The sequence below is a fragment of the Sinorhizobium sp. genome, from assembly GCF_059070375.1.
The window spans coordinates 171614-228530 of record NZ_JCACWC010000001.1; the positions used below are offsets into that span (position 1 = coordinate 171614).

50 protein-coding genes and 3 pseudogenes (2 of these 53 cut by a window edge) are annotated in these 56917 nt (G+C 60.7%); 20 read left to right on the forward strand and 33 right to left on the reverse strand.

The window, feature by feature from the left end; translation table 11 throughout:
• The 5 genes and pseudogenes from AC5J09_RS00840 to traA all read right to left on the reverse strand — a co-directional run.
• A pseudogene (locus tag AC5J09_RS00840) lies at window positions 1–447 on the reverse strand (ATP-binding protein); it reaches 766 nt to the left of the window's first position.
• A gap of 105 nt (window positions 448–552) precedes the next feature.
• A complete protein-coding gene (locus AC5J09_RS00845; RefSeq protein ID WP_494297038.1) occupies window positions 553–1161 on the reverse strand; it encodes a TraH family protein in 609 nt (202 codons plus the stop codon).
• A gap of 17 nt (window positions 1162–1178) precedes the next feature.
• Complete coding sequence (locus tag AC5J09_RS00850) at window positions 1179–2336, reverse strand: conjugal transfer protein TraB (protein WP_494296589.1); 1158 nt, start codon at window positions 2334–2336, stop codon at window positions 1179–1181.
• The gene (gene traF / locus AC5J09_RS00855; RefSeq protein WP_494296590.1) at window positions 2326–2865 is read right to left on the reverse strand and encodes a conjugative transfer signal peptidase TraF; all 540 of its coding nucleotides are present in this window, start codon (window positions 2863–2865) and stop codon (window positions 2326–2328) included. Before traF ends, AC5J09_RS00850 begins: the two co-directional genes overlap by 11 nt.
• A gap of 23 nt (window positions 2866–2888) precedes the next feature.
• Window positions 2889–6200, reverse strand: coding sequence for a Ti-type conjugative transfer relaxase TraA (gene traA, locus AC5J09_RS00860; protein ID WP_494297039.1), 3312 nt, complete (start codon window positions 6198–6200; stop codon window positions 2889–2891).
• A 255-nt stretch (window positions 6201–6455) separates the two neighbouring features.
• On the opposite strand from traA, the gene traC reads away from it, so the two are divergent.
• The 3 genes from traC to traG are packed head-to-tail and all read left to right on the forward strand — an operon-like array spanning window position 6456 to window position 8938.
• Window positions 6456–6752, forward strand: a complete 297-nt coding sequence (gene traC / locus AC5J09_RS00865) for a conjugal transfer protein TraC (protein WP_338280945.1) — start codon at window positions 6456–6458, stop codon at window positions 6750–6752.
• Window positions 6753–6756: 4 nt separating this feature from the next.
• Window positions 6757–6969: a type IV conjugative transfer system coupling protein TraD gene (gene traD, locus AC5J09_RS00870; protein WP_338280582.1), complete on the forward strand. Its 213-nt coding sequence runs from the start codon at window positions 6757–6759 to the stop codon at window positions 6967–6969.
• A complete protein-coding gene (gene traG, locus AC5J09_RS00875) occupies window positions 6962–8938 on the forward strand; it encodes a Ti-type conjugative transfer system protein TraG (protein WP_494296591.1) in 1977 nt (658 codons plus the stop codon). The genes traD and traG overlap by 8 nt, the downstream gene beginning before the upstream one ends.
• Before the next feature lie 578 nt (window positions 8939–9516).
• Here traG and AC5J09_RS00880 read toward each other — a convergent pair.
• A complete protein-coding gene (locus tag AC5J09_RS00880) occupies window positions 9517–9825 on the reverse strand; it encodes a DUF736 domain-containing protein (protein ID WP_494296592.1) in 309 nt (102 codons plus the stop codon).
• Window positions 9826–10279: 454 nt separating this feature from the next.
• Here AC5J09_RS00880 and AC5J09_RS00885 point away from each other — a divergent pair, with 454 nt between their 5' ends.
• The gene (locus AC5J09_RS00885) at window positions 10280–10456 is read left to right on the forward strand and encodes a hypothetical protein (RefSeq protein WP_494296593.1); all 177 of its coding nucleotides are present in this window, start codon (window positions 10280–10282) and stop codon (window positions 10454–10456) included.
• Window positions 10457–10480: 24 nt separating this feature from the next.
• Here AC5J09_RS00885 and pepT read toward each other — a convergent pair whose 3' ends face one another.
• From pepT to AC5J09_RS00920, 7 genes are all read right to left on the reverse strand, one after another.
• Window positions 10481–11707 (reverse strand): peptidase T, encoded by a 1227-nt coding sequence (pepT, locus tag AC5J09_RS00890; protein ID WP_338280947.1) that lies wholly within the window; start codon window positions 11705–11707, stop codon window positions 10481–10483.
• A gap of 141 nt (window positions 11708–11848) precedes the next feature.
• Entirely contained in the window at window positions 11849–13084 is a 1236-nt protein-coding gene (locus tag AC5J09_RS00895; RefSeq protein ID WP_494296594.1) for a CapA family protein, read from the reverse strand.
• 88 nt (window positions 13085–13172) lie between these two features.
• Complete coding sequence (locus AC5J09_RS00900; protein WP_494296595.1) at window positions 13173–14846, reverse strand: dipeptide ABC transporter ATP-binding protein; 1674 nt, start codon at window positions 14844–14846, stop codon at window positions 13173–13175.
• Entirely contained in the window at window positions 14843–15718 is an 876-nt protein-coding gene (locus AC5J09_RS00905) for an ABC transporter permease (protein WP_338280593.1), read from the reverse strand. Before AC5J09_RS00905 ends, AC5J09_RS00900 begins: the two co-directional genes overlap by 4 nt.
• Before the next feature lie 17 nt (window positions 15719–15735).
• Window positions 15736–16710, reverse strand: coding sequence for an ABC transporter permease (locus AC5J09_RS00910; protein WP_494296596.1), 975 nt, complete (start codon window positions 16708–16710; stop codon window positions 15736–15738).
• 6 nt (window positions 16711–16716) lie between these two features.
• The gene (locus tag AC5J09_RS00915; RefSeq protein ID WP_494296597.1) at window positions 16717–18318 is read right to left on the reverse strand and encodes an ABC transporter substrate-binding protein; all 1602 of its coding nucleotides are present in this window, start codon (window positions 18316–18318) and stop codon (window positions 16717–16719) included.
• 136 nt (window positions 18319–18454) lie between these two features.
• Window positions 18455–19024 carry a hypothetical protein gene (locus tag AC5J09_RS00920; RefSeq protein WP_494296598.1) on the reverse strand — a complete coding sequence of 190 codons (570 nt, stop codon included), beginning with the start codon at window positions 19022–19024 and terminating at the stop codon, window positions 18455–18457.
• Between the two features lie 138 nt (window positions 19025–19162).
• Between AC5J09_RS00920 and AC5J09_RS00925 the strand changes: the two genes are divergently transcribed.
• Entirely contained in the window at window positions 19163–19381 is a 219-nt protein-coding gene (locus AC5J09_RS00925; protein ID WP_102765011.1) for a helix-turn-helix transcriptional regulator, read from the forward strand.
• A 542-nt stretch (window positions 19382–19923) separates the two neighbouring features.
• On the opposite strand, the gene AC5J09_RS00930 is transcribed toward AC5J09_RS00925, so the two are convergent.
• Complete coding sequence (locus AC5J09_RS00930; RefSeq protein WP_494296599.1) at window positions 19924–21246, reverse strand: NAD(P)/FAD-dependent oxidoreductase; 1323 nt, start codon at window positions 21244–21246, stop codon at window positions 19924–19926.
• 404 nt (window positions 21247–21650) lie between these two features.
• Here AC5J09_RS00930 and AC5J09_RS00935 point away from each other — a divergent pair, with 404 nt between their 5' ends.
• A complete protein-coding gene (locus AC5J09_RS00935) occupies window positions 21651–22355 on the forward strand; it encodes an aspartate/glutamate racemase family protein (protein ID WP_324765127.1) in 705 nt (234 codons plus the stop codon).
• Between the two features lie 321 nt (window positions 22356–22676).
• On the opposite strand, the pseudogene AC5J09_RS00940 reads toward AC5J09_RS00935, so the two are convergent.
• The 3 genes and pseudogenes from AC5J09_RS00940 to AC5J09_RS00950 form a co-directional block, all read right to left on the reverse strand.
• A pseudogene (locus tag AC5J09_RS00940) lies at window positions 22677–22903 on the reverse strand (integrase); the annotation flags it as partial.
• Window positions 22904–23070: 167 nt separating this feature from the next.
• Window positions 23071–23544, reverse strand: a complete 474-nt coding sequence (locus AC5J09_RS00945; RefSeq protein WP_494296600.1) for a methyltransferase family protein — start codon at window positions 23542–23544, stop codon at window positions 23071–23073.
• Between the two features lie 21 nt (window positions 23545–23565).
• Window positions 23566–24459 (reverse strand): NAD(P)/FAD-dependent oxidoreductase, encoded by an 894-nt coding sequence (locus AC5J09_RS00950; RefSeq protein WP_275598408.1) that lies wholly within the window; start codon window positions 24457–24459, stop codon window positions 23566–23568.
• A gap of 173 nt (window positions 24460–24632) precedes the next feature.
• Here AC5J09_RS00950 and AC5J09_RS00955 point away from each other — a divergent pair, with 173 nt between their 5' ends.
• Entirely contained in the window at window positions 24633–25280 is a 648-nt protein-coding gene (locus AC5J09_RS00955) for a TetR/AcrR family transcriptional regulator (protein WP_494296601.1), read from the forward strand.
• A gap of 246 nt (window positions 25281–25526) precedes the next feature.
• On the opposite strand, the gene AC5J09_RS00960 is transcribed toward AC5J09_RS00955, so the two are convergent.
• On the reverse strand, window positions 25527–26855 hold the full coding sequence (locus AC5J09_RS00960) for a hypothetical protein (RefSeq protein ID WP_494296602.1): 1329 nt from the start codon (window positions 26853–26855) through the stop codon (window positions 25527–25529).
• A 756-nt stretch (window positions 26856–27611) separates the two neighbouring features.
• Window positions 27612–28526, reverse strand: coding sequence for a LysR family transcriptional regulator (locus tag AC5J09_RS00965; RefSeq protein WP_494296603.1), 915 nt, complete (start codon window positions 28524–28526; stop codon window positions 27612–27614).
• 162 nt (window positions 28527–28688) lie between these two features.
• On the opposite strand from AC5J09_RS00965, the gene AC5J09_RS00970 reads away from it, so the two are divergent.
• Window positions 28689–30368: a GMC family oxidoreductase gene (locus tag AC5J09_RS00970; protein ID WP_494296604.1), complete on the forward strand. Its 1680-nt coding sequence runs from the start codon at window positions 28689–28691 to the stop codon at window positions 30366–30368.
• A 32-nt stretch (window positions 30369–30400) separates the two neighbouring features.
• Window positions 30401–32905 (forward strand): CoA transferase, encoded by a 2505-nt coding sequence (locus tag AC5J09_RS00975; protein ID WP_494296605.1) that lies wholly within the window; start codon window positions 30401–30403, stop codon window positions 32903–32905.
• A gap of 392 nt (window positions 32906–33297) precedes the next feature.
• On the opposite strand, the gene AC5J09_RS00980 is transcribed toward AC5J09_RS00975, so the two are convergent.
• The 7 genes from AC5J09_RS00980 to AC5J09_RS01010 all read right to left on the reverse strand — a co-directional run bounded on the left by AC5J09_RS00980 (window position 33298) and on the right by AC5J09_RS01010 (window position 40430).
• The gene (locus AC5J09_RS00980; protein ID WP_494296606.1) at window positions 33298–34164 is read right to left on the reverse strand and encodes a D-amino-acid transaminase; all 867 of its coding nucleotides are present in this window, start codon (window positions 34162–34164) and stop codon (window positions 33298–33300) included.
• A gap of 37 nt (window positions 34165–34201) precedes the next feature.
• Window positions 34202–35119 (reverse strand): serine hydrolase, encoded by a 918-nt coding sequence (locus tag AC5J09_RS00985; RefSeq protein ID WP_494296607.1) that lies wholly within the window; start codon window positions 35117–35119, stop codon window positions 34202–34204.
• 23 nt (window positions 35120–35142) lie between these two features.
• Window positions 35143–36108, reverse strand: coding sequence for an ABC transporter ATP-binding protein (locus AC5J09_RS00990; RefSeq protein WP_494296608.1), 966 nt, complete (start codon window positions 36106–36108; stop codon window positions 35143–35145).
• Window positions 36095–37090: an ABC transporter ATP-binding protein gene (locus AC5J09_RS00995; protein ID WP_494296609.1), complete on the reverse strand. Its 996-nt coding sequence runs from the start codon at window positions 37088–37090 to the stop codon at window positions 36095–36097. The genes AC5J09_RS00990 and AC5J09_RS00995 overlap by 14 nt, the downstream gene beginning before the upstream one ends.
• A gap of 4 nt (window positions 37091–37094) precedes the next feature.
• Entirely contained in the window at window positions 37095–37916 is an 822-nt protein-coding gene (locus AC5J09_RS01000; protein WP_494296610.1) for an ABC transporter permease, read from the reverse strand.
• Between the two features lie 3 nt (window positions 37917–37919).
• Entirely contained in the window at window positions 37920–38855 is a 936-nt protein-coding gene (locus AC5J09_RS01005) for an ABC transporter permease (protein ID WP_275598401.1), read from the reverse strand.
• Window positions 38856–38921: 66 nt separating this feature from the next.
• Complete coding sequence (locus AC5J09_RS01010; RefSeq protein ID WP_494296611.1) at window positions 38922–40430, reverse strand: ABC transporter substrate-binding protein; 1509 nt, start codon at window positions 40428–40430, stop codon at window positions 38922–38924.
• Window positions 40431–40576: 146 nt separating this feature from the next.
• Here AC5J09_RS01010 and AC5J09_RS01015 point away from each other — a divergent pair, with 146 nt between their 5' ends.
• Both AC5J09_RS01015 and AC5J09_RS01020 read left to right on the forward strand, forming a co-directional pair.
• Window positions 40577–41458, forward strand: coding sequence for a LysR family transcriptional regulator (locus AC5J09_RS01015; protein ID WP_275598399.1), 882 nt, complete (start codon window positions 40577–40579; stop codon window positions 41456–41458).
• 388 nt (window positions 41459–41846) lie between these two features.
• Window positions 41847–42785, forward strand: a pseudogene (locus tag AC5J09_RS01020) (YobF C-terminal domain-containing protein).
• Window positions 42786–42925: 140 nt separating this feature from the next.
• Here the strand turns inward: AC5J09_RS01020 and AC5J09_RS01025 are convergent.
• The 6 genes from AC5J09_RS01025 to AC5J09_RS01050 all read right to left on the reverse strand — a co-directional run bounded on the left by AC5J09_RS01025 (window position 42926) and on the right by AC5J09_RS01050 (window position 47970).
• The gene (locus AC5J09_RS01025) at window positions 42926–43504 is read right to left on the reverse strand and encodes a TetR/AcrR family transcriptional regulator (protein WP_338280648.1); all 579 of its coding nucleotides are present in this window, start codon (window positions 43502–43504) and stop codon (window positions 42926–42928) included.
• Window positions 43501–44037: a dihydrofolate reductase family protein gene (locus AC5J09_RS01030; protein ID WP_324765162.1), complete on the reverse strand. Its 537-nt coding sequence runs from the start codon at window positions 44035–44037 to the stop codon at window positions 43501–43503. Before AC5J09_RS01030 ends, AC5J09_RS01025 begins: the two co-directional genes overlap by 4 nt.
• Before the next feature lie 469 nt (window positions 44038–44506).
• On the reverse strand, window positions 44507–45496 hold the full coding sequence (locus AC5J09_RS01035) for a carbon-nitrogen hydrolase family protein (RefSeq protein WP_494296612.1): 990 nt from the start codon (window positions 45494–45496) through the stop codon (window positions 44507–44509).
• Window positions 45497–45744: 248 nt separating this feature from the next.
• On the reverse strand, window positions 45745–46257 hold the full coding sequence (locus AC5J09_RS01040) for a GrpB family protein (protein ID WP_494296613.1): 513 nt from the start codon (window positions 46255–46257) through the stop codon (window positions 45745–45747).
• An 11-nt stretch (window positions 46258–46268) separates the two neighbouring features.
• Complete coding sequence (locus tag AC5J09_RS01045; RefSeq protein WP_494296614.1) at window positions 46269–46976, reverse strand: GNAT family N-acetyltransferase; 708 nt, start codon at window positions 46974–46976, stop codon at window positions 46269–46271.
• Window positions 46977–47073: 97 nt separating this feature from the next.
• Complete coding sequence (locus AC5J09_RS01050; protein ID WP_494296615.1) at window positions 47074–47970, reverse strand: LysR family transcriptional regulator; 897 nt, start codon at window positions 47968–47970, stop codon at window positions 47074–47076.
• Between the two features lie 252 nt (window positions 47971–48222).
• Between AC5J09_RS01050 and AC5J09_RS01055 the strand changes: the two genes are divergently transcribed.
• The 3 genes from AC5J09_RS01055 (at window position 48223) to AC5J09_RS01065 (ending at window position 50243) form a co-directional block, all read left to right on the forward strand.
• Window positions 48223–48594: a GlcG/HbpS family heme-binding protein gene (locus tag AC5J09_RS01055; protein ID WP_494297040.1), complete on the forward strand. Its 372-nt coding sequence runs from the start codon at window positions 48223–48225 to the stop codon at window positions 48592–48594.
• Window positions 48548–49351 carry an SDR family oxidoreductase gene (locus tag AC5J09_RS01060; RefSeq protein WP_275598390.1) on the forward strand — a complete coding sequence of 268 codons (804 nt, stop codon included), beginning with the start codon at window positions 48548–48550 and terminating at the stop codon, window positions 49349–49351. Before AC5J09_RS01055 ends, AC5J09_RS01060 begins: the two co-directional genes overlap by 47 nt.
• Window positions 49352–49418: 67 nt before the next feature.
• Complete coding sequence (locus AC5J09_RS01065; RefSeq protein ID WP_494296616.1) at window positions 49419–50243, forward strand: oxidoreductase; 825 nt, start codon at window positions 49419–49421, stop codon at window positions 50241–50243.
• Window positions 50244–50855: 612 nt separating this feature from the next.
• On the opposite strand, the gene AC5J09_RS01070 is transcribed toward AC5J09_RS01065, so the two are convergent.
• Window positions 50856–51935: an ABC transporter ATP-binding protein gene (locus AC5J09_RS01070; RefSeq protein ID WP_494296617.1), complete on the reverse strand. Its 1080-nt coding sequence runs from the start codon at window positions 51933–51935 to the stop codon at window positions 50856–50858.
• Between the two features lie 187 nt (window positions 51936–52122).
• Here AC5J09_RS01070 and AC5J09_RS01075 point away from each other — a divergent pair, with 187 nt between their 5' ends.
• The 6 genes from AC5J09_RS01075 to AC5J09_RS01100 all read left to right on the forward strand — a co-directional run.
• On the forward strand, window positions 52123–52719 hold the full coding sequence (locus tag AC5J09_RS01075; RefSeq protein WP_494296618.1) for a GntR family transcriptional regulator: 597 nt from the start codon (window positions 52123–52125) through the stop codon (window positions 52717–52719).
• Window positions 52716–53696 carry an alpha/beta hydrolase gene (locus tag AC5J09_RS01080; RefSeq protein ID WP_494296619.1) on the forward strand — a complete coding sequence of 327 codons (981 nt, stop codon included), beginning with the start codon at window positions 52716–52718 and terminating at the stop codon, window positions 53694–53696. Before AC5J09_RS01075 ends, AC5J09_RS01080 begins: the two co-directional genes overlap by 4 nt.
• A 24-nt stretch (window positions 53697–53720) precedes the next feature.
• The gene (locus AC5J09_RS01085; RefSeq protein WP_494296620.1) at window positions 53721–54923 is read left to right on the forward strand and encodes an ABC transporter substrate-binding protein; all 1203 of its coding nucleotides are present in this window, start codon (window positions 53721–53723) and stop codon (window positions 54921–54923) included.
• Between the two features lie 100 nt (window positions 54924–55023).
• Window positions 55024–55947: a carbohydrate ABC transporter permease gene (locus tag AC5J09_RS01090; protein WP_494296621.1), complete on the forward strand. Its 924-nt coding sequence runs from the start codon at window positions 55024–55026 to the stop codon at window positions 55945–55947.
• Window positions 55944–56777 carry a carbohydrate ABC transporter permease gene (locus AC5J09_RS01095; protein ID WP_018098107.1) on the forward strand — a complete coding sequence of 278 codons (834 nt, stop codon included), beginning with the start codon at window positions 55944–55946 and terminating at the stop codon, window positions 56775–56777. Before AC5J09_RS01090 ends, AC5J09_RS01095 begins: the two co-directional genes overlap by 4 nt.
• A 22-nt stretch (window positions 56778–56799) precedes the next feature.
• A protein-coding gene (locus tag AC5J09_RS01100; RefSeq protein ID WP_494296622.1) for a sugar phosphate isomerase/epimerase family protein crosses the window boundary here: on the forward strand, window positions 56800–56917 show its beginning. The gene runs 764 nt beyond the window's last position; 118 of the gene's 882 nt are visible here — the first part of the coding sequence; it begins with the start codon at window positions 56800–56802; the stop codon falls past the right edge of the window.

The following is a 56917-nucleotide window of genomic DNA, read 5'->3' on the forward strand; positions in this document are numbered from 1 at the left end:
AATATAGCGTCCTCGCCGGTCGCGGGTTCCTCACCAGCGAATAGACGATCCAGCAAATCACCCGGGGTCGAACGGATTTCGGACTGGGCGAAAGGCAGGGGCGGGACCACGGCCATGCGCCCGGCAAGGGAGTCCGCAATCGCGGGCACAGTTGCCAGATTGGCCGAACCTGTGAGTAGCAATCGGCCCGGGGCGTTGTCGCGGTCAACGCTTTCCTTAATTGCCAGTATGTTCGGGCGCCCGCTGAACTTCATCGATCACGCTCCTGTCAACGCCCCGGACAAAACCGACCGGATCAGCCTTGGCAGCACTGAGCGCGCCGGCGTCGTCGAGGGTGATATAGGCGCGATCAGGGCCTGAGAATTGCCGCGCGAGAGTTGTCTTTCCAGCTTGCCTTGGACCGGCTATCAGGACGACACGAGTGTCGGCAAGCGCAGTCTCGACTATCGGACGAGCCTCCGTCTATTTTAAAGTCATTTCCCGACCAATTTTAATCGCGCAGCCGTCTATATCTGACTTGGCAGCGAACGAAGGTCTCAAATTTCCAGTCGTTTATTTCCCACCGATCCGGGAAAGGTCGATTCGCATCTCCGCCGATCCAACGCTGCGGCTTTTCCCCGGACTTTCAGTGGCCGCATCCTCAGGAGAGCTGTCGGTGGCGTCCGCGTCTGAGGATGACGCACTGTCTGTCGTCGCGCTCCCTCCCGGATCAGGAGCCTGAAACACACGCACGCCTTCGAATTCGCCGGTCTTCCAAGCGTAGATCGCATCGTCGAAAATGTGCGGAAAGACCTCGTCGCTCCAAGGGTTGCCGTACCACTTGGCCACAATCCGAAGCACCTTGGCGAACATCGCAGTTCCCTTGCGAAGGTTCTCGCAGGCGTCGACCAGATCGGGCTGCAGATCGGAAGCATCCTTGACGCCGACGCCCGCCGGAAACTGCGTCAGGCCGACACGCACCACCGCTTGGCCGGCATACTGCCGGACGATGGCCATGGCTTCGTCCGGCGTCGTCGCCTTCGGGATGAGGATCAATCGGCCACCTGATTTGACGGTGACGGCAAGTGGATCATTTGCGCCCGCGGCGATCACGAACTGCTCGACGATCGGGGGCTTCAACGAGGGGTCTGCGCATTGTTGAATCAGGGCAGCGTCGAGCATGGCGGGCTCCTTGGCATTCAGATGTTGAAGGAAAGAACGAGGGGTTTCGCGAACAAGCGCGCCCAAGCTTGAGTGCTGGCGCGCTGGATGGCGACGATCGATGTCCCCTTGGTCCACCAGCCATTGCCGACAGCGACGATGAAGTCCGGCTCCTGCAGCAGGGACTGCAGGACGGGCCAGACGATCAGTTGCTCGTAGCAGATCAGCGGTGCGATCCGAGCGTCGACGGCGGTCACAAGCGGGTTGGCGAAGAAATGCGCCCGCGCGCTGCCGCTCTGACCCAGCAGGGCGCGCCAAGGCTGCCACATCGAGCCCGGAACAGGCATACGTTCGCGATAGAGGATTTGAGCGCCGTCGCCTGAAATCGCGACCAGAACATTGTCGTATCCGTTCGCATCGATGATGGCGGCGCCGGCAATGACGGTGGCGTCACTTTCCTGCAGTGCTTTTACCCAAAGCCGCTCGACGGTGGGCGTCCAGAAGCCCAGAGAACTTTCGGGAAGAACAACGGTGCCGCCGGATGCCTGACCCTTCATCGTGGCAATCAGATCACGGTGACGCGCAATGCTGACGTCGCGACCGAGCGAAGCTCCGAACTGGAGATCGACGCCCCGCCAGCCCTCCGGTAGTTTCGGTGGGTCCCAGGTTGCGGCGGACCATGCCCAAAACCCAATGAGGACGATCGGGACAGCCGGCCACATGCGGGTAACGAGGCCCATGAGGCCGGCTGTCGTGGCAACCAGCCCCCACCATCCCCACCCTGGAAACAGCACGCCCGCGGCGGTGATCGGATGCGCCCAACCGGTAATGCCAAATGGGGGGATAGCCATGAGCGCGGCCGCCACCAGATAGCAAATCGGACGAATGCCAGAATGCCTTGTCCAGAGGATCGCGTGGACCGCGACAAAGCTCAAAGATGCGCAGAGCCATAGAGCCAAGCCAGGCCACAGGTCGAACGCGTAAAAGGCCGCCACGCCTTGTGGCAGACCGCGTGATGCAGCGAGAAAATAGCCGGCCGAGACACACGCAGCCGTCAGCCTCTTTCGCGCAAGCGCCCAGAGGGTCGGAAACGTGCATGCGAGCGGAAGGAGAAGGACGTTCCCGCTCCAAGCAACCGTTCCGGCAATGATTGAAGCGGTAATCAACAGGACCGGCCGAACGTGCTCACAGTGCATTGGTGAGCACCGGTTGCGCCAGGCCGAGGATGCCCGCGACGGGAAGGGGTCCGAAGTAGCGGGAGTCATAGGAGCTCCTCAACGGTGAGTGCAGGAAGACGCTTTCTGGCGGCACGACGCCGCCGGAATAAGGCACCATCGGCCGACCCACGCCGTCGCGCTGAGCCAGATCGGAGAAAGGGATCGCATGCCCGTCGATCGTGACGCCCGCACCGATTTCGACATGCTGCCCGGGAACCGCGATGACCGTCTTGATGAGCGGCGCGACCCCGCCCGGGCACGTTCCGAAGCGGAGATAGCCACGCGCTCTGGCCTCCCGCATGACAGGCGTTTGCGGAGGACAAATGAAGACGAGATCGCCGGTCGACACCACTCGATTGAGCGCCGAGATGCGCCAGAGGCCAAGGGGTTCGCTCGGTGTCAGATTGATGCGGTAGCCGCCGATGATGGCCGCAGCAACACTGCCGGCAAGGGTGGTTGCTGCCACCAGCAAAAGCACGACGGCATTCGATCTTTGCGTAGGTCCCATCCGAGGTGCAGACACTTGCGCCGTCATTTCAAGGAGATCCCCTGGCTCTTTTTCTGGCACAGGCTTTCTGCCTGCTTCAACGCCTCGGTCGTGCGCTCATGCGCGGCCAGCTGCTGCACCGTCCGCATCGAATTCCACGCCGATTGCACTTCGGCCTTCTGCCCGGCCGTCATTGCACCCGTGATCGCATTGAAGGTCTGTCCGCTGGAGTCCTTGGCAGCCAGAGGAAGGAAGGTCCGTTCGCCGAAACGCTCCGCTACAGCCTTGGCGAAACCCTCGAGCTCGGCCTTCACTTGTCTGTCGGCAAGCGCATATTCGAGACCGGCCGGCAGGTCGTTCCGGTCGATCGCATCGCGCACACGTTCGAGGGTCTCCTTTGCGTTTGCCGAGAGCGCCGGAATATCGATCGACACGTTCAGACGGACGGCGCGTTCCTCGACCTCATATTTGCGTTCCGCATCCGCCCGCTGGCGCAGATAGCGATCGAGGTTACGCGCGAGCGCCGGCGCATTGGTCTCAGCCTTCTCCCGCTCCTGCTTGTCGGCGCGGCTTGCGAACATGCCGGTCTTGCCCTTCAGCGCACCGAAGTGTTCAGGGTTCGATCCGATCGTCGCCAGCGTGGATTTCGCAACGCTCTCGTCCTTCAGCATCGCGTCGACATCGACTGCCTTGAACGCGCTTTCCGGCTGCGCGTAGACGAGGTGGAAACGGGTCGAAACCTCCTGCCACTGCTTCTTCAAGCCGGGATCGGCTGTGACCTTGTCCTCGACGGCCTGGTCGATTGATTTGGCGAAGGTTGTGATGCCCGAGACCATCGGCTTTGCCTCCTTGGTGCTGGGTTGGGTTGAGGATTGCGTGGCGCCGCTGACAAGGCCGAGCCTGCCGGCAACGGCGGCAAGGCGAACACCGAGATTGGCAAGTTTTTGCTTCTGACTGACGAGCCATTCCAGGCGGTCGCGAACCAGAGTTCGGGCGACGTTGACGAGATGCAGACCGCGCGCTTCCGCAAAGCGAAGCGCCTCGCGATAGAAGGCGCTCTTCTCGTAATCGAGAGTCGTTTCCTTGGCATTCCTTCGCGACATGATCGCGATCAACCCGCCGGCCTTGGCGAAGGATCGGCGGCCATAATAGACGGCCAGATCCTCACGGTGACGAGTCATGGCGACATAGGTGAGGTGCCGATCGAGCGACAGCGACGCGAGCACCTTCACCCGATCGACGGTGGCGCCCTGGCTCTTGTGGATCGTCGTGGCATAGCCATAATCGAGGTTGTTGTAGAAGCGCTGTTCGACCAGGACCTGGCGGGCAGGCTCGCCCTCGCCGACCCGCGCAACAATCCGGCCTGGCGCGGTCTCGACGACCTTGGCCAGCATGCCGTTCTTGACACCGAGCGAGCCCTCATTCTTGAGGAACACGATCTGGTCGCCCACGGCAAAATTGCGATCGCCGTCCGCCGTCTTGAACATGGCTCCCTTGTCGAGAACCCCGCGCTCGATCAGCTTGATGCGCGCCATCTGGTTCAGCATGCGAACGTCCCTGCGCAAATGGGCAAGGATCAGGGACGTCTTCGCCGGATCGTAATCGCGGTCCCAGGCGGCGATGAGGTTGTCGACGGCGTCGGCCTTCAGATCCCATCCGATCACCTTGCCATTGGTACGGTAGGCGGCGACTGCCCTGCCGACGTTGCCACGCGCCAGATCAAGCGAGGCATCGCGCATCCATTGCTGGCGCTGGCGATAGATGGTTTCGAGTTCGGCATAGCCGATGCGATCGGCAATCGCGCGAAACGCGGCGCCTGCTTCGATGGGTTGAAGCTGTTCGGGATCGCCGATGAGAACGAGCTTGGCACCGGCCTTCGTTACGGCTTCGACGAACAGCGCCATCTGCCGCGACGACACCATGCCGGCTTCGTCCAGGACGAAGACCGTCTTGCTATCGAGCTGGTTACGCCCCCCGTTCCAGCGCAGTTCCCAGGACGACAGCGTGCGAGAGACGATCCCGGCTTCCTTCTCAAGGCCCTCGGCCGCCTTGCCGGCAAGTGCGCCGCCGACAACCCGGTAGCCTGCCGCCTCCCAGGCTTCGCGCGCAGCCTTCATCATCGTCGTCTTGCCGGCGCCGGCGCGGCCGATCACCGCGGCAATCCGCTCGGATCCCGATACATGCTCGATCGCCGTTTTCTGCTCGTCCGAAAGACGCTCATGACGCGCAAATGTCGCCGCCAGCACCGCGTCGCGAACGCCATGCGAAGTCCGCTGAGACAGCCAGACCGCTCGATTGGCCATCTCGGCTTCGAGACGAATCATGTCGCGGGTCGTGTACTTGACCGGCACTCGGATACCGGTGGCAAAGTCGATCCGCTCGCGCTCCAGGCGGAGCGTGTCGGGATGCAGGATGATCCGAACCATAAGGCTTTGGAACAGGGCGGAATCGTCGATGTAACGATGCAAGACCTTGGCGACATCACGCTCGTCGAACACGCTTTTCTCACGGGTGATCAGGTCGATGACGAGCTTCGGATTGCGGTCGATCCGTCTCGCATTTTCCGCTCTACGCGCATCCTGCAGTTCGATGCGCTCGAGCTCGACCGGCTTCGTGGCACCATCGGTTTTCCGCTCGATCGCCCTGGTGCCGACGCCAAGGTGGATGGTCGGTTCGAGATCGATCCCTTGCTTTTCGAAGGACCGTCCATCGACGCGAAGGTCGAGACCGGCCAGCGCCAGATGCCGGTTCTGGCAAGCAAACCATCCGTCGCGAAACGCGTTGAAATCGTCGATACCTCCAGCCCAGAGCTCATAGACGATCTTGCCTGCATCGTTGCGGATCGGATTGCCGTCCGGCCCGAGCACGGCAACCTTCTTGGCGCCGAAACCGTCTTCGGTCAGCGGCCGCAACGTCGTCATCAAATGGACGTGCGGATTGCCAGGGGCGTCGTGATAGACCCAGTCGGCCACCATGCCCTTCGATATAATGTGGCGCTCGACAAAATCCCGTACGAGCGCAATGTTCTGCTGAGCGCTCAGTTCGATCGGCAGTGCGATCGTGACGTCCTTGGCAAGCTGGGCATCGGAGCGCTTCTCGAAATCTTCGACCTTGTTCCAGAAGGCTTCGGAGGCGCCGGCGACCGAACGATCCGCGATCATTGCACGCAGCCATTCCGGGGCATCGGCAGGAATAACGAACTCTTCATGCAGCAATCCCTGCTTGCGAGTGTAGTCGATCGTTCGAGCCTCGCGCTCGTAATCCATCTTGGCGCAGTGCCGATAGGCCGCCGACAGGACGGCGCTGCGGCCGGAGCCACGGGCGACGACGCTGACGGAGAAGTGAGGGACGGCCACGGCGAATTCTTTCCCGGTTGCGAACGAAATCAACAGGTTCGTCGAGAGCGGCGGGGCCACCAGGCCTCCAGCAAGGGCGTCGCGTTAGCGACGTATAATTGCGCCCCCTTCGGATCCGCTCCTTCGGAACGGCCGGGATCATTCACCAAAGCTTGCGCTTTGGCGATTGTAGGATTCACAGTAGTGCGTTCCGCGCTCACCTCCCTGAAACTGGGTTCGAAAGACAAGCTTTCTCACCCAAGGGAGACAGACGGAATGAAGAAGCCATCCTCGAAGATCCGCGACGAAATCGCCAAACTCCAGGAACAGCTCAAGGTCGCCGAGACCCGCGAGGCCGAGCGGATCGGCCGGATCGCGCTAAAAGCAGGTCTGGGCGACATCGAGATCGACGAGGCAGAGCTGCAGGTGGCCTTCGAGGATCTGGCGAAACGGTTTCGCGGAGGCGAGGTTCGCACGACCGGAGGGAAGAAAGGAGCTGGCGTCGGGGAAAGCAGCGCACCGTCCGCGCAGAACGCGGCTGGCGCGGCTGCGGGCGGGACTGCGGAGGCTTGAGCGGATGGCGCGCACGACCACATCCGACGCCCGCAAGAAGGACACGCGGGAAAAGATCGAACTTGGCGGCCTGATCGTCAAAGCCGGCCTTCGCTACGAGAAACGCGCGCTTCTGCTGGGCGCCCTGATCGAGCTGAGCCAACGGCTTAAAACCGACGAGACCGTGCGCCCGCGGCTGCTTGCGATCGGAGCGGAGGCCTTCAAGACAGATGAATAGGATCATCCTCTTCATCGTACCTGTCGCGCTGATGTTCCTGGTCACGATCGGATTGACGGGGATCGAACACTGGCTGTCCGGCTTTGGAAAGACGGAGACTGCGCGGCAGACGCTCGGACGCGCCGGTATCGCGCTGCCCTATGTCGCCGCGGCGGTCATCGGCAGTGTCTTCCTGTTCGCGAGCGCCGGCGCGATCAGGATCAAGACAGCAGGATGGGGCGTAGTTGCCGGCGGTGTAGCGACAATCGTTGTCGCCATCGCTCGCGAGGCAATCAGGCTGTCGGCATTCGGGAACCAGGTTCCGGCCGGCAAGTCGATCCTCTCCTATATTGATCCCGTGACGCTGATCGGCGCGGCGGCGGCAGCGATGTCCGCCTGCTTCGCCCTACGTGTCGCGCTCGTCGGCAACGCGGCCTTCGCCAGTGCTGAGCCCAAACGCATACGCGGCAAGCGGGCGCTTCATGGCGAGGCCGACTGGATGAAGATGCAGGAGGCGGCCAACCTGTTTTCGGACGCTGGCGGCATCGTCGTCGGCGAACGATATCGGGTCGACAAGGACAGCGGAGGAACGCGCCCGTTTCGCGCTGACGATCCCGACACATGGGGCATCGGCGGCAAGCCACCGCTCCTGTGCTTCGACGGCTCGTTCGGCTCATCACATGGCATCGTGTTCGCCGGTTCCGGCGGCTTCAAGACGACGTCGGTGACGATCCCGACGGCGCTCAAATGGGGCGGCTCGCTGATCGTCCTCGACCCGTCGAACGAGGTTGCCCCGATGGTGTCAGTGCAACGAGGCAGCGCGAATCGGGATCTATTCGTCCTCGACCCGAAGAAGCCGGAGACCGGCTTCAATGCGCTTGATTGGATCGGGCAATTCGGCGCCACCAAGGAAGAGGACATTTCATCCGTCGCTTCATGGTTCATGAGTGATAGCGGTGGCACACGCGGAGTTCGCGACGACTTCTTCCGGGCCTCGGCCTTGCAATTGCTGACGGCGATGATCGCTGACGTTTGTCTCTCCGGCCATACGGAGAAGGAGAACCAAACGCTTCGCCAAGTTCGCGCCAATCTCTCCGAGCCGGAGCCGCAGTTGCGCCAACGCCTGCAGGAAATCTACGACAATTCGGATTCGGATTTCGTCAAGGAGAACGTCGCGGCTTTCGTGAACATGACGCCCGAAACCTTCTCCGGCGTCTACGCCAATGCGATCAAGGAAACCCATTGGCTGTCCTATCCGAACTACGCCGCGCTGGTTTCCGGAAAGATGTTTTCGACGGGGGATCTTGCCGAGGGAAACACCGACGTCTTCATCAACATCGATCTCAAGACCTTGGAGACGCATGCGGGCCTCGCGCGCGTCATCATTGGCTCGTTTCTCAACGCGATCTACAATCGTGATGGGGCGATGCCGGGCCGTGCGCTCTTCCTCCTCGATGAGGTGGCGCGGCTTGGCTATATGAGGATCCTGGAAACCGCGCGCGATGCCGGTCGCAAATATGGCATCACGCTCGTCATGATCTACCAGTCGATCGGGCAGATGCGCGAAACCTATGGCGGTCGCGACGCCGCCAGCAAATGGTTCGAGAGTGCGAGCTGGATCTCGTTTGCGGCGATCAACGACCCGGAAACGGCGGACTACATCTCGCGCCGTTGCGGCATGACAACAGTCGAGATCGACCAGGTCAGCCGAAGTTCGCAGATGAAAGGATCGTCGCGGACGCGGTCGAAGCAGTTGGCCGCACGACCGTTGATCCAACCGCACGAGGTTCTTCGGATGCGAGCGGACGAGCAGATCGTATTTACGGCCGGGAACGCGCCGCTGAGATGCGGCCGCGCGATCTGGTTCAGGCGCGACGACATGAAATCCTGCGTCGGAGCGAACAGATTTCACACGCTCGGAAACCCACCCGATCCACTTCGGGTCGAGCCGGCGCGCAGCGCAGCGAGCAAGGCTGAACCAGAACAATGAAGAGTATCGGAGAAATCAGCGTGAGCGCCGCCCAAAGGGCGGGATTTCGGGAATTCTCGTCGTGCGAGGGCGGGAACAGCGCAGCCGCAGGAGCTTCAACATAGTGGCCCGAAGGGGAGGCGGGACCGACTGCGCCCCGCATCTCGCACTCCGCCTAAAGCGCCTTGTTCGTAAACGCAGATGAAACCGAAGCCGAGGTAGGTTGAGGCGAACAGGAGAGGACCGAGCCGCCTGCGCAAATCACTGACCGCGCGATCCTCTGCGCCGTGATCATCATTGCTACGGGAGGCTGGCTTGCCCTCGGGGGCGCTGGCAACCTCTCCGGAACTGCTAACTGCGGCTAGGACACCGACACCAGACTCGTTATCGACCGTGTTTTTGATCTGCGGCGCCGATCGCCATGTGAACTGCGCCGTCGACGGCCATACGTCTGGTTTGCTGGGGAGAAAATCGCGGATATCGGTCAGACATTTCCGGTCCTGTACGGCACCAGAAGAGCCGGAAGCGGCTCGATGCCCGCTTGCGGTTTCTCAATTCGGCCGGTTGGCCCCGCCTCCCGGCGGGGCCTCGCCCGGATCTCAGTCCCAGTTGGGGCGCGACCAGATCAGTTGGTAGCCGTCCTCGCCTTCGACTTCGGTGAGGGTTGCGTAGATCGGCGCGGGGAAGCTCGGGTCGTCTAGCTTGACCGAGAGGTAGTCGCGGTCCTGCTCGGACCGCTTCTGCCAAGCTGCACCGAGCTCGACGTTGCCGGCGTAGATGCGGAAGTGCGGGCCCTTGTCGGAGGGGTTTTCGATGCGGGCAATGCGAGCCTTGACGTTGAGGGCAAGCGTGCGGATCGAGCCGTTGAAGCCGCTTTCGGTGGAGTTGAAGGTGCCGATGGTTGCCATTGTGGTGTTCCTTTCGTTGGTTTCGGACCGCGCCCTTCGCGGCCTCGATGGCTGTCACAAGGATCGGGGACGATTGGGCCGCACCTGACAAGGCCGGAATGGAATGGAGGACGGCCGGGAGAAACTTTGTTGTTTCGGGAGGAATGAGCGCCTGAGCGCTCAGGGGAAGAAAGTTTTGTATGGCCGTTGCGGGAAGACGATTGAGGCGAAGCCGCTCTCCGATCAGACATGCCTCATCGAGCCCGAGGAGGACGTGGCCAATGCCGACGGATCAGAGGAACGCGGTGATGGCAACGTGCCACGGACTCGCCCAAGCGGAACATAGCATGTGGTCAAACCGTTGCTCTATTCCTATGTCCGGACGCTGGTTCGGTGGCGACGGACCTGCCGGCTGGAGTTGCCTTCAATAATCAACCCGGTCTCGAGTGCTCGCGATTCGCCGCCTGGAGGATTCATGCGTCAGCAGACAAAGCCGTTTACCGTAGAAATCAAGCACTGCCGAAAGCTCAAACCGACTGACCGCAAAACCTCGATCTGGGGCAAGCTGGACCTAACGCCAGATCAGGGCACGCTCACGGATAGAGAGCAGAGAGAGGTGTCGGCCGTTGGCGGCGACAACGACCGACTCTGAGATTTAGGCCGCGACTTTCTCATCTCAGCTACTCGCCGACAGTTGGCAAATCTTGAACGCAACTTCCAACGACTTTTCGAAGGCTGGTATCGGCAAAAATTCGTAGCGCGAATGGAAGTTGTAGGCGCCGGTGAAGAAGTTGGGTGTCGGTATTCCTCTGGCCGAGAGGACCGCGCCATCGGTGCCGCCGCGCATCGGAATCACCTTCTTCTCAATCCCTAGTTCCTCCATAGCGCTAAATAGCAGAGCGACGGCACGATCGTCACGAGCGAGGCTCGTGGAGATGTTTCGATAGGTGTCGGTGACCTGATACCGGACATTCCCGGTCGGATAGCGCGATCTCATCGCTTCCGCCACCTCGGCGATTTGGCGTTTGCGCCGATTGAAATCATCTGTGCCAAAATCCCGGATCAAAGCGGTCAGCGTGGCCCCGCTGTCGTTGGCGATGACGTCCTTGAACCAGAAAAATCCCTGGCGTCCTTCGGTGGATTCAGGCGTCTCCTCGCGGTGGAAGTGGGAGATGAAGTCCATCGCCATCAGCAGCGGATTAACGAGCGTTCCCTTCGCGGACATCGGGTGCGCACTGACGCCGGTGAGGACGATCTCGCAGGATGCGGCGTTGAATGTCTCCAGGACCACCTCGCCAAGTTCGCAGCAGTCGATCGTGTAAGCAAAATCACAAGGGAAGCGGGAGAGGTCCATCGCCTTGGCGCCGCGCATTCCGATTTCCTCGTCCGGGACGAAGGCGACAAAGATATCGCCGTGGCCAACCTGCTGATCAAGCCGGGCAAGCAGCGTCATGATGACGGCGATGGCGGCCTTGTTGTCCGCGCCGAGGACACTGGTGCCGTCACCAGTGATGATGTCATTCCCCTCCCACCCAAGAACTTCCGGATGTTCGGCGACCCTGAGCCAGATGTTTTCCTGGCGATTGAGGCAAAGGTCTTTGCCTTCGAAGCGGAGGATTTGCGGGCGGACGAAGGGCGAGAGGCCGACATCGACGGTGTCGAGATGCGCGATGAAGCCGATCGGTGGGACCTCAGGCCTGTTGCCACGTTTGACTCCCGTCACGATGGCATGCTCGTCGACCAGCACGTCGTTCAGGCCAATTGCGCGCATCTCGTCGGCGAGCAGGGCAGCGAGTGCTGCTTGTCCGGGCGAGGACGGCAAGGATTGGGAGCGGCCGTTGCTTTGACTCTCGATCGCGGAATAGCGAAAAAAGCGGCTGATGAGTTCTTCCCTAACTTCCATGTTGTCCATCCTCGTCCTGAAGAGATTCCCGCTCTTGTCGTCGGCGTTTTTTGGCTGAGATGGGTCGGCCCGCTCCGCTGCCCGCTGTCGTGGTGGACTGCGGAGTTAACCAGCAAGCCCTTTGGTACGGCGCTCTACAGGCTAAAACCTGATGACACCGACCCCGCCGGAAATCTCGACGTCGACGCCGAATCTCGTCGATTGTTCGGAAAATCGGCGCAATATCCGTTCGGCGCTTTCGCCTGCTGCTAGATGCGGCGCCAGGCGATGCTCCAGCACCCCATCAGCCAGCGCTTCATCGCCTCCGATGATGACGGGGTGAAGCGTGATCTCGATTAGGCCATTATCATCGCCGAACGAGCAAAGGCCGATGACGCTCTCCCAGACTTCGGGTGCCGTCCAGGTCGACTTCTCAGAACGCACGTGGAAAATGAAATTCCCGAGGCTGTAGAAGATCGGCCGGCCTCGGTAGATCTCGATCGGTTGGAGGACGGGCGCACCGTGGCTCACGAACATATGAGCACCCGCATCGATGCATCGTTTGGCGACGCCACTCACCCAGTCGGGAACCTGATACCAGTCGGACGCCCAATGGTGATGGTGGAGATAGGCGATCACCAGAGATCCGTCCGCGGCCGTAGCCGCGATCGAGGCGAGATTCCTGGCGAGATCGGCCTCATCGATCTTGACGCTGCGTCCGAACCTTTCCGATCGCGTGAAGACCGCACGCGAGATGCCGATTTCGGATTCCGGGGCGAGGCGCGGCGGATCGTCCGGCTGACTGTCGTTGGTGAGATCGATCGCGGTGTACCCAACCTTGTCGCGAATAGCCCGGATTTGATCGAACGCGGTCTCGTCGACCTCGATGACCTGGGACAGCCGAAGCCGATTGACGCCCGGGCGTGCTGGGCGATTGTCCTCGGCATCGGCCGCATACATGAAATCCGGACCGGGGCCGCCGTCCATCGCCACGATCGCGACGCGCCGTCCACCGATCGTTCCGGTGCTTGCCTGTGAGGCTTGCGCGTAGTTACGGCCGAGGCCGGCATGGAGGAAGTCTCGCTTCTCCACCTCCTCGAGCGTCGAGAGCACGCCGGATGGGCCGAGGTCGAACGCATGGTTGTTCGAAAGGGAAAGTGCGCGAAACCCGATGGCACGAAGGCTGTCGAGAACGGCTGGATCGCTGCAGCCGAAGAAGGACCCCTTAAGTGGCCACCCGCCGTGGCTCCCAAGGATGGTCCCTTCAAAGTTGGTGAACGAGAGATCCGCCTTGCGAAGGAGAGACTGAACCTCACGGAAGGCCGGGGCAGGGACGTCGCGGATATCGTGCTTGATGAGCGATTGGCCAGTCACGGCCAATGTGAACCTGTCATTCATGGAGTCACCCTCTGTGGCGATACGTGCCACGCGTTTCAAGAAATTGGTGGTTCGGGGCTGGGCCCATTCGTTGAGACGCCGGCACAGCTCAGCATCTGAAGCGGTGCGGTCGGGCGTTGATGAGCGTGCGCGTGTAGGGATTGTCGGATCGTGAGAAGATGAAATCGGATGGTCCGAAATCCTCGACCCGGCCGTCCTTGAAGATGTAGACCGAACTGCACATCTCCTGGACGATGGCGAGGTCGTGGGAGATGAAGATCATCGTCATCTCGCGCTCGGCGATGGTGTCCTTCAGAAGTTGGATGATCTCGGCCTGCACCGACACGTCGAGTGCCGATGTCGGTTCGTCCGCGACGATGATCTCAGGCGCCGCGAGCAGGGCCCGCGCGATGCAGACGCGCTGCCTCTGACCGCCGGAGAGCTGGTGCGGATAGCGGGCGAGCAGGCTGCGAGCGAGCCCCAACCGATCCATCATCGCCGCCGCGTCCGTCGGTTCTTCCCCGGCGGCGAGCTTCGCGCCGAAGCGGATGCTTTCGTCGAGCGTCTCGGCGATGGTCATGCGGGGGTTCAAGGACGCGGAAGGATCCTGGAAGATCATCTGCACCCGGCCGAGGAGGCCGTTGCGACGACCGCCTCTGGAAACGTCGAATTCGCTGGCACCGATCCGGATCCTGCCCGCAAGCGCCGTATCAAGGCCGGCGATGATACGGCCGAAGGTCGTCTTGCCGCTTCCGCTCTCGCCGACAACGCCGGTGATCGTGCCGCGTGGCAGTTGGAGGCCGACGTCATGCAAGCCGAACTTTGGCTTGCTTCGGCCAAAGCCCCACGCAAAACCCTGCTGCGCGAATTGTTTCGACACGCCGTCGGCGACGAGAAACATCGGCGCCTTGTCGTCTCCGATCGAGGAAACACTTCGGCCGCATCCGTCGTCCGCGCTGGTTGTCCAAGCGGTGACCCGGAGCCTCGGAACGGCGGCGAGCAGTTTGCGTGTGTACTCGTGGCTGGGCTGATCGAGAATGGTGGGCGTGCGGTCCGCTTCCACCACCTGTCCTTTGCGCATCACCAGGACCCGGTCGGTGATCTCGGAGATCACGCCCATGTCGTGAGTTACGAGGATGATGGAAACGCCCGTTTCGTCTACAAGGTTTCGAAGTAGTCCGAGGATCTGCTTCTGAACGGTCGCATCGAGCGCCGAGGTCGGCTCGTCGGCGATGATGATGTCGGGAGAGCCGGCAAGAGCAATCGCTATGACGATGCGCTGCCTTTGTCCTCCGGAGAACTGGTGCGGGTAGTTGCGGTATCGTCGCTCCGGCTCCGGAATTCCGACACGGGCAAGGAGATCGAGGGTGCGGGCCCGCGCCTCACGCCTGGAAAGTGAGCCATCGACCGCAAGGCAGGTTTCCTCCACCTGGGCACCGATGCTCATCAGCGGATCGAGGGAGGCGGTGTGGTCTTGGAAGATCGCTGATATCCGACGCCCTCGAAGCGCCTCGCGCTCATCGGGCGTCATGGTGTGGATCGCCTGACCATTGAACTCGATCGTCCCGGACGTCTGCTGGAGCTCGGGCGAAAGCAGGCCGAGCACGGCATTGCCGAGCGTCGACTTTCCGGCTCCCGACTCGCCGATGATGCCGAGGATCTCGCCGCGTCCGAGTTCCAAACTCACGTCAGAGAGGATTGTTGTAAAGCTGTCTCCCGAAGCGTGGCGAAGGCCAAGGTTCTCAACCCGCAACAGGGGTATCGTCACGTGTTCCACTGTCATAGCGAATGGTTCCTTGGATCGAGGCTGCGTCGAACGTCTTCACCGACGAGATTGATGCTTGCGATCAGACCGAAGAGGGCGAGCCCCGGGAACAGGCTGATCCAGTATTGACCGGTGAGAAGATACTGGAACCCGTTTGCGACCGCGGAGCCGAGCGAGGGCTTGTCGATCGGAACGCCCAAACCCAGGAAGGAGAGGGTCGCCTCGAGTGCGACGGCATGGCCGACCTCGATCGGGATCAAGGTAACGGCCGGCGCGATGCTGTTCGGAAGCAAGTGGCGGAAGATGATCCGCGACGTCGGCAGCCGCATCAATCGGGTCGCATCCATGTAGGGTTTGTTCGCCTCGCTCAAGGCAACGCCGCGCGCGATCCGCGCATAGGTCGCCCATTGCGCAATGATCAACGCCAGAATGATCCGGTCCACGCCCGGGCCGAGCGTGACGATGGCGATGAGCGCGATCAGGATCGTCGGCAGGCTGAGCTGCAGGTCGACGAGCCGCATGATCGCGACATCGACCCACTTGCCGAAATATGCGGCGCTGACACCGGCCGTCAGCCCGACCAGCGCGGCGATCGCCGCGCTGGTGATCGACACCACCAGGCTGATGCGCAGGCCATAGAGGATAGTACTGACGATGTCGCGGCCGAGCCCGTCCGTCCCGAGCAGGTATAGATAGCCGCCGCTACCGAGCGTGCCCGGCGGCGAGGACGCCTCCCATCCGTAGATCTGCAACGGATCGTAGGGATTTTGTGGTGCGATTGCCGGTGCCGCAATAGCAAGCAAAATGTAGCTCGCAAGCAGCACCTTGGACGCGGTCAGGACCGGTCCATGCGGACGCTTTCGGAGCGCCCTCAAAATTTGAGCTTTCATGACGGGGTCACCTTTCACTAAGACAGGCGCACGCGCGGATCGAGCACGGCATAGAAGAGGTCGACCAGGGCATTCAGCGCGACGAACGCGACCGAGATGAAGGTCAGTGTTGCCATCACCACCGGGCGGTCGAGGAGCTGAATGGAGTCGATCAAGAGCTTGCCGACGCCAGGCCACGAGAAGATCGACTCCACCACCACAGCAAAGGCGAGCATGCCGCCGAACTGCAGGCCGATGATCGTCACGATCGGGACGCTGATGTTCGGGAGGGTATGCCGGAACAGAATTCTCTGCGGCGAAAGCCCTTTGGCGCGGCAAAACCGCGTGTAGTCCAGGCTTTCGACTTCAATCGTTCCCGATCGTGAAAGACGGGCGATGAGAGCGATGTTCGGTATCGCCAGCGCCAATGCGGGAAGCACGAGGTGCCACAGTCCGTCGCCGGTGAAGACACTCCATTCCTGCCCCAGGAAGCTTGCGGTCGAGCCTCTGCCACCGGATGGGAACCAGCCTGTCAGGATGGCGCCGACGAGGATCAGCATCATCGCCAACCAGAAGGAGGGGATGCTCAGCGCCGACACGCTCGCCTTCAGGAGGGTCCGATCGAACAGGGTTCCGCTGCGTCGGCCGGCAACGAGGCCGAGCCCCGTTCCAAGCGGTGCCGCTATGAGCATGGCGACAGATGCGAGTTCCAGCGTCGCCGGCAACTTGGCTATCACCAGCTCGAAGGCCGGCAGATGATAGATGTAGGAGGTGCCGAAGTTTCCGCTGACGACATTGTCGATAAAGACGAGATATTGCCTCCAGATCGGCTGATCCAGTCCGAGCGCGATTGTCGCCTGCCGAATATCTTCTGGCGTGGCGGTTTCGATGTTGACGACGTTGAAGACCGGATTGCCGACGCTGTGGATGCCGATAAATCCGATCAACGACATGACGATGAGGAGCAGGAAGGCTTGCGACAGCCTTCCCAATGCAACTGAAATCATGCCCATGATCGATTACTCCGCTGCCGCAAGCGTCTGCATCGCGGTCGTCCAGCCGCGGGGATGCATCACATAGGAGCCGACCCGCGGACCGTAACCGACGATGTGATGGAAATGGTAGAGCGGTATGATCGGCTGGTCGGCCATAACGAGCTCCGTGGCTTGCGCCAGCGCTTGGTTCCGCTCCGGCCCCACCTCAATGGTCTCCGCCTTTGCGAGCATCGCGTCGAAGGCAACGTTTTGATAGTTCCCGAAGTTCAGGGCACCGGTTCCGCGCTCGCGGTTCGGCGATGCCAGCAGGGTATGGAGGATGATATCGACCGCTTCGCCGGACGTGCCGCCGTACCAGGCGGCGTAGTCGCCGGCCGCACGTTTGGTATTGAAGACCGAGAACGGAGCGGCTGATGGCTGGGCGTTTACGCCGATACGGGCCCAGCTTTGGGCAATCGCTTGAAGGCTCTCGGCGTCACCGGGGTAACGTCCGGCAGGCCCTGCGAGAACAAGGTTAAAACCGTCCCGGAAGCCGGCCTTCGCAAGAAGGGATTTTGCCTCTTCATAGTTGGGCGTCCCTGGCACCAAATTTGCCGAGGTGCCCGGCAGGCCATTCGGAAAGACCTGAGCCGCAGCCGTGCCATAGCCCGCGAGGATCTTGTCGACCAAAATGCCCCGGTCCGTCGCCATCGCAAGCGCACGGCGAACCAGAGGGTTCTTGAATGGATTGGCGATTGGTTCGCCCGACTTTCCCGTCACGCCCGGAAGTGTCTCTCGCGATACGTCGAATTGCACGAAGTTGACGCGCGCGGCACCCACGTTTGCAATCCTGGCGCCGCGCTGCTTCAACGAGGCTACGTCGCGTGCCGGAATGGCATCCGCCACATCAATCTCACCGGTGCTGAGCGCCGCAACGCGGGCGGCCGGGCTCTCGATGACCCGGAACATCACATCGCGCCAGGCGGGCTTGCCGCCCCAGTAGTCGTCGTTCCGAACAAGCCTCAGGCTCTCGCCGGAACGCCAGCTTTCGAACCGGTAGGGACCGGTACCGACGGGAGAGTGGCCGGCGTTGAGATCCTCCGTTGTCTCGAACCCCTCAGAGGGTCGGTTCATCACAAAAATGGAGGAGAAGAAGAGTGGCAGATTGGGGACCGGCCCATTGGTCTCGATGAGGACGGTGAGGGGATCGGAGGCCGAGACCGACTTGATGCCGCTCACATAGGAGCGAAAGCCGCCGCTAGGCGGTTTGAGGAAGTCACGGATGCGCTCGATCGTGTAGACGACATCGTCCGCCCCGAACTTTGAGCCGTCATGAAAGCGGACGTTATCGCGGAGCTTAAACTCCCATTGCGTGTCGGACAGCGGCCGCCAGGAGGTGGCAAGGCCAGGCTTCAGCTCGAGATTCTCGTCCTGATAGACCAGCCGCTCGTAGATGTGGGAGAGCAGCGAGGTGTTCTCGTTGAGATTGGCATAGTGCGGATCGAGCGTCATCAGCTTGTAGGACGTGGCGATCCGAAGCTCCCCGGTTTCCTGTGCCTGCGCCGACGTCGACGGAGCACTCCCGAGGAAGACTGAGATCAGAAGCGCGGAAAGCAGGCGTGGACGAAATTGGCTTCCCAGTTTCATTTGAAGTTCCTTGTTTTTCGTTTTTGGAAGAGTCGGAATGCCGCGTTGGGGCAGGCTCTAACGCGTGATTTCCAGGGCGAAATGCTCGCAAAGAGCGCGGTGCGAATGTCTTGTTAGCTCGCCCGCGAGCCCGGGATCACGCGTGTGGTTGGACCATCCCCGGAGACTCGGGTTGGAATTCGGGCGCCGACAGGCGATTACGTGCGCTCGCAACAGAGGCGATATCGATCTTCAGGAGGTCGGCAATGACGGAGCGGATTTGCGGCCAGGGATCTTCTTCGCTTGTGGGGGAGGGTTGCCACTTGGTGATGGCAGCGTGGAGCTTTGCCGTTGCCCCCGTAATCGATTGCGCCGGTGTTCTCCACAGGGCTTCCGCCGCCTCGTCCTCCGCGACGGATGCACGATCTTCAGCTTCGAGGGCATCGTCGTAGGCTCGCGAACCTGCAGCTTGCTCAAGCGGCGGTAAAACAGCCGAAAAGAGCGCTCTTTCGAGCTGCTGCTGGCGCAAACTCGATTCGCTCAAATGCTGCCAAGCTTTGCACCATTGCTGCCAGACCGCGAGCGCGGGATCGTCGTTCCACGCATGCGAAGGCAGGGGCTTCGTCGTGGCAAGCGCTGGACATGTGGGTAAAGACGAGGCCACGAAGGAATGGAAGTCTCCCCGGGTGACCGCAGACAAAGTTCTGCTATTGTCGGAATCAGCCATGATCCGAGCTCCTTACAGCTTGGGTTGTGGTCAGATCGAGCAGGTGTTCCCGCACCTGTTCGATCGTCGCCGATAACTTTTCCTACAAAATGTAGGAAGTCAATCAGAAAGTTTGCCTTGAGTAACGATCTTCTTACGATGGAGCAGTGCCGTGGGGCGAGAGCTATGTTGGGTTGGAGCCAAGCAGAGTTGGCCAAAGCAGCCAGCGTGTCTCGCCAGACCATTGCGGATTTTGAACGGGGAGCTCACGTTCCGATCATCAACAATCTTGCAAGCATCGTCGCGGCCTTCGCCAAGGCAGGAATTGAGTTCATCCCGGAAAATGGTGGCGGCGTGGGTGTTCGTTTCAAGAAGTAGCCGCCCGCTGGGCTATCCATGGTCCAAAGGGGTCACCGCTCTTCGAAATCCGACCACGTCGGCAGCAAGCTAAGGTCCCTTGATCAGCCAATTGACTCCTGCGCTACCGGTTCTCCTTACCCCCCGCCGGGCACAACTGGTGCCGTGCACAACGCTTGTCATAAATACCCCGTCTGTGAAGGACGAACGCTCGGACGGCAGGCCTCGCGAGGGGAGGTCCTTTTTCTATTGGAACAAGATCGAGAGCTGCATGTGTCGGCTGCGGCTCGGAGCCAACTAGTGGTGAAAAACTGGCGCTTAGGACCGGCACAGACTCCCGCTTTGGGTGGACAACGGAATTAGGCGCCCAAAGCGCTGAATGGCGGCGTTTGCAGACAAGAGCCGTCATTGCGCACTACCGGTTCACGGTGTTCCAGGCAGGAGATGAGTTCAGGCTATCGATACGCCTACCAGCCCGCCGCCGATGACGATTACGTCGTAATCCATTCCGCTAGCTAACCTCGGCGCGTATCCCACGGCCTTCTCCGGATCTGGCCTCGCGATCAGATTGCGCCGACCTTGACTTTCGAACCATCAAGGAGGCGCGACAGGCGAAAGGGGGTGGGGTCAACACAGGGTGTATCATTGGCAACCAGGTCGGCCGCCAGGCGTCCGATACCCGGTCCAAGGCCGAAGCCGTGGCCGGATCCGCCCGCGGCCAGGTAAAGCCCCTTCACACCATCGGCCGGCGAGATGACCGGCACCGCGTCCGGCGTGAAATCCACGTAGGCCCCCCAGCTGTCGGCGACTTCGACTCCCGCCAACGCAGGAAACTGCTCGGTTACCCGTTTCAAAATAGCCGCGAGAGTGCGGCGGCTCGGCGGCGGGTCGAGAACGCGCATCCGCTCGAAGGCCGACGGTTTACTCTTGTTCAAGGTACCGAATGCCTCTGGACCATGGAGGAAGGATTTGCCGATGCCGAACTGCACCGCTTTCAGACGCTTCATGAACATCGGCATGAACCAGCGGGCGTAGCGAATGCCTTGTGGGGTGATATCGAGCATCGCCCTGCCGCTGATCGCAAGCGTGTAGCTGCCATCCAACCGGCGGGTCAACGCACACTCCGGCGTATAGATCGCCTCACCCAGATTCGCTGTTGGCCGCGTACGGAGCGCTGTCTGGCGCACGCTCGCCTGCGGAAACAGAACTCCGTGCTGGCGACAAAACATGGACGTCCAGGCACCGCCGGCGCAGAGAACGGCTTGTGTCCGGATGAGCCCCTTTTCGGTGATCACCCCCGCCACCGCTCCATTTACCAGATCAAGGCCCCGGGCAGCGCACTCCTGGTGGATCGTCGCCCCAAATTTGCGAGCGCCGTTCGCGATCGTCGGCGCGGCGATAGCAGGCTCGCCCTTGCCGTCATCAATCGAATGCACTCCGCCCAGCCATCGGCGGCCGTTCGCGGGAATCGTGGCAGCCGCGTCTTTGGCGCTCAGCATCTTCGTATTGACATTGAACTGCCGGGCCGTATCACGCCATGCTTCCCATTCCGCCAGTTGCCGGGGATTGTCCGTAGCGTAAAGCAGACCGCATCGACGGAAGCCGACGTCCTCTCCGATTTTGGACTCAAACTCACCCCATAGCCGCAGGGCGACACCCGATAGCGGCAGCTCGCGCTCATCCCGGTTCTGTTGGCGGCACCATCCCCAGTTGCGGCTCGACTGCTCGCAGCCGACATGGCCCTTTTCGACCAGAGCTACGGACAGTCCCCGCTCGGCGAGAAAGAAAGCTGCCGTTGCACCAATAATGCCGCCGCCGATGACGACGACATCCGCCTTGGCGGGAAGCTCTTGATCGCTTTGTATGCGCTTGACGATTGGAGACATGGAGGCTGACCTGGAATTATTTGGCGGCTGATCTATCGGCACTATTTTCTGCCCCTTCGACAGCGCACTCCCTCGCCGATGAAATTCCCCGACGGGCAGGGGGAGACTGTCTCAAAGCTTGTCGTCGCGCGTCCTCGAAGTGAGCTCATAAGAGGCTACCGGAGGAAGGCGAGCAGCATGCATCGACTGGAGATAGAGGGACGGCCGAAAATTCTGTTTTCAGGCGACACGACGGTCAAATCTGCGGCCGTCGCGCGGGTAAGCTACAGAGCATCGTCAGACGACAGTGGTTTTGAATCGACTTCCGGTCGAGCACGACAGATGCCGCGCTCGGGTTCATGTCGCCCCCGCTGCTGCAGGCTCGAATTGAAGAGCGTGCACAATCAAGAACAGAGATGTAGGCCATGACTACAGGCACTCACGAGTCCCCTGCGCTTGCCATGATCCATACGGTCCCCGGGATCATCCCCGCGTTCAACGAACTCGTTGGTCGCCATCTGCCCGGTTGGCGCCCGTTCAACATGCTGGATGAGAGCCTGCTGGGGAACACGGTCCGTGAGGGCACGCTGTCACGTCAGACCATGCGGCGGCTCGCGACACACATTTGGTCGGCGGTGGACGCGGGGGCTTCGGCGGTCCTCGTCACCTGTTCCTCGCTCGGCCCTGCAGTGGATGCGGCAGTGCCACTCTGCCCCGTCCCCCTCTTCCGTATAGATGATGGGATGGCGATTGAGGCGATCCAACGCGGGGACCGAATTGGCGTCCTTGCAACTCTGCCTACAACAATGAACCCTACAACCCGCCTAATTGAACGCCATGCTCAAAGAATGGGTCATGACGTTTCCGTTACCGGTCGTCTTTGTGAAGGAGCCTTTGAAAAATTACGAAACGGGGACAGGGCGGCGCATGATGCGATGATACGCGAAGGCCTCGAGTCCCTTGTCGGCAGTGTCGACGTGGTTGTTCTTGCTCAAGCATCAATGGCAAATGCTCTAAATGAGATGAGCGAGACATCGGTGCCGGTACTTACCAGCCCTGAACTTGGTGTCCTGCACATGTCCTCCGCATTGAAGGGGCGCTCTCGCGTTCAGGAAAGTGATGAAAGTTAGGCAGCGTCTGCCGGCTTTCAGCAGTCTCGGGCAGTCTCGAAGCCGCCCGATCCGATCGCGCAGTTGGTACCAAAGAAGGCATCAGGCATCGCGGCTCGGCTGACAGAGGCCGTTTGCTGCAAGCCGCCCTCGGGTGTGTTCGCGGCGGAGTAAGGAAAAGAAGTGCTTTTGGGAGTGATCGCCGACGATTTTACCGGCGCAAGCGATATTGCAAACACTATTGCAAAGGGCATGGCCCCTCACGGAGGATTGCGCACTGCGCAGTTTCTCGGCGTACCGAAAACCGCTGCATCTGCCGACGTCGAGGCCGGTGTGATCGGGGCCCGTGACGAGAGTACCGATTTTCAGTTTTACCAGATCGCAGCCGCGAAGCTTGCTGTCGATGGCAAGATCGAAAAGCGCACGATCTCTCATCCTTCCTTCTCGGTCGAGGAAGAAGCGGATTGCCCAGATCTGGCGCTGCTTCAGGGGCTTCTTGAGGCCAACTTGCTTGCCTGCGTTCCAGCCGGTCGACCCAGTGCGGCAGGATCATATTGTGAGATACCCATTTCAGTTCTCCTATGGCCACCATTGGCCGGAGGGAGAACGCGCACCTTCTGGTTCTATGACGCGGCCGGTGCCGGTCTGTCCGCTCTTGGTTACCGCTTCTCGAAAGCAGACATCGGCGTGCGGTGCGTCGACGGCTCATTTGTGGCGGCAAGCGGTGACCGAATAGTCAGAGCCAGCGGCGCACCTCGGCCTTGTAGCGGCGGTAGTCGTCGCCGAACTTCGCTTCGAGATAGCGCTCCTCGCGGGCAATCACCTGCGTCTGGATCGCGATCAGCACCAACGGGAGCAAGGCGAAGGCGATCGGCCCGTCGAAGCCGATCGCAAGCCCGGCATAGATAAGCGCCATGCCGAGATACATCGGATTGCGGGTCCATCGATAAGGACCGGTTGTTGCGATGAGGGTCGTTGGCTGCGACGGCGGAACGTTGGTGCCCAGCCGCCGGAACAGCCCCGCCGCCGCAAGCATCATCGTCGCGCCGGCAACGAACAGAAGCGCGCCCGTCGCGACAAGCAACCGCCAGTCGATGCCGAACGAGCGCAGGGTGACGAACCGCTCCGCCGCCAGCCCCAACAGCAGCGCTCCCAGATAGACGAAGGGCGGAGGGAAGCGCACACCCGCGCTGTCCGGTTCGACGGCCATACTCATCTCCAATCTGTGATCTCAAACCAGCATCGACTGCTGGGCGGAGATACCCGCCGTCGCGCCCTGCGATATTGCCGTGGTGACCGAGGCCATGGCTGGGTTTGCAAGATCGCCGGCGGCATAGATGCCGGGTATGCTGGTTTCGCGACGCTCGTCGACCTTGAGGGCGATGCCAAAGGGTGTATTGACCGTGGCGAGGCCCAGTGATTCATACAGGCTTGCGGACGGCTTGTTGCGCGGATGCGCGAACAAGATATCGACTGCGACATCGGGGGCGGTATCGAGCTTGACGGTGGCACTATGGCCCCTGTGACGGGCGATTTCGGTGATCCGGCCATCAACGACAGGTATGTGGCGGCTCGCCAGATCGGCCCGGATATCGGGTGCAATGTCGTGACCATCTGCGAAGACCGTCAACGTGTCGGTCCAATCCTGGTACAGCCTGACATAATTGTGCGACGGCGGGCCGGACCAGACAAGGCCCCAATGCTGAGTGGCGACTTCAAAGCCATCGCAATAGGGGCAGGGCACGATGGATGTACCCCAGCTTTCGGCAAAGCCTGGAACAGCAGGCATCTGGTCGACGACGCCATAGCTCAGGATCAGGCGGCGCGCCCCAAGGCTTTCGCCATCGCCAGTGAGGACGGAGAAATTGTCGATGGTGCCGGAGACGCTGTCGGCCCGGGCATTGACCAGCCTGATCGTGGGATAACGCGTCAGCTGCTGCCGCGCCTCGGCCAGGATGTCCAGCGGTGGCTTGTGATCGTGGCCGAGCAGACCATGCGAGTGGCCGGCGAAGCGGTTGCGCGGCAGGCCGGTATCGAGAACGGTGACCTTGCGGCGGGCACGGCCGAGCTGCAGGGCGGCGGCGAGGCCGGCAAAGCTGCCGCCGATGATGATGACGTTATCCATAGTGATGCGCTCCGTTTTAAGGGTGGAGGGGCTGGGCTGTCCTTGGCGCGAAAGCGGCCGCGGGAAACTTAATTTGGAGGACAGGGCAAAATCCAACCTTTGGCTTGCCTATTTCTGATACTACATGGTATCGTAATTCACGAATAACGATACTGTCAAGGACTGGAATTGTCGTGACCGAAAATAATCGGGGCCGGCGCGGCCGGCCCGCCAACGAGGCGCTTGGCCAAACAATTGTGGACGCAGCGGGCGAACTCTTTGCTGAACTGGGTTTTCAAGGGACGACATTGGACAAGGTCGCCCAGCGGGCAAAGATATCCAAGCTCAGTATCTACAGGCACTTCGAGAACAAAGAGGCGCTGTTCGGCGCGGCCTTCACGGCCCGCTGCCAGCAGTTTGTACCAGAGACCCTTTTTGAAGGTGTCGACGGTTCGGCCGAAGATCAGCTCATGGCTGTGGGATCATCGCTGCTCCGCACGCTGTTGCGCCCGGACATCCGCAGTGTCGAAGCCATGGTCATGGCCGACACGCCGAATCAAAAGTCCTTGAGTAAGGTGCATTACGAAGCCGGCCCCGCCCATGTCATCGCCCAAATCGAGGCCCTGTTGCGCCAGTTGGACGCGAAGGCGGCTTTGAACGTGCCCGATCCTCTCCGGTCCGCCCGCTTGTTTGCCGCACTTTTCAAAGGCTCCGATCTCCTGATTATCGCTCGCTTCGATCAGGCGAGAGCAGAGGACGATAACGAGATCGAATCCTATTGCCGGTCGGCCGTCGCCATGTTCATCGCCGCGCACGGTGGCAGCGACCACGCGGGCGGATAGCCTAGACGAGGCCGCGAAGGAGTACTTGATAGTTTGGATGCCCGCATTGACATCAACGCCTTGGGCGGTGTTCCAGGACCTGTGACAGGCGGCGTAACCTCTACCACCCCATTCGAGGCCTTAGTGCCGGCTTAGCAGACCGTCAGCTTTCGGAAAGCTGCAACGGTGGTCTGAATGGCGGAAATGGGGCCCATTGAGGACACCTGTATCTCGGCATGTCTCTCGAGCATTCGTCTTGATGACCGGCTATCTGATGTTGTTGCTGATCGATCTGTAGCAGGCATCAGCCCCACCGACGTCTACCTTGCTTACGACCTTCCATGTCTGTCGATCGTAGTCGAAGAACTCGATGACGCATCGGTTCGTGCTATATTCAAGCCATTGGGCGGCGAGCAGTCGGCTGTCCACTTGGAACTGCAAGTCAAGGTACATATTTTCCTCGCCACCGCGGGGAAACCTAGCCGGGCGACCCGTCTGATTGTCGGCGACGACGACGCCTGAGCAACCGGTTCCGCAGCCAAACTGGATCACAGAATAGTGTCCAGCAAAGTTCGGTCCCTGTTTCATGCCGTCCCGAATGCGGGTCCGGAAAGAGTTGAAATCGCGGTCGCGCTTTTTGAAGTCAGGCAGGACGGTCTTCCCCCTCATCCGGGCGCGGCTCGGATAATCGGCCGGCTTGGGTTGCCGGACGCTCGCTACCTGTTCTGTGGCCGGAGCGGCAACATTGCTTTTCGACGAGCGACTGTCACAGAGGTGCCATTCCACCTGATAGCCGTACTCACCTTCTCGGCCGTAGCACCAGCCGACGCTCTCAAGCTTTGCACCAATCGTCTCGCGTCGATCACATGCTGCCAACGTCTCAGCGGAGTTTCCGCTGCTACCACGGCAATGGAGGTTCTCCTGATGCCACTGCGAGAGAAGTCGAACGGGCTGAGAAACTCCTTTATCCGTCTCTATAACTTTCCCCGTTTCCGAGACGATTGTTTCGTTGCTCGGGTTCCAGACGAGCGAGAATTCGGCGGAACCGGACGAGACGCGATCACCGACATCGCGTTTGGCATACCAATCGACAACCCCGTCAACACGACACGTGGTTGCACAAGAAACACGCTCCGAACCAGGCTTGACGCTGTAGGCTCTCGTCGGCCAACGCATCGCGAATCTTCGCTTCTCGTCAATGACGCCAGCCTTTGGTGTCGCTTTGCCGTAGAACTCGACAACATCTCCGTAAGCTCTGTCCATGAATTGCAGGGCAGACTCATTCTCCATCGACCAGGCATCGTGGTACGCTGTCATAAATGCAAGAGCCTTCTGCTCAGTGGTCGCGGGAACGGGAACCATCTCCGCGCTTTTTGCACCGGTGCTTTCTCCCGTAGCTGGAATGTCCGTAGGTGCGGCCTTGCTCGTCGCGATCTGGTTCGGCAGATTGCTAATGTCACCCGAAGTCACACGATATGAACGCATCTCGCTTGCCGTGAGATAGCGCATGTCGTCACTTGGGACAGAAAGACTTAGCTGGAGCAGCTTGGGATCGACGTCCATCTCGATCAGGTAGGTCATGATCTCGGCGGTCATGGATTGGACCGCCGTAACAGCCGTATGGCTGTCAAGATTGGTATCAGATGAGAAAGACGATTGGTGCACGCCAATCGATCCCGGTTCTGCCTGTCTGATGACTCCGCCAACGAACGCTAGGGTGCAGGCCGAGGCACATTCAGTGGCGCGGAGCTGAACTGTAGTGAGGCCAAGGGAGCGTATCGTTCTGCCGAACGCCATAGCGGACACTACATTGCCGCCCCCGCTTTTAAAAGTCAGAACCTTCGCGCCGCTCGCGGCGACCTCGCGGGCAAGAGCTTGGGGATCATCCGAGTGCGTGAACTCCCCCTGAAGCAAGAGTATCGGCGGGGCATTATCAATAGGAATGCGCTGCACCGTTATGTCGGCATGGGCTGCCGCACAACTCAAAAGGTCTGCCAACAAGGCCACTAGTGCGACACGACGCAAGATCACGGTGAAAATACCCCAACCAATTTACCATCTACACTAGCGTTTCGGTTGCGGGACGCAATACTGGGACATGTTCGAGAATTACGCGCCAAACTGAATCGACGCTTGCAGTTTTTGAGACGGAGCTTTTCGTGGGAAGAATGGTTTTGCTCACCGATGGCAATCCAAAGGTCACCAACGCCGGTAGGGCGCATCGTAGCGGCTCGAGTAGAGACGGAGGTGACGGACACTAGAGAGTAGTCCGCTACCAGCCCAAAGCGGACGAATCCTACTTGCGGTTAGAGGGTCGCGGACAGCCGCGGCGCTTGCAAGATTTTCACTGACTCATAAAATCTCCTGATGGGAATTTTCGGTTCCCGTAGCGAGGCTGGTCAAGAGTCCGATGCCGATCGTGGACCTGAAGAAGTCATGGGTTCCGACAAGATAATATCCCCTGTCCGATGTCATCGGCTCGTCGTCGAGAGCGACAAGAAGGCCATTGGTCAACAGGGCTTCGACCACCCCTTTCCACCCCAGAGAAATTCCGTGCCCCATCAAGGTTTCGTTTATTGCGATACCGTGATTTGTGACTTCTATACCGCCGTCGATGCGCCGTGCGTTCGGCGCGCGTCCGGCCTTCCAATCCTGCCAGGTGAACCAGCGTTGGTCGCGGTCTTCAAGATGGATGAGAGGTCCGGTTTCCAGGATCGTTTCCCGTGACTGGCCTTCAAATCGGGCGGCTATCGATGGCGATGCGATCGGGACGACAACTTCGGGCATCAGGAAATGGCTTTCAAATCCCTCCCAGGTTCCGTCCCCGAACAGGATCGCACAGTCGATACTGTCAAATGGAATGTCCTGATCGCGTTCCGATGTCACCACTCTGACAGCGAGATCGGGTTCGGCCTGCTTCAGGGTTGAGAGCTTCGGCATAAGCCAGAACATGGCGATGCCAGGATATGTCGCCAAGGTCAGGCCCGGTTCGCGCGCGCGCAGCCTGAACGCTTTTGTCGTCTGAGCGATGTCGGCGAGCGCGCCGGAAATCCGTTGGTGATAGGCTATCGCTTCCGGGGTTGGAACAGTCGGGCCGCCGCCCATCCGGTGGAAGAGCCGCAAACCGATGTCGTCTTCAAGAGCCTGTATCTGATGACTGACCGCCGGCTGACCGACATTCAATTCCCGTGCGGCCTTGGTGAAACTGCCCAAGCGAATGCAGGCCTCGAAGACACGCAGGGCTTTCAGGGGTGGGAGGTCGCGCATCGGCTTTCTCGTTTCGTTCAGTTCACCCAAACATTATCAGGCCCATCGAAAAAAGTAATGAGAGCATGAAACTTTCCGGGCTTTCGGCGATCGTTCATGCGAATTACGGTTGCTGCCCCGAGGAGATCGTTTCCGTTGAAACGATAAGCAGGAAGACCGAGCATGCCTGATGACACTTTCGATTATATCGTCATTGGTGCGGGAACCGCCGGCTGTCTGCTGGCCAACCGCCTGAGCCGGGACCCTGCAACCCGTGTTCTTCTGCTTGAAGCAGGCAAAAAAGACAACTACCCTTGGATTTACATCCCCGTCGGATATCTCTATTGTATCGGCAATCCTCGTACCGACTGGCTTTATAAGACTGAAGCTGATCCAGGCCTCAATGGGCGGTCCCTGCGCTATCCACGCGGCAAGTCGCTCGGCGGCTGCTCATCAATTAACGGCATGATCTACATGCGTGGACAGGCACGCGACTACGACGCCTGGGCGACTTCGACCGGCGATAGCAGCTGGTCCTGGGCCAATGTGCTGGCCGATTTCAAGGCGCATGAAGACCACTACCGGATGGATGGCGGCGAAGACCCCAAGACGGGTGACAACGCCCGCTTTTCCGACATGCACGGCCATGGCGGCGAATGGCGTATCGAAAAGCAGCGCCTGCGATGGGACATTCTTGAAGCTTTCGCCGATGCTGCTGTCGAGGCTGGTGTGCCGAAAAAGGACGATTTCAACAGCGGCGATAACGAGGGGGTCGGCTATTTCGAGGTGAACCAGCGCTCAGGCTGGCGGTGGAACGCGTCCAAGGCATTTCTGCGCCCGGCGCGGGGCCGCAAAAACCTTGTAATCCTGACCGAAGCCCATGTCGAACGCCTCAACGTTGGCAACGGGTTGAATGGAAGGAAAACCTGCAGGGGTGTTGTTGTCCATAAAGGTGGACGACGCGTTGAATTCATCGCGCGGCGCGAAGTCATTCTTTCGGCCGGAGCGATCGGCTCGCCACAGATACTCCAGCTTTCCGGTATCGGTAGCGGAGACTTGCTGCGCAAACATGGCATTGATGTCGCCGTCGATCTTCCAGGCGTTGGCGAGAACCTGCAGGACCATCTGCAAATCCGCGCGGTCTACAAGCTCAAGGGCGCGCGCACGCTCAACACGCTCGCCAACACCCTGTTCGGCAAGGCGATGATCGGGCTGGAATATGCGTTGAAACGCACTGGGCCGATGAGCATGTCGCCGTCGCAACTCGGAGCGTTTACCCGGTCAGACCGGTCTCAGCCGCACGCCAATCTCGAATACCATGTCCAGCCGCTCAGCCTCGACGCCTTCGGCGAACCACTACATTCGTTTCCGGCCCTGACAGTCAGTGTCTGCAACCTAAACCCGACCAGCCGCGGAAGCGTTCGCATCCGGTCGAACCGGATGGAAGACGCGCCGATGATCGCGCCCAACTATCTGGCGACACAGGAAGACCGTCAGGTCGCGGCTGATAGTCTCCGCCAGGTCCGCAGGATCGCAAGCCAGCCAGCGCTCAGGAAGTATGAGCCGGAGGAATGGAAACCCGGACCCCAGTTCGAGACGGACGCGGAACTGGTCAAGCTTGCCGGCGACATCGCCAACACGATCTTTCATCCGGCAGGCACCGCCAAGATGGGCACGTCGACTGATCCCATGGCCGTTGTCGACAGCCGCCTTCGCGTAAAAGGCATCAACGGATTACGTGTGGTTGATGCCAGCGTCATGCCGACCATCGTCAGCGGCAACACCAATTCGCCCACGCTGATGATCGCTGAAAAGGCAGCCCGGATGATCCGGGAAGATGCCCGGTCCATCAACGCGGCCTGAACTACCCCACTCCATATTTCGAGAGAATAATGATGAAGCGTGAAGCCCTTCCATTTTATGGCGTAAAGGTTGTGGATTTCGGCCAGTATATCGCAGGTCCGGCCGTCGCGATGATCCTCGGCGATCTCGGGGCGACTGTCGTCCATATCGATCCGCCATCGGGGCCGTTGTGGGACAGCCCTGCCAACGCCACGCTCAACCGCAACAAGCTGATCGTCACGCTCGACCTGAAATCCGGTGAAGGACGCGCGCAGGCGCTGTCCCTCATTGCCGAGGCCGATATCGTCATCGAGAATTTCCGTCCGGGCGTGATGCAACGTCTCGGCATCGATTTCGCCGAACTCCGGGCCGGGAGACCGGAACTCATCACGGTCTCGATGCCGGGGTTTGCGTCGAACGACGAACTGCGCCGCGACTTGCGCGCCTTCGAATCCGTTGTCGCCGCTTCGTCCGGTGTTTTCACCGATATGGGGCTTAACCGCGTCCTCATGGGTGTGAACCCGTCGTTTTCGCCGCTTCCACTCGCGTCGTCTTACGGCACCATGCTCGCCGTGTCAGCGACTGCAATGGCATTGCAGGCACGGCAGAAGACCGGGCGCGGCGATCATATCGAAGTTCCGCTCGCCTGCGCCGTGATGGAAGGCTTAAGCTACAACTCGATCAAGATTGATGACTATCCGGTGCGTTACAAGACCCTGCGCGAGCGGGAGATCGAGCGGCGGCGCAATGAAGACCTGCCGATGGACGTGTCCTACGAGGATCTGCAGGCATTTCTCGACCCGTTCTATCGCAGCTATACCTGCAAGGACGGCCGCAGTTTCTATGTTGTCTGCCCGAGCCACAAGCAGCACGCCAAGCGTTGTCTGCAGACACTCGGCATCTATGATGACCTGATTGCCGAGGGCCTGCGGGAAGAGCCGGACACCTATCTTCCGGCTTCTGAATGGACTTCAGACGTGTCACTCGGGGTCTATCCGCTGCCGAAATTCTGGGCTGACAAGATTTCGGAGCGGATGAAGGCGGTCTTCCTTACCCGCACGGCCAAGGAGTGGGAACGAATCTTCGGCAAGGGGCAATTTCCGGGGGCACCGCATCGCTGGCTTCAGGAGTGGATCAGCGACGACCACGCGGAATGCGCGGGCTTGATGATCGAAGTCGACGATCCTGTCTTTGGTCGCATGATCCAGCCCGGCCCGATTGCTTGGCTTGAGGAAAGCGGCGAAGCCATGCTGTCACCGTCGCCGCGCCGGAATGTGGAGTTCGACGAAGCCATCTCGACTTTGAAGGCTATCCACACATTGCTGCCGAAACGTGCGGAACCATCGCAGGGCAAGTCCGGTTGGTTGGACGGCATCAAGGTGCTAGACCTCTGCAATGTCATCGCCGGACCCCACTCGGTGTCCTATCTCTCCCGTTTCGGTGCGGATGTGATCAAGATCGATCCGGCGACGCCGTTCTTCGACTGCTGGAACACGGTGATCTTCGGCATGACGCATATGCGCGGCAAGAAATCCGTGCTGCTCGATATCGGCTCGCCGGACGGTCGAACGATTTTCGAAGACCTCGTGCGCTCCGTCGATGTCGTGGTCTGGAACGCCACGGATCGCCAGGTCAAATCCAAGGGCCTCGATGCCGAAGGCCTGCGCAAACTCAACCCCGACGCCATCTTTTGCCAGCTCGATTGCTTCGGCGGCGTTCGCACGGGGCCGCGCACCAACTACCTCGGTTACGACGATCTCGTACAGGCGGCGACGGGAATCATGCTTCGCTTCGGCGGATCGATGACGACGCCGGAAGAACATGCGCATGTCGGTACGATCGACGTGATGTGCGGCTTCGGGGCCGCTCTTGGTATTGCTGCGGCACTGTACCAGAAGCAGATCAACGGCGAGGTCGGTCGTGCCCGAACATCGCTGTCGGCATTGAGTGGCCTGGCCCAGATGCCCTTCTGCTTCGACTATCTCGGCCGGGCACCGTTTGACGAACCCTCCGGGCCGGCGGCTCGCGGATATGACGCCCTTCACCGCCTCTACAAGGCGCAGGATCGCTGGATTGTTCTGGCTGCGTCCGAGCGCGACCTGCCTCGCTTCCGCCTGGTCGAGTCGCTCGAGACCTTCGAGACTGTGCCGGAGGGCGAACGCGTCGACGTTCTGCAAGCCGTCATCGCGGCCGCGCCTGCTGCCACGTGGATTGAACGATTCCGGCAGGCGGATATCGGCGCGTCGATCTGCGAGAACATCGACGCAATCCGATCCTCCACTGCCAGGGCTGCCGACGGCACAGCCGGCACGGATCGCGGCAGCTACTCGTTCTCGATCTACGCCGACCATCCGAGCGGACATGTGGTCACGCATCTCGATCCCTACGCAGTTCGCCCCTTCACTGGTGAAATCTACGCCCGGCCGCCCGCCGAGAAATATGGCGCATCGACCCGAAAAGTCATCCGATCGTTGGGATATTCCGAGGCAGAGATCGAGGAATTGACTGCGAGCGGAACGATCAGCGAAACCTGGAGCCGGGAGTACTTGCCAAGTTAGGCTCCTCTGGTCTGCTTTATGGCGCACAGGCGACGTGACATCGCCGCGAGCGATGTCTGCTTTCAAGTGCGCGCCGCGCCGGTTTCTATGACTGAGATGGGCGCGTTGCAGACGAAAAAGCGACCGTATATTGCATGTCCGGTTTCAGCCAGAGCGGTACGGGTAAGCTGACGTTTGCGAAGTCCCGCTTCTGACCACATAAAAATGCGCAGCAAAACACCTGCGGCTTCGGGAGGCGTATTGCCTTGCGAAGAAGCTAGGCGATAGGCCGTTTCACGATCTGCATGAGGTTTCCCCAGCAGACGCTGCAAGGTTCGGAAGGTGCCGGAAAGCTGGAGAAGAGTGCACCGTCAGGTTTTGCCTGTCTCCCGTGAGTCATCCACAATAGCTGATCAGACCGCGTTTCTACGGCATTCCTCGATATAGAGCTCGCGCAAACGCCTGCCGACCGGCCCGGGTGCACCGCTCCCGATCTTGCGCCCATCGATTTCTACGACGGGCATGACAAAGGTCGAGGCGCCCGTGACAAAGGCTTCGTCCGCATGCTGCGCTTCCTCTATCGAAAAATTCCGCTCAATGACGTTGATCTGTGCTTCCCGGGCATAATGTAGCAAGGTGGCGCGCGTGATGCCGTGCAGGATGTCGTTGGATAATGCGCGGGTGACGATCTGGCCGTTCTGGACGATATAGGCGTTGTTGGCCGTCCCCTCGGTGACGAAGCCATCCTGCACGAACCAGCCGTCATCGGCTCCCGCCTTCTTCGCCATCATTTTGGCCATGGAGGGATAGAGCAGTTGGACCGTCTTGATGTCGCGGCGGGACCAACGCAGGTCCGCGATCGAGATCACCTTGATGCCGGACGATGCCTTGGGTGCGTCCACGAGATTGGGGACGGATTGGGTAAAAAGAACGACCGTCGGCTGAACGTCATCGGTAGGGAAGATGAAATCGCGGTCGCCGGGATTCCCGCGGGAAATCTGCATATAAACCAGACCCTCGACGATTTCGTTCTGCCTCACCAGCTCACGGTGGATGGTCAGCAGCGAAGCCCGCAAAAACGGGTTTCGGATGACCAACTCCCCGAGCGAGCGCTCGAGCCGCGCGGCGTGTCCCTCGAAATCCACCAACTTGCCGTCGATGACCGATGTTACCTCGTAGACTGCATCGGCAAAAAGAAAGCCACGGTCGAAGATCGAAACCTTCGCCTCGGTTTCCGACAGATATTCTCCGTTTAGATAAACGATCCGGTCTCTATCCATTGCGGCGGTTCGCGATTGAGGCATGCAGACGGTTCTGTCAGGCAAGGAGGATGTCATAGAATACTTTACCTATTTCTGGCACGGCTTTCGGGTAAACTTCGCAGATCTGCTTTCCTTGGGTCATAAGGCAGATGATGATCGACGCGTTACCGGGCATGGCAATCCGAATGAGGTCGTGCTTGTAATAGGATGCGCGCGGATCGCCCGTCCAGGAATTCTGCCCCGCCTTGCTCCAGATGCGCGCCTCAGCCGGCGCCCCCGCTCCGAGAAAATCGGCAACTTGAAAACGCGGCTGCTTCGCCTCCGCGCTCTCGCGGTCGCGCAGCAGAATATCCTGCGCCCGGGTACGAGCTACATCGGACAGCGGAACCGTGCCGGCAAAGATCTCATGAAAGAGCCGCGCAGCGGCAAGCGGTGTCAGAACGTTGAGATACTCACCGGATCGCCCGGCATATTGGGCCTCCCGACCATAGCGAACGTCGTCCATGAGCTTCTGGCTGATGTTGCAGCCTTCGAACTCGGGCCAGCCCAGGTCGCGGAAGAAGCGGTTCAGCGCCTCGCGTTTATCGCGCCATGCGTCGAAGCCTTCACCCTCCAGGAGCGTGTCGCCGGTCGTGCCGGTGACCACGTCGATCACATAATTGGTGCCGGTATTGGTCGACCAGAGGATCATGTCCCGCATCGCACGGGACAGTTCCTCGTGGTCCTCGATGCGGCCGGCGTCGATGGCGCTCAGCACATGGACGAGGTGGAAGGCCTTGACCAGGCTGCACGGATAGCACCGCCAGTCACCGCGATAGCTGAAGCCGTCCGGTGCCTCGCCGAAACCGTTCTCCCGCAATGCGACGAAGCCGAAATTGTCGAGCGTCAGTCCCTGATCACTGAATTGCTCGAGAAGGCGGGCCTTGATGCTTTCGCAGCGACTGGTCCAGTCGGCGTTGGGTTTGAAGAACATGGAGTGGATCTTTCTGTAGGGGATTATGTCGGGGCGCGGGCGACTTTCCAGCAGCGGACGAAGCCACCCGTGTCGAGCGGCAGCTCCGGCTGAGGCGAGTGACAGGCGGCCTCGGCAAGCGGGCAGCGCGGGACGAAACGGCAGCCGGGCAGAACGGCAAAGGGATCGGGTATTTCGCCGGCAATCGGCTGCCGCAGCGACTGCGGCCTGCGAACGTCCGGCACCGAGGCAATCAGCGCCTGCGTATAGGGATGGAGTGGAGCGGCAAAGAGGCGGGTGCTCTCTTGCAATTCGACGATCTCACCGAGATACATCACCGCCACACGGTCGCAGAAATACCGAACGACATTCATGTCGTGCGAGATGAAGATGATGGTCAGTCCCTTTGCGCGATTGATCGCCTTTAGCAGAATGATGATCTGCGCCTGCACGGACGCGTCCAGCGCCGAAACCGGCTCGTCCGCCACGAGAACCTGCGGATTGGCGCACAGAGCACGCGCGATGGATACCCGCTGGCGCTGCCCGCCGGAGAGAGCGTGGGGGAATTTCAGCGCTGTCTCGGGAACCAGGCTCACATCATTCAGCACGCGCCGGACCGCGGAGCGCCGATCGGCGCGCGACAGGCTGGGCCTGTAATGGGCCACCACCTCTTCGAGCTGTGCCCCGATAGTTAGGCGTGGGTTCAGCGAGGAATAGGGGTCCTGGAACACCATTTGCAGGCGGCCGGCCCGATCCGGCCCGTCAAGCGGCTTGCCATCGAAGACGACGCGTCCGCCATTGCTGGGCTGGAGCCCGACGCCGATCCGCGCGAGGGTACTCTTGCCGCAACCGGATTCGCCGACGATGCCGAGGATTTCCCCCTGCTGCACCGACAGATCGACGCCGCGCACCGCATGAAGATAGACCTGATCGCGGTTTGCGAGCACGTCCACAAGGCTGCGCTTCAGGGGAAAGCGACGCTCGACCTTCTTAAATTCAAGCAGCGACATCGGAAACCTCGCTAAGGATGCAGGCATCGAGATGATCTTCGGCGGCGCCGAGACGGGAGCGCAGCGCCGGCGCGGGGCCCGTCGTGCATTGCGGCCGTGCGAATGCGCAGCGCGCCGAGAACCGGCAGCCTGGCGGCGGGTCGATCAGGCTGGGCGGCGCTCCGTTGATCGGCACCAGTTCGCTGTCGCGACTGACATTTCCCGGAAGAGCCGCAAGCAGCGCCCGGGTATAGGGATGCGATGGCGCATCGAGGACCTCGCGGACCCCGCCGATCTCCACCATGCGGCCCGCATACATGACCGCCATCCGATCGCAGATCTGCGAGACCACGCCCAGGTCGTGGGTAATCAGGATGATCGAGGTGCCGAGACTGTCCCGTCGCTCCTTCAGCAGGCGCAGGATTTGATCCTGGACCGTCACGTCGAGGGCCGTCGTCGGCTCGTCGGCGATGATGAGGCGCGGGCGCAGCGCGAGCGCCATGGCGATGACGACGCGCTGCCGCAAACCGCCGGACAATTCGTGCGGATAGGACTCAAGTCTGCGCTCTGGAGAGGTGACGTGCACGTCGCGCAAGAGCTGCAAGGCTGCCTCACGCGCCTCGGCGCGGGATGCCTTGCGATGGCGGCGGATCACTTCGCTGATCTGCTTGCCGATCCGCATCGTCGGATTGAGCGCGGTTAACGGGTCCTGAAAGATGAACGCGACATCGCGTCCGCGGATCTGGGAAAGACCGCGCTCGTTCATGGCGGCAAGATCGCCCGCCCCTTCCAGCAGGATCCGGCCCCCGGCGACCCGGGCGGGCGCGCCTCCGAACAGGCGCAGGATGGACCGGCAGACGGCGGACTTCCCGCAGCCGGATTCCCCGACGATGCCGAAGATCTCGCCCGGCTGAACGTCAAAGCTGAAGCCATCGACCGCTCTTGCCGTCCCGGAAGGGCTCTGGAATTCGGTCACGAGGTTGCGAACGGACAAGAGGCTCATGGCGTCATCCCTTTGGCTTCAGCGCGGTCGCGAGGCCTTCGCCAAGTAGAGAGAAGGCAACCCCGACCCAGACGATGGCGAGGCCGGGAAATATGGTCATCCACGGCGCTTCCCGCATGTAGTCTATGCTCTCGACGATCAGCAGGCCCCATTCCGGCGCTGGCGGCTGCACGCCCAGTCCAAAGAAGGACATAGCCGCCACGGCCTGCACGGTCAGCACCACGTCCGACATGGAATAGACCAAAGCGGGGGTCAGGACGTTCGGCAGGACATGGCGCAGCATCACCTTGGGCTTGCTGAAGCGCAGCACACGCGTCGCCTCGATGAATTCCAGGCGGGAAACCAGCAGCGTCTCTCCGCGGACTATGCGGGCATAGCCGATCCAGTTCACAATGAAGAAGGCGATGTAGAGATTGGTCTCGCTTGCTCCCAGCACGCCGACGATGGCAAGGATGAGCACATAGAACGGGAATGCCCATACTATGTCCGTCAGCCGCATCAGAACCGCGTCGGCGGTCCCGCCGAAGAAGCCGGCGATTAGGCCGATCACCACGCCCATGACCATTGGTCCGAACACGCAGATCAGCGCTAGTCGCAGGTCGAAGACCGCGCCCGCGAGAACACGTGTGAAGATGTCACGGCCAAAATTGTCGGTGCCGAACCAGTGCGCGCCGGAGGGCGGCTGCATCGCGCCGCCGAAATCCAGCGCAAAGGGATCGTAAGGCGACAGGATCGGGGTCAGGAGCGTCGCTGCGACCGTGACCGCCAACATGAGCAGGCCGGTCGCACCTGCGGGGGTGCGAAGCAATTTGCGGAGGAAGGCCATCGGTCACCCCAGCCGGACGCGCGGATCGGCCAGCGCGTAACAGATGTCGGTGATCAGGTTGACCACCACGACCATAATGGCGAAGAAGACCGTCAGGCCTCGGATGATGGGCAGATCACGCGACACGATCGCGTCGATCAGCAGGCTGCCGAGACCGGGGACGGAGAAGATCTTCTCCACCACGACCGTCCCGCCCACGATCCAGCTCACCCGCACGCCGATGATCGAGATCGTCGAGATTAGGCTGTTCGGCAGCACATGGCGAAGAAAGACCTCGTGGGCGCGCAGGCCTTTGGCACGCGCGGTGTCGATGTAGTCTGCCTTCATCGTGTCGATCAACGCCGCTCGAAGGCTTTGCTGTATCAGGGCTGCGGTCGAAAGCCCGACCACGAGCGATGGCAGGAACAGGCGGCCCAGATTGGCCACGAAACCGTCGCCCACGCCGCCTGTCGCGAACCAGCCCATGCGCAGCGCCAGCCAAATGATTAGCACATAGCAGAGCCAGAAAGGGGGCATGGCAATCACCACGACGAAGATCTGCCGGATGACATTGTCGATCACGCGCCCGCGGTTTGCCGCTGCCAGAATGGCAAAGGGCAAGGCGATGATGACGGCGATTGCGGTCGAATAGCCAACGATGGCGAGCGTGAACGGTAAGCGCTCCGCCACCAGATTGATGATCGGCTGCTTGTGGAAGATCGAGACTCCGAAACTGCCGGTCAGGCAATCGCGCAGGAAATAGAGGTACTGCATCCAGATTGGCTTATCCAGGCCCCAGAGTTCTCGCATTGTCTGCAGTTCCTCGGCGCTCGCCCGTGTTCCCATCGCGCGGGAGGCAGGATCGCCCGGCATGACCTGCAGAAGCAGGAAGCTGATGATCGTAATCCCGAGGAGCACGGGGATCAGCATCAGCAGACGTTTTGAGATTGCAAGTATCACGGAAGTTTACCGCCGGCTGCCCACACAGTTGGAGGAGCCTCCGCCCGCAGGGCGGAGGCGGTCGCATCATTTTTCGAGCTTGACTTCCTCGAGGCGGAAATTCGAGGTCGGAAGGATCTCGAAACCCTTGACGTAGTCCCGCACCGCCCAGGCCGACGACGGATGGTAGAGGAAGATGTAAGGCGCACCGTCATGCAGGATCTGGATCATTTCCCTGAACATGGCGCCGCGCGGCTCGCCGTCCACGGTCTTCCGCTCTTCGGCATAGAGGGCATTCAGACGCTCGTTCTTCCACTGCGTATGATAGGCGTTCGCCCGCTCAGGGTTGACGGCGACGAAGCCGATGATCTGGTCGGGGTCGATCGTGTCGGAGGTGGTGTAGGACACCGACATGTCATAGTTTCCGTCCTTCGTCGTTTCCCACTGGGTGCCGCCTTCCAGCATCTGCACCTTCAGCTTCACGCCGACCTGCTGGAGCATCGCCTGCAAGGCTATGGCGGCATTGCGGCTGGTCGCGGCGCCGGAATCGACGATAAGCTGCGCTTCGAACCCTTCCGCGTAGCCCGCATCGGCCAGCAGTTGCTTGGCCTTCGCCGGGTCGTAGGCGTAGGGCAGAAGATTCGGATCGGCATGGGCCATGACCGGCATGGCCGACGCCGCGGGCTTGCCGGCACCGTAGAGAACGCCCTGCACCAGGGCATTCTTGTCCACCGCATAGTTCAGGGCCTGGCGGACCCGTTCGTCGTCGAAGGGCTTGCGCGTCGTATTCAACTGCACGAAATCCGCCCGGTAGGGCGTGGTCTGACCCACGGAGATCCCATCCTTGCCGTCGAGGTTCTTGATCTGGTTCAGCGGCGGATCGAGCGCGACGTCCACCTCGCCGGCTTCCAGCTTGATGGCCCGTGCTGACGGCTCGGTGACGACCTCGAGCACCGCTTCGTCCACGAAAGGCTTGCCCTCCTGCCAGTAATACGGATTCTTCGTCAGCTCGACCCGCGAGCCGCGGACGCGCGACTTCAGCATGTACGGGCCGGAGCCGACCGGCGCCTCGAAGAACGCATCACCCTTGGCTTCCACCTGCCCCTTGGGCAGGATCGCCGCGGCGAATAGGGCAAGATTGTTGAATGCCGGTGTGAACGGTTCCCCCAGTTTCATGGTGATCTCGCGTGGATTGACGATCTCGAAGCTGGTGATCGGACGATAGAAACGTCCCCAGCCGGACGCCTCGGATGCGGCGCGCTGGATCGAGAATTTGACATCCTCGGCAGTCACCGGCGTACCGTTGGAGAACTTCGCGTCGCGGAGTTTGAAGTTCAGTGTCAGACCGTCGTCCGAAACGGTCCAGCTTTCGGCCAGTCCCGGTTCCAGCCCCTTTCCTGTCCTGTCCGGGCGGATCAGCGTGTCGAAGATCAGGAGCTGCGTCCATATCGAGCCATTGTCGCTGCTAGCGATCGGATCGAGGCTGACCGGATCGTAGCCCATTGCGACGCGCAGCGTTTCAGCGTGCGCAGCCATACCCGCCAGCGCAAACACGGAGGCGAGAAGCAGTCGTTTCAAATTCGCTCGAGGAAGCATGAAGAGGTTCTCCTAAACCTGTCGTGGAACATGTCCTGAACCGCTGCCGCCGGTCGCGCAGCCACATCGGATGACGGATCATGTTAGACAACGGCTGGGCAGCCGAATAATGATAAATGTGGTAGCGACTATCAGCAGGCTGATAAATGGATCTGAGACAAATCGAGCTTTTCGGCACGCTGATGCGGGTTGGAACGACCACCGAAACCGCGCGGCTCCTGGGCATTTCCCAGCCGAGCGTCAGCGGGCAGTTGAAACGGCTCGAAAGCCGGCTCGGTTTTGCCCTGTTTCACCGGACCGGCAACCGCCTAGAGCCGACGCAGGAGGCGAACGAGCTTTTCGCGCTCTCGATGACGATCTTCAACACGCACGCGCTGGTTCGCTCCAAGCTGCCCAGCCTGCGCAACCTTGCGTCACGACCAGTCGCGGTATCGGCGACGCCGGCTCTCGTGGAAACCTTTATCGGGCCGGCCCTGGTTCAAGCCGGATACCGGGATTGGAATAAGCGCATCGTGCTCAGGGTACACTCTCCGGAAGACGACCTTCGCACGGGTGATGCCGATGTCGGGCTGCAGATGGCGTTGCCGCCTAAGGCGGAATTTCAGGCATACAAGGTGGGCCAGACTACACTGGTGGCCGTCATGCGGGCGGACCATCCGCTCGCCCACTCCCGGGCGCTGACTTGCCCGGAACTGTCGGCGCAGCCCCTGATTTGTTACAATGCCGACTGGTCGCCGATGGGAGAAGCCATCCGGGGCGCCTTCGCCGCCCAGGGCCTAGCTTACGATCCGGTTTGCATGGTGCCTTTTTGCGCTAATGTCTGCAGCCTGGTGCTCGCCTGTGGCGGTGTCGGTATCGTTGATGCAATGACTGCACACGAGTATGCAACCCGTGGGCTCGTGCGGTGTCAGATCATCGGCATTCCCCCGATCTCGGTCATTGCCTTTCACCGGCGGGGCGAGCCGCTCAGGGCGCCGGTGCAGGGATTTCTGAGTGCACTTCGAAAACCAGCCCGTGAATGGGCATAACTTTCCACCGCATAGCCGTCGTGCCTGCCTGGAGACGGCTATTCGTCCCGAAATTTTCAGATTGGATCCGCCATGCGTGCCTCCGTCGTCCCTGGGCAAGAGGCGGACGAGCACTCACTCCGCGTTGCGCCACTAGCGGTCTCATTCAGGTTGATCGCACTAGGCGGAATGGGGGCCGACTGCGGACTGTCCGGTCCTGGAATATGCCCAGCCGATAGCTGCCGTTCGGCAAGCGACCCCATTTCTGCCGTTTATGATGGGAGGCAGGGCGCTTAAAGCGAACCTTGCACGTCGCTGTTATCTTGGATCATTTTCGCGACACAGTTGACAATTTTTGGGAAAATGCCGCTCTTGTCTTGCCTCTCGCGCTCACATCGGAGGCAAATCCATGAAGCATGTTCCCTATGTCGGCTCTGGCCCATACTGCTACGCAAATTCGTTCGCGATGATGTTCGGAGGGGATGCGCCGTCAACAGCGGCCATCGAGTTCGCGACCAGCAGCCCCTTCGGTATGCAGCTCGTGGGTGGCGCGCTGCCGTTCTTCGATCCCTATGGATGGACGCCCGAAGCCGGTTTCAACGACGCCCTCGACGCGATGGGCTGGACTTCGGCCGTCACCAAGGGCGGCAGCGCGGAGGATGCGCTTGCCCGGCTCAAATCGGCGCTCTCCGACGGCCCGGTCTGGGTTGGCCCGGTGGAGATGGGCTATCTTCGGCACCAGCCCGGCATGGATGGTCCCATAGGAGCGGACCACTATGTTGTCGTGCTTGCCGTTGATAACAGACAGGTGCGGATGCACGACCCGCAAGGCTATCCCTTCGCATCCCTGCCGCTGGATGATTTTTTAACCGCGTGGCGGGCGGAAACCCTCGACTATGGCGAGCCCTATACCATGCGGACCCATTTTCGCCGTGTGCGTGAGGTTGGGGAGAATGACATAATCCGGGCTTCGCTGCCCGCTGCGATGCGGTGGCTGTCGATGGAACACGCGCAGCACGTGCCAGAGGGCACCGTTGGCAATGATGAGGCCGCCGACCTGCTGGCAAGCATGATCGAGAACGGGTGCAGCGACGATCTACGTGGGCACCTGATCCACTTCGCCGTGCGCGTGGGCGCAAGGCGGCTTGCCGATGCGGCAAGATGCCTTGCCCGCGTCGGTCGATCTGACGCGGCCCAAATAGCCTCTGACTAAGCCGTTTTGATTGGCTCGCTGCAATACCCATTGGCGGTTGGGCGTGATGCAGAGGCGGCCGCCATCTTGCGAAAGCTCGCCCCGACGTACCCCCGTTTTCTATCCGCGCTTCAAGGCATGTCGCAGAAATCCTAAGTTTCGCGTCAAAATCGCCGGCGAACTCTGAGGAATTTCCGTCGCAAAAGTTAGGTGCCAAATTCGGTCCTGCGTGACCGATTTCTGCGACACGGTCATTGCTGCCTGGTACTTAGCGCCCTCGTAAGCCGCCGCTAGCACTACTCGGTAAGACGGTCCAGCAGTTCAGAAACGGCCCGTTCGTAGTTTCCATAATCCGGATCGATGTCTGCCTGCAGCGCGCTGCCGCTCGTCCCGTTCATCGCCACGGCAAGCGCCGCGCCGTGCGTATAGTCCACCAGAATATGGACCCATACCAAGGCCTGCGAAGGCGAAAGGCCAAGGTTGCCCAAGAGGCTCGCAAGGTTATCGGTGATCCGTCTAGCGTGTTGAGGGAACACGGCTGGCCGGTTGAAAATGGCAAGGGTCAAACCCGGATGGCGCACCACCTCCGACCGATATGCCCGCAACAAGCCCTCAATCCGAGATCGGACGGTTCCTCCCGAAGGTGGAGCAACATCGGCATAGACGGTGTCCGCCAATGCTCGGATCAATCCGTCCCGATCCTGGAAGTGGTGATAGATAGTCATAGGATTGACGCCCGCACGCAGGGCGACCGCGCGCATGGTGAGACTTTCAACCCCCCCAATGTCCAGCAGAGCCAGCGCCTCCGAAAGGATCTTTGCCGGCGAGACGCTTTCGTTATCGGCGCGCGGCCTGCCTCGGCTTCGCCTTGTCATTGCGCAATAGTGTAGGTCGATTGTACCAGCCCGGAAGAAAACGCGCGGGTGCTCACATGAGCGAGACGAATGTCGCGCGTGAGCGGGCCGAATAAGGGACGGCCGCTACCGAGCAGTATGGGAACGCGCGTGACCACCAGATCGCTGACCAATCCGTCCAAAAGGAAGGATTGGATGACACGTCCCCCATCGACATAGACACGACGACACCCTTCCGTTTCGAGCATCGCCATGGCTTGCTGTGGCGACTTTCCCGTGAAACGCACCTTACCGGTAAGATCGTCGGGAACCGACTGGTCCGCCAGGGTGGCTGAAAGGACGAGCACCGGGCGACTATAGAACCACGGTTTCATGTCGCGCACCGCTTCGAAGGTGCCTCGGCCCATGATTATGGCGTCGATGTCCTTGATGAAATCATTGTAGCCGTGGTCTTCGCCTGAAGCGTCATGCTCAAGCAACCATTCAATGTCGCCGTTATCGCGAGCGATGAACCCGTCCAGGCTGGTTGCAATAAAAATATGACCCGTAATCATCTCGCGCCCCTAAATTATACGACGTATAATTTATCTCCTTGTGCGAACTGTCAATACCCAGCGCGCACCGGAGCAGATCACCTACCAGACCGTCGACTTCACCAACGCTTGTTCGCTCGGACGCTCGAAGGTGGGCGGCGGAAAGGTCGTCGAAAGGCAGAAGAGGGATGAGTATCACCTCGGCCTCGATGAGAAAGGCGCACCAAGAAGGTGAACATCAAGGGCGGCACGAAGGAAGTAGAGGATCTGCAAGGATACTTGTCGGAGGATCTGCAAGGATACGTGTCGGAGGCTCTGAAGGCGATCATTGGACCTTTGATGACCAAGCAACGCGGCCCGCTTATGGCAGGTTTTAGGGTCGCCGGAGCCGCGCCGGAACGGCCGACATGAAGGCGCGATCCGGCCAAGTCGGCAGCCGGTCCGAAGGGATCAAGTCGCGGCCAGGGGCTGCCCCTGACCGTATTTCTAATCAGAATTGGTCCCGGCTGTCGCTTCTCACGTCGCCGTCCACCTGATGAGGAGCGTAGAGGTCGGCGCGAGCGCTTCGCCGCCAGGGCCGCGCCGGATGCTCCCGGTCAATTGTAACATCGGTGACGGAGATCGAAGTTGAGCCATCTGCCGCGCATTGGGCTGCCCAGCGGCCATCTGGCGATGCTATCCCAGCAGGAATAGCTACGCTTTGCGGCGCGTGAGCTGAGTAGCTGACCCAATACGTATTGCTGGTAGCGTGGCCTAACACCTCCGCGGCGAAAGCTGGGGCGGCGGAAGGGCTTTCGCCGGTAGTCGAGAACAGAACGCAATCTGCATCAAGCCGCTCATACTCCGTGAATAACTCTGGATAGTGTGATTCCATCCCGAGTGCGCAGCCGAACCGCACGCCGTCCACTTCGAATGTCACTGGAAGTTTTCCAGGCGAATACATGAAGGAAATTTTGGTGTTCGATAGCATGCGCTCGTCGTAGCGGGTCACCAGTCTTCCGCAATCTGATATGACGTAGAGGCTATTATGCGGCCGATGAGGAGGTGTAAGCTGATGGACGGACCCAAGCACCGTCCATAGCTTCAATTTCCTCGCCAGCTCGCTGGTGGCCGCCAATTCTGAACGCAAAGTCGCCCAGTCGTACCGTCCCCAGTCTGAGGGGCCGATCTCCTTGGGGCCGCTCTCTGACATAAGCCGCTTGTTGGGCGAGGATGTCGCACCTTCAGGGAAATGGATTACGCGAGCGCCTGCTCTATGAGCGTCCATCATCAGGGCGCGCAGCTCCGTCCCACTCGCTCGAAGCGCAGACTTGTCGCGAGGATCTTCAAATAGAGAGGTTTGCGCCACAGCAAGCCGTATTGCGTGGATGGCAAGCTTGGCCGACGGCTGGCGGATGTGGTGAAGAGCTGCGGTGTAAGATTTGCCTGTCTTTGCCGCGCGAGCGCGTACACGACGTTTGAGATTTCCGTTTTGGGTCATTGTGAGGCCTTTCACGTTCCGGACGTAGTTCCCCAGCAACCCGCCGAAACGATCGGACCAAGACAACCGACCCGAGACGTCAGTCCCTTTGCCTCTGTTCAAGACCATGCTGGGGGAGGTCTAGGAGGTTAGGCGTAGGCCACGCCGAACGAATGATGCGCCGCCCCGCACTGATTCGTCAATCAGCATTGATCACTCGCGAAGAACGCTTCTGGCGCGCTCCTAGCCAAGGCGGTAGTCGGCCCCGGTCACCGCGCCTCTCTTTGCGCCGCGCGGACTATTTCGGAGATGAAGGCACTCTTTCCCGACGTATAACGATCCCCATCATACGGAAACTGCGCCGCAAGCTGGTTTTTCAGGGCCAGGTATGCAGCAGCCACGTCGTCATGTTGACGAAGATGATTTCGGAAAAGCATCCGCTGTTCGTGGGTCTGGTTTGAGGGCGGGCAGAGGTAGACCCTGATCTGAGGCGCAGGGCGTTTCACAAGGAAAGCCCAAACATTGTCATCGTAGCGATTGCCACGCGGTTCGAATCCAGCCTTGATGAGGTTCGCGCTTGCGTCGGGAATGTCGGCCAACCCGGATAGGGTTACATCAATGTCGAGCATCGGCTTTGCGGCCAAGCCCGGTACAGCCGTGCTGCCTATGTGGTCGACAGCCAAGACGCATTTGCCAAGCGTTGTTCTTAGCAAAGCTTCAGCCGCTGAAAAATCCTTCAACCAATTCGTATCGTAAGGGACGAGTTCGACTAAGCTCGGCATGTGCGCATCCGTCAATATGGCGAACAACCGATGTTAGCCGATCCGGCCAGTGCATGTCTTCTATCGGCACTCAGCGACATGGCCGCTGTCGGTCCTTGGCCGTCATTGCTAGTCGGCCAACCTTTTCCGATAGCGGTGAGTGGAGACGACGAACTTCTGACTGATGCCAGGCGGTGCCCAGAGAGCATCGTCGAATGTGTCGATGAGGCACCAACCCTGTCGGATGTAAAAACGTTCGGCTCGGATGTTGCCCGCTGTGCAAAAAGCTCCGCCTGAGATACCCCGTCTTGCCGCAAAGCGTGTTCTGCGAAGCCCAACAAGGCAGACGCCACGCCGGTGCCCCGAGCGCCTACGCCAACGTAGAGTTTGACGACTTCGATCCCCATCAAGGAAACGAAACCAATCAGGTTGTCGCCTGATCGAGCAACGTAGAAAGTATCTGGCGCTTCCTTCAACCAGATGCGGAAGTGACTCTTGGTCCGGTAAACCAGAGCCTCTGGAGGAACCAGTTCGGCATGAGCGTCATGCCATCCCTGATGCCAAAGGTGAACTATCGCCTCCTCGTCTTCGGGGGCTGCTGGTTGAATGTCCATATGGCTTCGCTGTCGTTCTGAAGGATATCCAGGAAAATGGAGCTTACGTAAAGCCCCATGGATGACAACCCGAAAGACGTGGCCGCTCATGGCGCACAGGCGGCGTGACGCCGCTTTCAGAACCATGTCTGCTTTCCGCCAGGCGCGATGACTTCCGCTATGACCGACATGAAGGCGCGAAGCTGCCGATGGCGATCACGCACTCAATGGCCGCCACCGAACGTCAAATCCCCGCGCTGCCGCGCAGCGCGTCGATGACGGCCCGGAGCCCCGCTGAGATGTGCTTGCGCGTCGGATAATAGATGTAGAGCCAGTTCTCCGGGGCGATCCATGCCTCCAGGCAATTGACCAGCCGTCCGCTTGCAATATACGGCCGCGCCCGATCCTCCCAGACATAGGCGAGTGCGACCCCGGCGAGCGCCGCTTCGATCATCAATTCGTGATCATGCAGAGCGATAGGCCCGGTCGGCTCGAACTCGACGTCGCTTCCATCGCGGTTGAACCACCATGGATAGTGCGCGCCCGTCGCGAACATGTTCCGAATGCAGACATGCTGCTTCAGGTCGTCCGGCGTGGTCGGCATCGGCCGGCGCGCGAAATAAGCGGGAGACCCGACCACGGTGAAGCGCAGCCGTCGATTGATCCTCACAGCAGTCATGCCCTCGTGCAGGCTCTCGCCGAGACGGATGCCAGCGTCGAACCCTTCCTGCACGATGTCGACGAGGCGATCGGTTGCGATGACCTCCAACACCAGTTTCGGATTCCGTTCGACCAGCGTGCCTATGATTGGTCCGAGCACGAAGGGAGCGATCGAATTCGGGGCATTGATGCGGACCTTGCCGAAGGGCGTGTCGCGGTACTGGTTGAGGGCGTCGAGTGCCGAGCCAATGCTATTGAACGCGGGGGACAGGTCCGCCAGCAGCATGGCACCGGCGTCGGTCAATGACACGCTTCGGGTGGTGCGGTTGAGCAGGCGAATGCCTATGCGAGCCTCGAGATTGGCCACGGCATGGCTGATCGCGGAGGCCGTCACGCCTCGCTCTTCGCTTGCCTTTCGGAAGCTGCGATGCCTCGCCACCGCATCGAAGGCCGCGAGTTCCGCGAAATCGGTCGTTCGCATTACTGAACCTCATTCATGGTTGATCTGAGAATTATCAATCTAATCAGTTCAATTGAAAAGGCTCAAATTGCTCCCGTCAGCCGATCGCGATTGGCGAACAAGGGAAACAGATATGACCATCATCACAGAAACGATAACGGCCGATCAGGCGCGTCACGCGATTGCCTCTGCCGGAGCCTGCGCCGAGCGGATCGGCGTGGTAGCCAACATCGCCGTGCTGGACGCCGGGGCGCACTCAATGCGTTCGTCCGCATGGACGCCGCGGTCCTCGGATCGATTGATCTCGCCATGCGCAAAGCCCCCACTGCGGCGCTGTTCGCCGTCAGCAGCGAAGCCGTGTGGAAATATTGCAAGCCGGGAGCGCCAGCGCACAACCTGGAAGCCAGCAACGGCGGCCTGGCCCCCTTTGCGGGCGGTCTGCCGATCCACGGTGCCAATGGCGCGATGATCGGCGCGATTGGCGTGTCCCGGCGGTGCAGTACCGCAAGACCTCGAAATCGCCGAGGCCGCGGTAACCGTGCTCCTTGGCTGACACCCGCCTTCTGCCTCTTCCTCACAGTTCACAAAGGACCATTCCATGATCAAAACCATTCTCATCACCGGCGCTGGCTCTGGTTTCGCTGAAGCCGCCGCCATCGGCATGGCCAAGGCCGGTCACAACATCATTGCCACCGCGCAGATCGCTCCCCAGGTTGCGGCGCTACGGAACAAGGTGGCCGAACTCGGCCTCGACAATATCCGGGTGGAGAAACTCGATCTGCTCGATCCCTACGACGTGGCCTTCGCCCAACGCTTCGACATCGATGTCCTCTGGAACAACGCCGGCATCGGCGAGAGCGGTCCGATCAGCGAGATCCCGATCGACCTCGTCCGCCGCAACTACGAAACCAACGTCTTCAAGCCGCTCGAACTCACGCAGGGCTTCATCGCCAAATGGATGAAGCAGAAGAAGCGCGCGAAGATCGTCTTCACCTCATCGATGGGTGGTCTGTTCACCCCGGCCGGCTGGGGCACCTATGTGTCGACCAAGCACGCGCTGGAGTCTATCGCCGAAGCCATTGCCCAGGAGGTCGCTCCCTTCGGCATCAAGGTCCAGACCATCAATCCCGGCGCCTATCTGACCGGCTACAACGAGACGATGGCAGACACGGCGTTCCGCTGGCTGGACGACAACAGGAACTTCACCAAGCGCGATGAGCTGCGCGCCACCTTCGACGCGCTGCTGGCGTCACCGCAAGGGCACCTCGATCCACAGGAGATGATCGACCGCATGATCGCGATCGTGCCGGCGGACACGGGCAAGTTCCGCAATGTGTGCCCGCAGTTCGTTGAGGACATGCTGAAGGAAGCGCAAGCCACGGCTTGGACGGCGGAAATCTGATCCTCCCCTCAATCCCGGAGCGGCGGCCCGGCAAACGGGGCCGCTCCCTTTCACAAGGAAGTTTACCATGAAAAACTGGTTCATCACGGGCGCGTCGCGCGGTTTCGGCGCCCTCATTGCCGAACGGGCGCTGGCCAAGGGAGATGCCGTCGTCGCGACCGCCCGCAGCGCACAGGCGATCACCGATCGCTTCGCCAGCCATCCCAATCTGCTTGCCGTTTCCCTTGACGTCACGAACGAAGATCAGGCCGCTGCCGCCGCCGCTGCCGCGACCGAGCGTTTCGGCCGGATTGACATCCTCTTGAACAATGCCGGGTTCGGGTTGATGGGCGCAGTGGAGGAGGCCACCGCGGCGGAGATCGAAGCGGTGTATCGCACCAATGTGTTCGGATTGCTGAACGTGACCCGCGCGGTCCTGCCCCATATGCGCGAAGCGCGGTCAGGCCGCATCCTCAACATCTCTTCGATCGGCGGCTATCGCGGCGCGGCAGGATTTGGCGTGTATAGCTCGACTAAGTTCGCAGTCGAGGGACTGTCCGAAGCGTTGCACGCAGAGCTTGCTCCGCTCGGCATTCATGTGACGGTGATCGAGCCGGGTTATTTCCGAACCGATTTCCTCGACGCCTCCTCGCTGTCAACCAGTCCCGCCCGGATAGCGGACTATGACGGCACCGCTGGCAGGGTTCGGCGGGCTGCGCTCGAGCTCAACCATAGCCAGCCGGGCGACCCGTCCAAACTCGCCGATGTGTTGGTCGCTTTCGTCGATACGGCCAACCCGCCGGTGCGGCTACCGCTGGGCAGCGACACCGTCGCCGCCATCGAGGCGAAACACGCCGCGGATGCCCGCATCCTCGCGGAATGGCGGAGCGTTTCGGTGTCGACCGACTTCTGATGGAAGGAGAATGCCTTCCTGAATCGCGTTAGCGCAGTGATACGTGGTGCATACCACAAATCACATTGTTGAAGCATGACGATCGCTCCGTGTCCGGCGCCCACGACCTGCAGCGTGGTCGCCGGACATGTCTGCTTTTAAGGAGCCGGCAAAGACGTACTTAAAGGCCGGGATGGGGGCGCACAGCAGCCATACGCGCTTCGCCTGTGAGAGTGTGCTTCGGGCCGATTTGCGCCGTAGCGCGAGCAAATTCGGATGGCTGCAACGGGTCGATCTTTCCGGTTCCCTCAGTCGCGAGAGGGTGGTGAGCGGAAGTCTGTCGAGAGGGGGCTAAGAGGCCGTTATGCGCCGTCATCTCAGGCGTTCGATGAGCCAGGGTTCAGGCCTGGAAACAGTCGGCCCGTTTTCTTGATTGTGACGATGAGGCCTTGATACGGCAAGGCGTCCTCCGGCCTTTAAGCTTGACAGAGCCTACGCACGACGCTTCAGGTAAGGTGCAGTGCCTTCTCAAGTGGTTCCAGAGCGAAGGCCACGCAGTCGGACAATGGTCGCGCAGAACCCGGGAGCTCTCTTAGCTCCCAATAGGATCCTGGCTCGCCTTTACGGCGCTCGTCAATTCAACCGCCGACCGGAAGAGCCATCGAACACATGAAGAGCGTCTGGGTTTGGGCGCACGTGGATCAGATCGCCGACGCTGATGGTACTCTCGCGGGGAAACTCTACCGTCAGCATACGCGCGTCGCCGGTTTCCAGATAGCCATAAGTCTGGCTGCCCAATCGCTCAGCCACAGCAAGTTTTCCGCCGAACCATGCTTCTTCTGGAGCGCAGACGACAAGATCCTCGGGGCGGATTCCAACGGTTGCGGTCGCGGCTCGCAGTTCATGTGCGGTCTCGTTCCCAAGCTTGATTGTGCGGCTCTTCAGCCGAACTGCGATCTCATCGCCATGGGTGACGACTTCCGCGGAGATAGTGTTCATCGTCGGGCTGCCAATGAAGCGGGCGACAAAGAGGCTGGCTGGACGGCGGTACAGCTCCAGCGGCGGGCCCACCTGCTCGACGCGCCCGGCATTCAGCACCACAATGCGGTCCGCTAGCGTCATCGCCTCGACCTGGTCGTGCGTGACGTAGACTGTCGTCGCCTTCATGCGGTTATGCAGCTTCGCGATCTCCAGCCGCATTTCTACCCGCAGCGCTGCATCAAGGTTCGACAGCGGTTCATCAAAAAGGAAAGCGGAAGGCTCCCTCACGATGGCGCGGCCCATGGCGACGCGCTGGCGCTGACCTCCCGATAGCTGAGCCGGCCGACGGTCGAGAAATGGTTGGATCTGAAGGATCTCGGCCGCCTGCGCCACGCGCTGCCTGATCATCGCTTCGTCAGCCCCGCGCATCTTGAGTCCGAATGCCATGTTCTCGCGCACGCTCATATGCGGGTAGAGGGCATAATCCTGGAACACCATCGCGATGTCTCGCTGGGATGGCGGAAGCGCGTTCACCAGCTTTCCTCCAATATCGAGTCTGCCTCCGGAAATTTCCTCAAGCCCCGCAATCATGCGCAGTAGAGTAGATTTGCCGCAGCCGGAAGGACCTACCAGAACGAGGAACTCACCACTTTCTATGTCGATATCAATGTCATGGATGACCTGTAGCGAGCCATAGGATTTCCGAATCTGCGCCAAGCTGATTGCCGTCACGGTTTGGTCCTCCAAAAGGTCAGCTTTAAGCCTTGACCTCCATTATCGATATCAATATCAATAATCGCAGGAAAGATGGTTGGCAACTCCGCGGACGCACATGAAGTACTTTTCGGCCCATTCACATTCGCGAGCCGCAAAACCGGCGAAGTCGGCGGCCGCCTTCAATGCGCTCAAGCGGGACATCATGCTCGGAGTGCTTCCTGCCGGCGCGTCACTGACGGAACTTGATCTTGCCGCCCATTTCTCATGCAGCCAGGGAACCGTGCGCGAGGCGCTGCTGCAATTGCAGGAGGAGGGGCTTGTGCGTCGGCAGGGGCATCGGGGCACGCAGGTTTCTGAATGCACTGAAGCCGAAGCGGTGGAGATGTTCCGCGTGCGCCAGCAGATCGAGTGCAGCGGCATTCTGCGTACGCTGCAGATGCCGAGCCGTACGCTTGTTGCCGATCTAAAGGCTTTGTTCGCCGAGATGCTGCAGGCGGCGACCATTGGCGACGAGCTTGAGCTCGCCTCTCTCGACCGCGATTTCCATCGTCGCATCTTTCAGGATGCTCAACTCCCGGCGCTGGACCCGATCTTGCACCGCTGTCTGGTGCATAATCACCGCTTCAAGATTTCACGCAGCACCAGTCCCCGCGATCTTGTCGCAACAGCGCAGCGTCACGGCCCGATCATTGAAGCGGTGGAGAGTGGGGCCGTGGAAAGGGCGAGTGAAGCACTTCGGCACCACATCGCGACCATCGTGGACCTCGGTCCCGACGTTTTCCCGGATGCGAGCCAATGAACGCGTCTCCCCACATGTCCCGGCTTTCTCCCGAAATGGCCGCGCTCCTTGACCGCGTCGAGCGAGAAACCGGCCAGCAACCGGATCCGACGACGCTGCCTCCTGCGCAGGGGAGGGCGCTGACTGCACAGAGCAATCGCCGCTGGAACCTCGATCTCCCCGAGATGGCTGCTGTGGGCGAAGCCTGGGTCGACGCGGATGAAATCCTTGGTTCTGCGCGCGTGCGGCTGAAGGTTCTCGTGCCGCCAGATCATCGGCCGGGCGCGGTCTTCTTCGTGCATGGCGGCGGTTTCGCGTTTTGCAGCCCCGAGACCCATGAGCGCTGTGCGCGGGTCCTTGCGCTGGAGTGCAGCCTGCCAGTGCTGCTGCCGGACTATCGGCTGTCGCCCGAATATCCTTATCCCGCGGGCCTGATGGACGTTGTCGCAGCGTTCCGCTCCGCCTTTGCCGTCACCGGCGCGTTCGGCGTCGGTGACGGCCCTCTCATCCTTGCAGGCGACTCGGCGGGTGCCAACCTGGCGCTGGCCGCCATGCTTCACGCGCAAGCCACAGTGAAGACCGCTGCGGCCGGCGCACTGTTTTTCTATGGAACCTATGCTGGCAATTTTCGTACGCAATCCTACTGCGATTTCGAGAATGGACCGGGTCTGACGACCGCAAAGATGCAACGCTATTGGCACTGGTATGTCGGCCACCGAGATATGTCAGCCGACCCCTTGGCCTGTCCGCTCGTCGCTTCGGACGAAACACTGAAGGCCCTGCCGCCACTTCACCTGATGGCCGCAGGTGTCGATCCGCTGCTTTCCGACAGCATCCTGCTGCACGCCCGCCTCAAGAGCCTCGGGCGCAGCGATACTCTGACGGTCGTGCCGGGTGTTACGCACGGCTTTCTACAGAATACCCTCGATCTGGCTGCCGCGCGGGAGGCGCTGGTGGCCGCGGGGGCGGCGGCAAAACGAATGGCTGCCGGTAACTGACGTGGGTTTTCAGAGGAGGAGACAATGAAAAACTGGAAGAAACTGGCAATCGGCGCTGCGTTCGCGACGTCGCTTCTCGCAGGCACTGCATCGGCGGAAACTGTCCGCTTCTGGTATCACTTCGACAATCCCGAAAATCCGATGGATGATCTGGTCGCCAAGTTCGAGGCCGCCAATCCGGGCATCGAGATCGAGGCGGAAAACGTTCCTTGGAACAGCTATTACGATAATCTCTACACCGCGCTTGTCGGGGGCAATGCCCCGGATGCTGCCATGGTGAAGCTGTTTGCGCAGCCGCGTCTCATCGAAATGGGAGCGCTGGAGCCGATCGACGAGCGCATCGATGCCTGGCCCGGCAAGGCGGACCTGCTCGACAACCTGCTGGAACTCAACAAGGGTCCGGACGGCCAGCAGTATTATCTACCGATCCAGTACGTCGTGCTTTATCTCTATTATCGCGCCGACCTCTTCGAGCAGGCGGGCCTAAAGCCGCCTGCGACCTGCGAGGAGTTCCGCGACGCGGCAATAAAGCTCACCAAGGCGCCTGAGACCTACGGCTTCGGCCTGCGCGGCGGAAAGGGTGGATGGGACCAGTGGGGCGCCTTCGTGCTCTCGCAGGGCGCCAAGCTCGAGTCCGGTGGTCTAACGACGCCGGAGGCGATTGCCGCCAACCAGTGGCTGATCGATCTCTTCCAGAAGGACAAGGTCATTCCGCCATCGGCACCGAACGATGGCTTCCAGGAAATCACCGGTGCCTTCAAGAATGGCACGACGGCGATGACGATCCATCACATCGGCTCTTCCAACGACATGGTCAAGGCGCTCGGCGACAAGGTCTCCGCCGTGCCGGTGCCGGAATGCGGCGGTGGACGCTGGACGTCCTACGGCGATGAGTCCTTGGCTATCTTCACTTCGTCGGAGGTGAAGGATGCGGCGTGGAAGTGGATATCCTTCTTGGCCGAGGGTGACAACAACGTGGCCTTCAACAAGGCGACCGGCCAGATGACCGTGACGAAGAGCGGCGCAGAAAATTGGACGCTGCATGAGCGTCGTTTCGTGGACGCGACAGTTCAGTCACTGCCGTTCGCCCATGTGCTGCCGCAGAATACGGCGACGTCGGAGTTCGTCAATACGGCCTGGCAGACGGCGATGCAGCAAGCGCTGACCGGCCAGATCACCTCCGAGCAGATGATGCAGCAGCTCGAGGCGCTATTCGCGCAGCAGTAACCCTCCGGAGGGAGCAGTCTGCACACGCTCCACCTTGTCATCCGCCCGCCCGAACCTCAGGGCGGATGGCTTTCGAATGCCAACTGCCGGGAACGACCGCATGACCGCGACAACCGCTCCATCTCCGACGACGCCTGCCATTCCGACGCCCTGGAGCGTGCGGCTGATGCCATACATGCTGCTGGCGCCGGCCGTGGTCGTCACGCTGTTCATCGTCTTCTTTCCCATGGCCCAGGCGGTCTTCACCAGTCTCTACGATCTTGTCCTGTGGAAGCCGAACGCCAGCCGTTTCGTCGGGTTCGGGAATTATGTGAAGCTCTTCGCCGATCCCGTCTTCTGGACTGCGCTCGGCAATACCGCCATCTGGATCGGCCTGACAGTGCCGCTTCAGATGGGGCTCGGCCTGTTGACTGCGCTGCTGCTCAACCGGGAATTCCCCTGGCGGGGACTTGCGCGCGCCCTCATCATCATTCCGTGGGCCCTGCCGAGCGTGGTGATCGCGTTGATGTGGCGCTGGATCTACGATCCCAATACGGGCGTCTTAAACGATATCCTCATCTATCTCTCCGTCGTGCAGTCCGCCGTGCCGTGGCTTGCCGATCCGAATCTAGCGCTTTATGCGATCATAGCGACGCTCACCTGGCAGGGCTTACCCTTCTTCGCCGTCATGATCCTTGCCGGCCTCCAGGGAATTCCACGGAGCCACTATGAGGCCGCGTCCATCGACGGCGCCTCTCCATGGCGCCAGTTCGTGCATATCACGCTGCCTGGTATCGCCCCGGTGCTGGCGACGGCGGGACTGCTTCGCGTCATCTGGGTCGCCAATTCCATGGACGTCATTTTCGTCATGACCGGCGGCGGCCCGGGCTATGCAACCCATACCCTGCCGCTCTACGCCTTCGTCCGCGCCCGCCAGAACCTCGATTTCGGCTACGGCACGACGATCGCCGTGACTTTCACGATCCTGCTCGGCGCGATCGTCGCCGTCTATCTTGCCCGTACCATGCGGGAGGTTGAGCGATGAACAGACCCTCCACGTTCCGCCGTATCCTCACCACCGACCTGCCGGTACTCTTGATCGTGCTCTTCGCCATGGGGCCCTTCGTCTGGATGGTGCTGACTTCGCTGACGCCGACGGAGGCGCTGAACGCCACCGGCGTTTCCGTCTCGCCCGCCGGCTGGAGCCTCGACAACTATGTGCGCCTGCTCCAGCAGACTTCCTTCCTCGACAACATGCTCGACAGCCTGATCATAGCCTGCGGCACAGTGGTGCTCGGCCTTGCCGTCGCGGTGACGGCGGCCTACGCCTTCTCGCGCTTCCGCTTTGCGGGCCGCAAGCTTCTGATGTTGCAGTTCCTGCTCATCAACATGTTCCCGATCGTGCTCCTGATCCTGCCGCTCTTCGTGCTGATGCGGAAGGCTGGCATTCTCGACACCCATTTCGGCCTGATCCTCGCCAATGCAACGGTCGCCATTCCCTTCGCGGTCTGGATGCTAACGAGCTATGTCGGCGCGATCCCGAAAAGCCTTGACGAGGCGGCGATGATCGACGGCTGCTCGCGGCTGACGGCATTGCTCCGGGTCGTGCTGCCACTCACGATACCAGGCATTATCTCCACCGGCATCTACATCTTCATCACGGCCTGGAATGAATATCTCTACGCGCTGACGCTCGGCGGCAGGAACGTCCGTCCGGTCACGGTGGCGATCCAGACGCTGATCGGAGAATACCAGATCGAATGGGGCCTGCTTGCGGCGGGCGCCGTCGTCGGCGCGATGCCGGCCACCATCCTTTTCCTTCTCGTGCAGCGCCGCCTGATCGGCGGGCTGACCCAAGGCGCGGTGAAGGGCTGAACCGAGTGAAAGAGGACAGACAATGAACCCCGTCGGGTTGATCTCCATGCAATATGCGCGGCCGTTTACGTCGGAGCATTTCCCGCTGTTTTCCGAGATGAAAAGGCTCGGCTACGATTTCGTCGAGCTTCTTGTGCCTG

What these genes read in the sequence shown, in the direction of transcription:
- AC5J09_RS00845 (WP_494297038.1), bottom strand. Translation starts at nt 1,161, where the DNA reads ATGCTCGACGCTGCCCTGATTCAACAATGCGCAGACCCCTCGTTGAAG.
- AC5J09_RS00850 (WP_494296589.1), bottom strand. Translation starts at nt 2,336, where the DNA reads ATGCACTGTGAGCACGTTCGGCCGGTCCTGTTGATTACCGCTTCAATC.
- traF (WP_494296590.1), bottom strand. Translation starts at nt 2,865, where the DNA reads ATGGGACCTACGCAAAGATCGAATGCCGTCGTGCTTTTGCTGGTGGCA.
- traC (WP_338280945.1), top strand. Translation starts at nt 6,456, where the DNA reads ATGAAGAAGCCATCCTCGAAGATCCGCGACGAAATCGCCAAACTCCAG.
- traD (WP_338280582.1), top strand. Translation starts at nt 6,757, where the DNA reads ATGGCGCGCACGACCACATCCGACGCCCGCAAGAAGGACACGCGGGAA.
- traG (WP_494296591.1), top strand. Translation starts at nt 6,962, where the DNA reads ATGAATAGGATCATCCTCTTCATCGTACCTGTCGCGCTGATGTTCCTG.
- AC5J09_RS00880 (WP_494296592.1), bottom strand. Translation starts at nt 9,825, where the DNA reads ATGGCAACCATCGGCACCTTCAACTCCACCGAAAGCGGCTTCAACGGC.
- AC5J09_RS00885 (WP_494296593.1), top strand. Translation starts at nt 10,280, where the DNA reads ATGCGTCAGCAGACAAAGCCGTTTACCGTAGAAATCAAGCACTGCCGA.
- pepT (WP_338280947.1), bottom strand. Translation starts at nt 11,707, where the DNA reads ATGGAAGTTAGGGAAGAACTCATCAGCCGCTTTTTTCGCTATTCCGCG.
- AC5J09_RS00895 (WP_494296594.1), bottom strand. Translation starts at nt 13,084, where the DNA reads ATGAATGACAGGTTCACATTGGCCGTGACTGGCCAATCGCTCATCAAG.
- AC5J09_RS00900 (WP_494296595.1), bottom strand. Translation starts at nt 14,846, where the DNA reads ATGACAGTGGAACACGTGACGATACCCCTGTTGCGGGTTGAGAACCTT.
- AC5J09_RS00905 (WP_338280593.1), bottom strand. Translation starts at nt 15,718, where the DNA reads ATGAAAGCTCAAATTTTGAGGGCGCTCCGAAAGCGTCCGCATGGACCG.
- AC5J09_RS00910 (WP_494296596.1), bottom strand. Translation starts at nt 16,710, where the DNA reads ATGGGCATGATTTCAGTTGCATTGGGAAGGCTGTCGCAAGCCTTCCTG.
- AC5J09_RS00915 (WP_494296597.1), bottom strand. Translation starts at nt 18,318, where the DNA reads ATGAAACTGGGAAGCCAATTTCGTCCACGCCTGCTTTCCGCGCTTCTG.
- AC5J09_RS00920 (WP_494296598.1), bottom strand. Translation starts at nt 19,024, where the DNA reads ATGGCTGATTCCGACAATAGCAGAACTTTGTCTGCGGTCACCCGGGGA.
- AC5J09_RS00925 (WP_102765011.1), top strand. Translation starts at nt 19,163, where the DNA reads ATGGAGCAGTGCCGTGGGGCGAGAGCTATGTTGGGTTGGAGCCAAGCA.
- AC5J09_RS00930 (WP_494296599.1), bottom strand. Translation starts at nt 21,246, where the DNA reads ATGTCTCCAATCGTCAAGCGCATACAAAGCGATCAAGAGCTTCCCGCC.
- AC5J09_RS00935 (WP_324765127.1), top strand. Translation starts at nt 21,651, where the DNA reads ATGACTACAGGCACTCACGAGTCCCCTGCGCTTGCCATGATCCATACG.
- AC5J09_RS00945 (WP_494296600.1), bottom strand. Translation starts at nt 23,544, where the DNA reads ATGGCCGTCGAACCGGACAGCGCGGGTGTGCGCTTCCCTCCGCCCTTC.
- AC5J09_RS00950 (WP_275598408.1), bottom strand. Translation starts at nt 24,459, where the DNA reads ATGGATAACGTCATCATCATCGGCGGCAGCTTTGCCGGCCTCGCCGCC.
- AC5J09_RS00960 (WP_494296602.1), bottom strand. Translation starts at nt 26,855, where the DNA reads ATGACCGCCGAGATCATGACCTACCTGATCGAGATGGACGTCGATCCC.
- AC5J09_RS00965 (WP_494296603.1), bottom strand. Translation starts at nt 28,526, where the DNA reads ATGCGCGACCTCCCACCCCTGAAAGCCCTGCGTGTCTTCGAGGCCTGC.
- AC5J09_RS00970 (WP_494296604.1), top strand. Translation starts at nt 28,689, where the DNA reads ATGCCTGATGACACTTTCGATTATATCGTCATTGGTGCGGGAACCGCC.
- AC5J09_RS00975 (WP_494296605.1), top strand. Translation starts at nt 30,401, where the DNA reads ATGAAGCGTGAAGCCCTTCCATTTTATGGCGTAAAGGTTGTGGATTTC.
- AC5J09_RS00980 (WP_494296606.1), bottom strand. Translation starts at nt 34,164, where the DNA reads ATGGATAGAGACCGGATCGTTTATCTAAACGGAGAATATCTGTCGGAA.
- AC5J09_RS00985 (WP_494296607.1), bottom strand. Translation starts at nt 35,119, where the DNA reads ATGTTCTTCAAACCCAACGCCGACTGGACCAGTCGCTGCGAAAGCATC.
- AC5J09_RS00990 (WP_494296608.1), bottom strand. Translation starts at nt 36,108, where the DNA reads ATGTCGCTGCTTGAATTTAAGAAGGTCGAGCGTCGCTTTCCCCTGAAG.
- AC5J09_RS00995 (WP_494296609.1), bottom strand. Translation starts at nt 37,090, where the DNA reads ATGAGCCTCTTGTCCGTTCGCAACCTCGTGACCGAATTCCAGAGCCCT.
- AC5J09_RS01000 (WP_494296610.1), bottom strand. Translation starts at nt 37,916, where the DNA reads ATGGCCTTCCTCCGCAAATTGCTTCGCACCCCCGCAGGTGCGACCGGC.
- AC5J09_RS01010 (WP_494296611.1), bottom strand. Translation starts at nt 40,430, where the DNA reads ATGCTTCCTCGAGCGAATTTGAAACGACTGCTTCTCGCCTCCGTGTTT.
- AC5J09_RS01015 (WP_275598399.1), top strand. Translation starts at nt 40,577, where the DNA reads ATGGATCTGAGACAAATCGAGCTTTTCGGCACGCTGATGCGGGTTGGA.
- AC5J09_RS01025 (WP_338280648.1), bottom strand. Translation starts at nt 43,504, where the DNA reads ATGACAAGGCGAAGCCGAGGCAGGCCGCGCGCCGATAACGAAAGCGTC.
- AC5J09_RS01030 (WP_324765162.1), bottom strand. Translation starts at nt 44,037, where the DNA reads ATGATTACGGGTCATATTTTTATTGCAACCAGCCTGGACGGGTTCATC.
- AC5J09_RS01035 (WP_494296612.1), bottom strand. Translation starts at nt 45,496, where the DNA reads ATGACCCAAAACGGAAATCTCAAACGTCGTGTACGCGCTCGCGCGGCA.
- AC5J09_RS01040 (WP_494296613.1), bottom strand. Translation starts at nt 46,257, where the DNA reads ATGCCGAGCTTAGTCGAACTCGTCCCTTACGATACGAATTGGTTGAAG.
- AC5J09_RS01045 (WP_494296614.1), bottom strand. Translation starts at nt 46,976, where the DNA reads ATGGTTCTGAAAGCGGCGTCACGCCGCCTGTGCGCCATGAGCGGCCAC.
- AC5J09_RS01050 (WP_494296615.1), bottom strand. Translation starts at nt 47,970, where the DNA reads ATGCGAACGACCGATTTCGCGGAACTCGCGGCCTTCGATGCGGTGGCG.
- AC5J09_RS01055 (WP_494297040.1), top strand. Translation starts at nt 48,223, where the DNA reads ATGGACGCCGCGGTCCTCGGATCGATTGATCTCGCCATGCGCAAAGCC.
- AC5J09_RS01060 (WP_275598390.1), top strand. Translation starts at nt 48,548, where the DNA reads ATGATCAAAACCATTCTCATCACCGGCGCTGGCTCTGGTTTCGCTGAA.
- AC5J09_RS01065 (WP_494296616.1), top strand. Translation starts at nt 49,419, where the DNA reads ATGAAAAACTGGTTCATCACGGGCGCGTCGCGCGGTTTCGGCGCCCTC.
- AC5J09_RS01075 (WP_494296618.1), top strand. Translation starts at nt 52,123, where the DNA reads ATGCTCGGAGTGCTTCCTGCCGGCGCGTCACTGACGGAACTTGATCTT.
- AC5J09_RS01080 (WP_494296619.1), top strand. Translation starts at nt 52,716, where the DNA reads ATGAACGCGTCTCCCCACATGTCCCGGCTTTCTCCCGAAATGGCCGCG.
- AC5J09_RS01085 (WP_494296620.1), top strand. Translation starts at nt 53,721, where the DNA reads ATGAAAAACTGGAAGAAACTGGCAATCGGCGCTGCGTTCGCGACGTCG.
- AC5J09_RS01090 (WP_494296621.1), top strand. Translation starts at nt 55,024, where the DNA reads ATGACCGCGACAACCGCTCCATCTCCGACGACGCCTGCCATTCCGACG.
- AC5J09_RS01095 (WP_018098107.1), top strand. Translation starts at nt 55,944, where the DNA reads ATGAACAGACCCTCCACGTTCCGCCGTATCCTCACCACCGACCTGCCG.